Genomic DNA, 57482 nt, shown 5'->3' with positions numbered 1-57482 from the left:
ATTAGCCTGAATGCGGATCTTCTCTGAGCCTTTTATGCAGCCGCGTTTTGCCTTAATGCCCCGCAGCAGAGTAGGTAAACCTCCAGAGTAAACAGACAATGAAAACAGAGTCATTCTGGCAGCATGAACCTGGCGCGTTTATAAAAGAGCAGTGCGAATTTTTTATATTGTGGATTAAGTTAAATTAATGAATATAAGGAGTGGAGTTATTTTCTGCGCATAAACAACCTCCATGTAATACTCCGTGGCGCTTTATCGGGGAGCCAGAAATGTATAATAAAAAAAACTGAAATTTGAAAACTCATTTCCTTAAGGCTATTGATAGCATTGAAGTTAATTTGCAAGTCTGGCAACAGTACCGGGTTTTCCCTGTCAGCTATCAGGGCATTTATCCGCAAAATGCATAGTTAAAACAGGAAGCCAGTGACGATATTGCACCGGAAAAAGGGGGTGCACAGCGTAAAAGGAATTTTCATCAGGCAGAAAAATTAAACAATTGTCGCCTGCTCACTAAACAGATGCGGAGCCTGAATGAACGTTTTCAGTGAGTAAGCGAAATGCTGGAAAAAGTAACGGACGATCCGCAGCAACAGACTATTTTGCAGCAATATCAGTAACTGGCTGACCCTATTTTAGCTGCCCTGGCGAGGATTAATCAGCGGGTGGAAGCCCGACGCAGAATCCCAGTTATTCCGGCCACCGCAGCAAAATGGCCCGCAGCAGATGAAACGCTGAAGGTGGTCTTATGTGCCGGAATAAAAACACTGTACCTGACTCTGTTTCAGGCTTCGCCTTTCTGCTGGAGTGGTGAAGTCAGCGGACGCTGACCTTCCTGCCGTGACCACGCCATTAATGCTTCACTGTTCATCGGCCGCGCATAAAGATAGCCCTGAATAAATATCACACCGCGCGCTTGCAAATACTCCAGCTGTTTCGCTGTTTCTACCCCTTCTGCCACTACGCTGAGCTTTAGCTTATGGCTGAGCATTATAATGGCGTCCAGCACCGGCGCTTCCTCCTCGGCCGATTCGATGGCGTTGATAAAGCCTCGATCGATTTTCAGGTAGTCGAGCGGGAAGGTCTGTAAGTAGGAGAGCGAACAGTGTCCGGTACCGAAGTCATCAATGGCTATCCGCACCCCTTCCGTGCGCAGCGTCTTCAGCTTCTGGATCACCTCATCCCCGTCTGAGATCAGGCTGCGCTCGGTCAGCTCAAGGGTAATTGTGGGTTGATGAAAGGCAACCTGAGCGGCAAAATTTCTGATATCCGCCACGAAATCGGGGTGCTGAATATGCTCGCCAGTAATATTGATGGCAATATGAAAGCCTGGTGGTACCTGCCAGCTGCGGGCCTCTTTCGCAATTATCTGTAGAAGATGCTGCGTAAGCGGCACAATCATCTTTTCCTCTTCTGCTGCGCTGATAAAGAGGTCGGGCCGCGCCCAGTTACCGTCTGGCAGCTGCCAGCGCATCAGCGCCTCGACGCCGCTAAAAGCCCTGGTTTTAATGTTATAAACCGGCTGATAATGAACCGAAAACTCCTGTCGTAACAGCGCCTGACGCAGTTGGTCGCGTATCGAGAGTTTACGCTTCAGCCAGTTATTGGTGACCATCATTAAGAGCAGGGAAAAGATGATCGCCATAGGGAAATAGGTCATCAATCCTTCCCGCCAGGTGAGAGCGAGATCGGCTGGCGGCGAGATGATGGTTGCCACCACCGGATAACGCCCGGAGCTGACAGTCAGCGTATGCGGGCGGAGTAGTGAAGGGCTGTTGGTCGGGGTGAAGCCGCTGTCTATGGCGTAGCCGCCACCAAACTGCAACGAAATGTTATACCCATGGCTTTTCCCCACCGCATGCATAAAATCCAGCAGATACTGTCCATCCACCATGGCATAGCTACTGAACTTATTGGGCAGATCGCGCATATAGATAACGGCCGGACGATCCTTTACGGAAAATGTGCCGGAGAGAGAAAGCATCCACCGGGCTTTACGCGGTTCCGGCGCAGGGCGCAGCAGCATGGTTGAAAGATCGCCCCTCAACCCACCATAGATAGAGGAGCAGGTCACCACCCCATCCTGCATCAGACCAATAGAGCGGAAGTAGGGAAACTGCGAGGCGTATTGCTGAATCTGCTCGTTAATATCGCTGCATCTTTTGCCGGAGAGTTTGCGCAGATAGCCAACCATATTCCAGGCCTGATCGCTGATCGCTTCTGCCTGGCTCAGCAGCATTGCAGCCGTAACGGCTTGCTGACGCTTAACAATTTGCCGGGCATCTATAAAGGTAAAAACCAGGCAGAGCAGTAAGGGTGCCAGCCCGGCAATGGTTAACAGCAACCCCTTTCGCTGCGGGGTTCTTTTAAAAATTGAATCCACATTGTTCCCCTGTCATCCAACAAAAGTGGCAAGCCTCTCTCACTCTCCTGCGCGCCTGACCGCCCCGGATATAGATGGCCGCACAGTCTGCCAGCATCATAAGCTCAGTGCGGGGATTTTGGTCAAGTTTCTGCACACTAATGTTGGATTGACTGCGCTTCTCCTCTGGCTGAGGGCCGCCTCATCTTTCACCCTGAGGCATGACTTTTTATGACGGCAGATGGCGGGGTAAAGCCTCAGCCTCATCTTGTTAAGCTTTCAGCTGAACTACCTGCCCACTGGTCATCGAAGCCAGCGCAGCATCGGCCAGCCGTAACGCCTGTAGTCCATCCTCGCCGCCTGGCGTCACTGCGGTGCCGCTTTTCAGATGCGCTATCAGGCTGGCGAACTCAAGCCGGTAGGCCTCTGCATAGCGTTGCAGGAAGAAATACATCGGCTTCTGCGCCACCACGCCGCTCACTGAGGATTTCACCAGGCTACTTTCAGGCAGATTGGTTACCGCCAGCATCCCTTCACTGCCATGCACTTCAATACGCTGATCGTAACCATAAGTCGCGCGGCGACTGTTGGTGATCACCGCCATTTTACCGCTGGCGCAGGTCAGGGTGACAATGGCCGTATCGATATCGCCTAATGCTTTAATGGCGGGATCAACCAGCGACGAGGCGCTGGCATAGACGGTAACTGGCTCTTCCTGTAGCAGCCAGCGCGCCATATCAAAGTCATGAATAGTCATATCGCGGAAGAGTCCACCTGAGGTTTTCAGGTATTCCGCAGGCGGTGCGCCAGGGTCACGGGAACTGATGGTGACAATCTCGGTTTGACCAATTTCCCCGGCAGCCAGACTTTGCTGTAGCTGCGCCATGCTGGGATCAAAACGGCGGTTGAACCCCACCATTAACGTCACGCCTGTTTCCTTCACTGTTGCCAGACAGCGCTCCACCCGTTCCAGACTCAGGTCGACCGGCTTCTCACAGAAAATGGCTTTACCGGCACGCGCTGCTGCCTCAATCAGATCCGCGTGGGTATTGGTCGCGCTACAGATAGCAACAAGCTGGATGCTGCTGTCATTCAGAGCCTGATCTACCGTCACCACCTGGGCATTAAATTTATCAGCCAGCGCCTGGGCGGCAGGTTGATAGAGGTCTACCACATACTGCAAGCGACAGTCAGGATGGGCAGCAATATTGGCAGCGTGAATTTGGCCGATACGACCAGCACCAAACAGGGCGACGTTATACATGATCAGTTTCCTTGGTTAACAGACGAAATGTCTGTAGAGAGTGATCGTTTTTGGCCGGAATAAAGTCAAAACAAAGGGCAAACGGCATCATCAAAAAATGCGGTAAATCACAGATTTAATTGAGGTTAAACCCGTCAAAACTCACTTAACCGGAGGGAATCAAAGGCTTAGGGGCTGCTGGCTTAATCACCACTTTTCGCTATGATGAAAAACACCTCATTACCTTTTTTAAGAGCAGGCATGGCAGAGAAAAGCGGCTGGAAAGGACCCACTATCGCCACCATCGCGGAAGAAGCGGGATTGAGCATGGCTACTGTCGACAGAGTCTTGAACGCCCGTCCCGGCGTACGTGAGGTCACGCGTAAAAAGGTGATGCTGGCGATCCAACGGCTGGGCGGCCAGTGGGATGAGGGCGGGACGCCAGCGTTGCGCCGCCGCATCGCTTTTATCTGCGAGTCCGGCACCAGCTTTATCAGCCTGGTGGAAAAAGAAGCGCGGCGTTACATCGCGGCGCATCCTGAAATTGCCTTCAGTTTTGACAGCGTGCCTAACGTTCAGGTCAATACCGACCGCTTCAGCCAGCTGATTGCCCGGCGTGCTGCCGAATCTGACGCGTTGCTGCTGGTGTGCCGGGATGATGTAAAGATCAATCGGGCGGTGCGTGAGGCTATCGATAACGGCGTACCGACGATCTGTCTGACCAGCGATTTGCCCAATTCCCGGCGTACCGCCTATGTCGGACTGGAACAGATCAGCACGGGAGCCACGGCTGGCTGGCTGATGGGCCGCATGTTGCCAAAACGGCCCGGAAATATTTTGCTGATCTTCAGCTCCACTTACCGGACTCAGGAGGAGCGCGAAGTGGGCTTCCGGCGGGCTTTACGGGCCGAATTTCCCCATCTGACCGTCGTGGAGAGAGTAAACACCAACGATGAATCAGAAAGCTCATACCAAAGCGTCAAAAAGTTCCTTGAAGAGAATCCGCCCATGGCTGGCATCTACAACATGGCTGGAGGGAACCGCGGCGTGGCTAAAGCGCTGACGGAAAAAGGGCTGGCGAACGATGTGCTGTTTATTGGTCACGAGCTGAGCGACTACACGCGAACCCTGCTGGAAACAGGAGAAATGGATATCGTGCTGGGCCATGATATCCAGCGTGAAATAGAGCTAGGCGTGGAAGCCCTGGGCCGCTTGCGAACCGGCGGGCAGATTCAGAATATCCACACGCCGCTGCTGATCTACACCCGTTACGCCCATTTTTGAATCCTCAAGCGTTAAGCAGACATTATTTTCAGCTCGTTGGTATGCTGCTTAACCCCATATCTGAACCGGAGACGACTGCACCATGAAAATGAGCGACATTCCGTTTGGTACCACCGCATGGGCAGCCCTGGCCGCCACAGAGCATCCTGGCGAAACAGGTAAAGCGTTCTGGCGTACGCAGCAGTTCGGCGAAGTTCGTGTCAGAATGGTGGAATACAGCCCTGGTTACCTGGCGGATCACTGGTGTTCTAAAGGGCATATTCTGCTTTGCCTTTCCGGTGAGTTGCATACCCAATTAGATGACGGAAGGGTGTTTACCCTGACGCCGGGCATGAGCTATCAGGTGGCTGATGGCGCAGAAGCGCACCGCTCCTGGAGTGATGCCGGTGCGCAGCTGTTTATCGTGGATTAAGGGTAAGAGAGTTGGCGGCAGCTATTTGCCTGCCGCCGCAATCGAGACTTTACTCTTGAAAATAGATCTGTTTTAAGGCTACTTCCACCCCTCTGACCTCGGCCAGCCCCTTCAGGCGGCCAATTGCGGAATAGCCGGGGTTCGTTTTCTTGTGCAGATCATCCAGCATCTGATGGCCATGATCGGGACGCATTGGAATACCGCGCAGATTGCCCTGCTGACGACGACGCTGCTCTTCGGCAAGGATCACCTTCACCACGCCGACCATATCCACATCGCCTGCCAGATGCGCAGCTTCGTGGAAGCTTTTCGGGTTAGCTTCCCGTTTTGTTGAGCGCAGATGGGCGAAATGAATGCGATCCGAGAACGCCTCTGCCATCTCCACCAGGTTGTTGTCAGGACGCACGCCGTAAGAGCCGGTGCAGAAGGTAAAGCCGTTATGTACGCTGTCCACGCTCTCTTTCAGCCACTGCATATCTTCCTGAGTAGAAACAATGCGCGGCAGACCGAGTATGGGACGCGGTGGATCGTCAGGATGAACCGCCAGCATAATCCCGGCAGTTTCCGCTACGGGAACAATGGCCGCCAGAAAATCGGCCATATGCCTGCGTAAACCCGCTTTATCAATGCCGTCATACTGGGAAAGCTGCGCCTGGAACTGCTCCAGGGTGTAGCCCTCTTCAGCCCCTGGCAGACCTGCAATGATGTTACGCGTCAGCGTTGCAATTGCCTCTGGCGTCATTGCGGCGAAATAGTCAGCCGCCTCTTTTTGTTCCTGCTGGTCGTAATCCTGAGTAGCGCCCGGCCGCTGCAAAATATGCAATTCGAAAGCGGCAAAGGCGATATGGTCAAAACGTAGCGCTTTAGCGCCATCCGGCAAGGCCCAGGCCAGATCGGTACGCGTCCAGTCCAGTACCGGCATGAAGTTATAGCAAACGGTATCAATACCGCAGAGACCCAGATTGCGAATCGACTGCTGATAGTTAGCGATAAAGTGTTGATAATCTCCACGCTGCGTTTTAATCGACTCATGCACAGGAATACTCTCGACCACCGACCAGACCAGCCCTTTTTCAGCGAGCAACGCCTGGCGCGCTTTGATCTCATCCACCGGCCAGATCTCGCCGTTGGGGATATGATGCAGGGCAGTAACAATGCCCGTGGCGCCCGCCTGACGGGCATCATCCAGCGAGACCGGATCGTTCGGGCCGTACCAGCGCCATGTGTGTTCCATATGAATACTCCTTAACCTGAGCAGGAATGCAATCGGGCTGCTCAGTATCGCCTGAGCCACTGCCGAAGGCGATACTCAGCAAGCCAAAGCGTGAAGAGGGTCCTGTTCCGTCTGTTAGTGAAAGAGCGCTTACGGCTGCTGGCCACCCGCTTGTGGCCGCGGGCGGTTTACCTTTTGCCAATCTTTAACTTGTTTTCAGGGTTTTGATCGATGGTTGTTTTCTGCACACTAAAGCGCTTCACTTTAGGCCTGCCGTTGCCCAGCAGGATCGCCAGCTTGCTGCCCCCCGGCGTGGTCTCCATCAGGATTTTACAGATACTGGTCAGCGGCACCGAAAGCAGCATCCCCACCGGCCCCAGCAGCCAGCCCCAGAAAATCAGCGACAGGAACACCACCAGACTGGAGAGGCCCAGCCCTTTTCCCATCACTCTGGGTTCAAGCATATTGCCAAACACCATATGAATGGCGATAAACAGGGCGCCGACCAGCGCAGCATCATAAACGCTGTTCAGCAGCAGCGCCTGAATCAGCGGAGGAATGCCGGCGATGATCGGGCCGATATTCGGAATGTAGTTAAGAATAAAGGCAACCACGCCCCACAACAGGGCAAACTTAACATCCAGCAGCAGCAACGCCAGCCAGACCGAGGCACCGGTTATCAGGCTAATCAGCGTTTTAAGCGCCAGATAGTGGGTAACACCTTTCAGCGCCTTATGCAGTCCGGCGATGCGAATTTTGGGGTTTACCAGCGCAAAGCGAAGTTTGTAAGGCAGATGGTGCACTTCAAACAGCATAAAGACCACGGTCATCAGCAGCAGCACGATATTGGTCATCGCTCCTGAGAACTGACTCAGCACGGTGGTCGCCATGTTCATCATGGCGTTAGGATCAAGCCGTTCCGCCATCCGGTCAGTGGAGAGATTGATATTAAACGTGGCGGCAAAATGCTGAACCAGGCCGAGCTTATGCTCCAGCTGGCTGCGGAGCTGCGGATAAATATCGCTGAATTCGTTCGCTGCTCCGGCCACCATCGCCACCAGCAGAGCGAAACAGATAAGCACGCCAGTCATCACCAGGCCTATCGCCAGCCCGCGTCTGACGCCCCGGCGCATCAAAATAGTGACCAACGGATTCAGTACAATGGCCAGAAACATGGCCAGTAAAAAGGGCACCATAATGTCCGAGGCGGCCTTGATGCCCGCAAGGATCACCACCAGCATCGCCATCTTTAACAGCATGTTCTGCCCAATTTTTTCCTGTTGCAGTTCGCTCATTCCCATTCCATTTCAGCTTCAGATGCGTAAGTTTAGCGCCTTTAAGCAGTAAATCCCTGATTTTAAGAAAGGTCGGAAGCTTTTACCTGCCGCAGTATCAACCTGATGGCTGGCAGCATCCCTGGATTGTCATGGCAATAAGCCTGCTACGCCCTTTATCCTCACCGGGATTTCATTAACAGGGTGCTGTAAGCGCGCTATGTGACGGATTCAGGGCAGCAATTATCCCGAAGAGGCCAACCGGATTAAGAGAAAGAGGGAAAAGCAGGGTATAGTTAATTCTCTCTTTTTGTTAACCGGTTCACGATTCCCATGTCCGAGCAACCTGCGGCAGAACCTGCTCAAAGCGGTTTACGCCTTAATTTGCGTATCATTTCCGTGGTGATATTCAATTTTGCCAGTTACCTGACCATCGGCCTGCCGCTGGCCGTTTTACCCGGCTATGTTCATGATGTGATGGGCTACAGCGCTTTCTGGGCAGGGCTGGTGGTCAGCCTGCAATATTTCGCCACGCTGCTGAGTCGTCCTCACGCCGGCCGGTTTGCCGATCTGTGGGGGCCAAAAAAAGTGGTGGTCTTTGGGCTGTGCGGCTGCTTCCTGAGTGGGCTGTGTTATGCGCTGGCAGCGTTTGGATCCAGCCTGCCGGTGCTGAGCCTGGTGATGCTATGCCTGGGACGGGTGATCCTGGGGATCGGGCAGAGTTTTACCGGGACTGGCTCTACCCTCTGGGGTGTTGGCGTGGTGGGGTCGCTGCATATTGGCCGGGTGATCTCCTGGAACGGCATCTTTACCTATGGCGCCATGGCCATCGGCGCTCCGCTGGGCGTAGGGATTTATCAATGGGGCGGGCTGCTGCTGCTCTCCGGTATCATCACAGCGATTGCCCTGATTGCCTTTCTCTTTGCGCTTCCCCGCCCCACGGTGAAAAGCAGCAAAGGTAAACAGCTGCCATTCCGCGCTGTGCTGGGCAAGGTATGGGGTTACGGCGTTCTGCTGGCGATGGGGTCGGCAGGGTTTGGGGTGATTGCCACCTTTATCACGCTATTTTATCAGGCCAAAGGGTGGGAAGGTGCCGCCTGGGCGTTAACGCTTTTCAGCGGCGCTTTCGTCGGAACCCGTCTGCTCTTTCCCAATGCGATTAACCGACACGGCGGGCTTAGCGTGGCGCTGGTGTGCTTTGCGGTGGAGGCGGTGGGCCTGTTTCTGGTCTGGGGATCGGTCGATCCCTGGATGGCGAAACTGGGTGCATTCCTGACCGGGGCAGGCTTCTCGCTGGTGTTTCCGGCCATTGGCGTGGTGGCGGTTAAAGCCGTACCGCCGCAGAATCAGGGCAGCGCGCTGGCGGCCTATACCACCTTTATGGATCTCTCTTTAGGGATAACCGGGCCTCTGGCCGGGTTTGCCATGAGCTATCTCGGGGTACCGGTGATCTATCTGCTTAGCGCGCTGCTGGTCTGCGTGGCGATAGTGCTGACGGCCCGCCTGAAACGGACGCTGCGACGGCAACAAGAGGCACTGGGGGAACGCTCCTGAACAGGCGGCCAGGGCCGCCAAAGTGACACCTGTAAGCCAGGGGCGACACTGCCCCTGGGTTAATCCTGTAGGAAAGCGATACTGCGGCGGATCTCCCGCTCTATATCTTCCGCCTGCCAGCTCTCCATCACTGATGAGAAGGGTTCAAAGGCATAAACACCCCGGTAACCCATCCGCTCCAGACGCTGCACCTGGGTAGCGGTATTCAGCAGGTCACCTTTTGTAAGCATGATACGTTCTTCATCGGTGAGTTCGCTGGTTGGACGGCTGTCTTCCACTCCGGAAAGATGGATAAGCCCGATCGCCTTGATATCGATCTCCGTTTCAAATTCCGCCTCAGCATTTTCATACAGATGATGATGGAAAGTATCGAGTAACAGGCGGAAAGGAACGTTGGCGTCGCGGATCAGTTTCTGCGCTTTAACCGCAGAGCGCAGCGAGCTGACCCTGAAGCCCAGCGGCTCTACCAATCCTTCAATCCCATAGTGGGCAAACAGCGGAGCCAGCGTTTTCAGGGCAGCAAGCGTCTCCTCTTCAGAAACTGGCGTACCGTCGTTCAGCGGGCAGAGCACCAGCGCTTTAGCGCCCACTCCCTGCGCATCTTTCAGCAACCCTTCCGTCTTCGCCAGCAGTGCTTCATTGACCTGGTTAAAGGGGTAAACGGCATTGATAGTGACAATTTCCAGCCCGTAGCGTTGCGCCAGGGCTTTCACTTCTGCATGAGTGAGGTCATCCGTCACGCTGCCTCCACGCATATCGTTGCGCAGTTCAACCTTATTCAGGCCGAGCTTATGCACCAGCTGAAAGAACGCTTCAATACTGAGGTTGGGGGCAATTTTTCGGTTAATACAGAAACGGGTGGGATCAATAGCCATTTTACTGCTCCTGCAAATTAGAGAAGGGAAGAATTGTTAAGCCGTGTGGCTCGCCATCAGGCGGCTTCTCAGGTTATGGCGTATAAAAGAACATTTATTTCATGATTGGTGAATTATGAAATTTAAATTTTTCGATCCCTCTCGCAAAATTTCGTTTTATTGCCGTTCAGAATCGCGTCAGGTGGTTGATTTGTGAGCCGTATCGCAACCTCATACCGGCAAGGAGTTCATGGCTTTTGGGCGGTGGGGAGCCGCAGCCACCTTGCGCTAAGCCCTTTTTGCTTCTGCCCCTGTTAAGCACCCCAAGTCAGGGCAGCCCGATAAATAAAAATGCGATCTGCTCCGCTAAAAACGAATTTTCTAAAGTGAATTATTTGAAAAATTTGTTCCAATATAATAGTGTCGTTGCACGCATTCAGGATTTGTCCGGTCAGGCTGCGGCCTGTAGACATACTCACATCAAAGAGGCCAGAACATGACTATCGTAGGAAACTTTATTGGCGGAAAAACATCTCTGAGCGCCAGCAATGAAACGATTCCGGTTTACGATCCGGCGACAGGCAAACCGGTGCGCGATCTGACGCAAAGCAGCGCAGAGGAAGTGACAAAAGCGATTGAAGTGGCGCATAACGCTTTTGAGGGATGGTCACGCACTTCGCCACTACGCCGCGCGCGCGTTATGTTCAATTTTAAAGCCCTGATGGAAGAGCACCGTGAAGAGCTGGCTGCGCTGATTGTCAGCGAACACGGTAAAGTCTGGTCTGATGCGCTGGGTGAACTCACCCGTGGCATAGAAGTGATTGAATATGCCTGCGGTATTCCACATCTGATCAAAGGTGAAAACTCTGCTGACGTGGCAACCGGCGTGGACAGCTATTCGCTGATGCAGCCGCTGGGCGTGGTGGCCGGGATTACCCCGTTTAACTTCCCCGCTATGGTGCCATTATGGATGTTCCCGATTGCGCTCGCCTGCGGCAACACCTTCGTGCTGAAGCCGCCAGCCCTGGACCCTTCAGCCTCGGTTCGTATGGCTGAGCTGCTGACCGAAGCGGGGCTGCCGGACGGCGTATTCAACGTTATTCACTGTTCTAACGAAGATGCAGAGCAGCTCTATACCGATCCGCGCGTGCAGGCCGTAAGCTTTGTTGGCTCTTCCGGCGTGGCGGAGCACATCTATAAAACCGCCAGCGCCCACGGTAAGCGTGTTCAGGCCTTCGGCGCGGCAAAAAATCATGCCATCGTGATGCCGGATGCCGAGCTGGAAAGCACCGTGAACGCCATTATGGGCGGCGCGTTTGGCTCCGCAGGCGAGCGCTGCATGGCGCTGCCGGTGGTGGTCGCAGTGGGCGATGATACCGCAGATAAATTAATTGCTGCCCTGACGCCGCTGGTCAAAGCGCTGCGCGTAGGGCCTGGCATCAAAAAAGGCAGCGAAGAGAACGAAATGGGGCCGGTTGTCTCTGCCGCGCACCAGAAAAAAGTGCTGGGTTACATCGACCAGGGCGAGCAGGAAGGCGCGAAGCTGGTGGTGGATGGTCGTAACTGCCAGGTTGAAGGCTACAGCGAAGGCTACTACGTTGGCGGCACGCTGTTTGATAACGTCACTGCCGATATGGTTATCTGGCGTGAAGAGATCTTCGGACCGGTGCTCAGCATCATGCGTGCGCCAGACTATGCCACTGCTCTGAAGCTGGTTAACAGCCATGAATTTGGCAACGGCAGCGCCATTTTCACCAGCAATGGTCACACCGGGCGTGATTTTGTGCGTGAAGTGCAGGCAGGAATGGTTGGCGTAAACGTTCCGGTGCCGGTGCCAATGGCTTTCCACAGCTTTGGCGGCTGGAAGCGTTCCGTCTTTGGCGCACTGAACGTGCACGGGCCAGACGGCGTGCGTTTCTATACCCGTATGAAAACGGCCACCGTACGCTGGCCGGGCGGTCAGAAAACCGTTTCTGAGTTCAGCATGCCAACGCTGGGTTAATTCACGAGCAGGGGAAAAGCAGAATGTCATTGCTTAACAAAGTAAAACAACCGGATGCGCAAGGGCGCATCCAGCATGTTACTCCGGAGAGCGCAGGCTGGCGCTATGTGGGCTTTGATGCTTACCAGCTGCAAAAAGGGCAAAAACTACAGCTGGAGAGTGGTGATAAAGAGCTGTGCCTGGTGCTGGTTGCGGGGCTGGCTTCGGTAAAAACGCTGCACGCGGAGTTTCCCGGCATCGGCAAGCGCATGTCGCCCTTCGAGCGCACGCCCCCTTATTCCGTCTATGTACCCAATCACGATAAAGTCGAAATTTACGCGGACACGGATCTGGAGCTGGCGGTGTGTAACGCGCCAGGTAAAGGGACGCTGCCCGCCAGGCTGATTACGCCTGCCGACGTGGGCGTGGAGCAGCGTGGCAAAGGTCGCAACAAGCGGCTGGTACACAATATTTTGCCTGACGATAAGCCAGCGGACAGCCTGCTGGTGGTGGAAGTCTATACCAATGAAGGGGATACCAGCTCCTATCCCAGCCATAAGCACGATCGGGAAGACTCAGAGTCGGAAACCTATCTGGAAGAGACCTATTACCACCGCTTCAATCCGCCGCAGGGTTTTGCCATGCAGCGCGTCTATACGGACGACCGTTCGCTGGATGAGTGCATGGCTGTCTACAACCATGATGTGGTCACCGTCCCGCGTGGCTACCATCCGGTCGCGACTATTGCCGGCTACGATAATTATTATCTGAACGTGATGGCAGGGCCGGTAAGATTATGGAAGTTTAGCTGGGAACAGGATCACGCCTGGGTGAACAGCGAGGCATATCCGCGAGAAAAGTGACCCCGGATAAATGAAACGAGTCAGTGAAAAACGGGTGGAATTTTCCACCCGTTTTTTTATGCTTTAGTGACGTTATTCAGCGCCAGTGAAACGGCCAGCGTCTGGGCCAGGCACAGGGAAGCGACCTGCGAACGGAAACCATCCACCTGCGCTTCACGCACCACAAAGCAGACATCGCTGAAGGCGGCCAGCGGGCTGACCTGGCTGTCGGTTATAGCAATCAGGTGCGCGCCACGTTTGGCGCCCAGCTCAACCAGCTCAACCGCTTCCCGCGCATAGGGGGAGTAGCTGATAGCAATCACGACATCTTTCGGGTTTACCATGCTTAACTGCTCGGTAAACATGCCGCCAAGGCCATCAATCAGAAAGGCGCGGCGCTCCAGATGACGCAGCGCATAGGTCAGGTAGGAAGCGACGCTGAAAGAGCGGCGCAGGCCAATGACGTAGATATTTTCCGCCTGATTAAGCAGTTCCACGGCTTTATTCAGCTGCTCAGGGTTGGTCTGCATCGCCAGTTGCTGTAGCGCCTGCGAGTTTACCATCGTGAACACGTTAAGAATTTCAGCGGGATTTTCTGGTGGCGTCGCCGACTCGTCGGTTGAGGTCTGGCGGAACAGACGCGCGCGTTCGGTGTAGTTCACCGTCTCTTCCATCAGATGCTGACGGAAAACCTGTTTCATCTCGTTAAAGCCGCTGAAACCAAAGGCGTTAGAGAAGCGAATCAGGGTGGAGGGCGGCACATCAGCCTGCTGGGCAATCGAGGCCACGGTATCAAAAGCGATGCTGTTGCTGTTGTCGAGAATATAGCGAGCAACCTGTTTCAGGCGCTTACTCAGAGTATCGTAGCGACGACGGATGTCGTCCTGTAACAGGGAAAGCTGTGTCGGATTATTGGTCATTACTTCGGCTCACCAAATAAAATAAGTCATCTTCTTCTGGTCGATATTCTATCAGATGAACAAAAAATTTCACTTGCTAACGGAAAACAGGGGATCTATTTCATCGGGGTTATGAAACTAATCACACTTCAGAGGGCAAAAGAGGTCGCCAGGCAGGTGTTTAACTTCGTGCTCTGAAATAAGTGGGATCTTCAGCTATGCCCGGAAGCATTTCAGAAGCAAAAGAGAGGGCGCTGAAGAAGAAAAGGAGCGGGAGCCGAGCCGGATCCGCAAGGGGCAGAAAATTAGCCACCCGCAGGATCCTCCCCGATCACCGCCCTTTAACAGAGGGTTACTTCGCCGGACGAACTTCACGCCAGTAGTTGATCAGCTGATGATAATTGCTTTTCACCTGAGCGATGAGCGTCTCATCATCCAGTTCACCCTGCAACCACTGGCGCGAAGGCTGCCCAAAGATGGTACGGCCCACGGCAAACCCTTTTACCCACGGCGCTTTGGCGGCATCGGCAAAACCCGCTTTCAACTTCTCTTCCGGCGCGTCCAGACCCAGGATCAGGATGCCACGACAGTAAGGGTCATGCTGCTCGATCACTCCGCTTATCGCTTCCCAGCTCTCAAGCTTAAGCGGCGGCAGCTTCCACCAGTCGGGCTGAATGCCCAGTGAATAGAAGTGCGTCAGAATATCAAGGTAGTAGGACTCCTGCTTGTCCGGGTTGCTCTCCGGCAGGATCACTTCCAGCAGCAGTTCGTGGCCCGTTTTGTTACAGCCGTTCCAGACATCCAGCACCAGCTCATCCTGCTCTTTGCGCAGTTCGGCGCTGTCATGGGGATGATAGAACACCAGGCATTTCACCACGTGCTCCTGCGGCCAGTCGACCAACTGAGAACCGATGTTGCCATGCTCAAGGCGCAGAGGACGCGAGCTGGGCAGCTCAATAGGCCGACCAATCCACCACCCTTTGCCGGTAATGGCGTTCAGCGCTGGCTGACCGTAAGTGGTGTCGGCCAGAATGCCGCTACGGTTCTCCAGGCCCGCTTCTCCTGCCGCCTCTTCCGCTGCCCGCAGCAGCAGCAGCTTGAGTTCAGGCAGACGGGAAGGGTCGACACCCGCTTCATTGGCCATATCCAGCAGCTGCTTACGGTGGTCAAAGGCAAAGACGCACAGCTCCGGCCACTGCTGCTTGCGCGTGGTAACGCGATGCAGATGTTTGAGGCGTTTGTCCAGATCGGGACGTTTCACTTCGTCAGCGCGGCTCAGGAAATCGTCCAGTTCCGCTTTGGTGGGCATTGCCGGGGCGCAGCCGTGGCGTGAAACCACCAGCGCACCACAGGCGTTGGCATAGCGGCACGCCTGTTCCCAACCTTCATCATTCAGCCAGCCGCGCAGCAGGCCGGACATAAAGGCATCGCCTGCACCCAGCACGTTCAGCACCTCAACGCGCACGCCGCTCTGCAATTGAGTCTGTTCCCAGCTCGTCGGGATCTCGCCTTCCAGCACCACACAGCCCATCGGGCCACGTTTGCATACCAGGGTTGCTTTGGTCGCCTGCCGGACATTTTTCAGGGCCGTCAGCGTATCCGTGCTGCCCCCAGCGATATGAAACTCTTCTTCTGTTCCTACCACCAGATCGAAATAGTGCAGTACTTCCTGCAACTGCTGAGTAACATGCTGTGACTCCACGAAACGCGTTTCCCCGTCTCCCAGCGAAGTCAGGCCCCACAACACCGGACGATAATCGATATCCAGTGCCGTGCGTAAGCCGTTGTTACGCGCAATATCAAGCGCTTTCAACACCGCCGCGCGGGTATCAGGATGGGAAAGGTGCGTGCCGGTGACGGCAACGGATCGGGAAGAGGTAATGTACTCTTCTTTAATATCTTCCGGAGTCAGTCCCATATCCGCACAATTATCGCGGTAGAACACCAGCGGGAAGGTATCCTGATCTTTGATCCCCAGGATCACCAGACCAGTCAGACGTGTTTTATCGGTAATCAGGCATTCGGTGTCGGCACCTGCACGCTGCAACTCTTCGCGCAGAAAACGCCCCATATGCTCATCACCCACGCGCGCCAGCATCCCCGACTTCAGGCCCTGAATCGCCGTGCCGTAAGCCACATTGCCGGACGATCCGCCAAGATACTTAGCGAACGTGCTGGTATCTTCAAGGCGGGCGCCAATTTGCTGGCCATAAAGGTCAACGGCAATGCGCCCGATACAAATCACATCAAGCCGCTTCTGTTGTGTACTCATACCTGTTTTTTCCTTCTGTGATGTGCCGCGCTTCGCCAGCGGAGTCGCCTGAGCGTGACGCCCGGATTTGATATGCGAATCAGTATGGGGAATAAATATTTCAACTTCAACACAAAATGAAACTAATACCCCAAAAGTGTGAGGTGGATAAAACTCTGCTGCAACGGATCGAACAGGATCAAATTCTCCCCTGCCTTCAGGGAGATCGGGCAGTGTGAGGCGCCTCGCAAACCCTGAAAGAGAGAATCGCAAACTCTTTGAAGTGAAACGTAATTTTCTCTTCCGGCAGCCTCTCTCTTTTCTTGTTCCAAAACGCCGCGTGCTATCACCCTGCTCAACGCCGTTTAACGGCATAATTTGATCTCACTCGCAAAATGAAATGTTTCTTCTGTAATTGTGTTTAGTGAAAAAAATATTTGTTTATAATCGCCTCACGTTTCACTTACAGCCGTCGCTTCTTTTCATCTCCTGGCGGCCAGGATTGCGAACCCCGGAAGGTTGCTGACTTTCCGCCGAACCGTTAAGGAAGAGCAAATGGGTAAGATCAGATTAACCACAGCACAGGCTCTGGTCAGATTTCTGGATAACCAGTATCTGTCGGTCGATGGCGTTGAAACCAAATTCGTCAAAGGTATTTTCGCCATCTTTGGTCATGGCAACGTGCTGGGGTTAGGCCAGGCGCTGGAGCAGGATAGCGGCGATCTGGTGGTGCATCAGGGACGTAACGAGCAGGGCATGGCCCATGCGGCCATTGGCTACGCTAAGCAGAAATTGCGCCGTGAAATTATCGCCTGTACCTCCTCTGTCGGGCCGGGTGCCGCCAATATGATCACCGCAGCGGGCACCGCCTCGGCTAACCGCATTCCTTTATTACTGCTGCCGGGCGATGTGTTTGCCACCCGCCAGCCAGACCCGGTTTTGCAGCAGATTGAGCAGAGCCACGATCTCAGCATCAGCACCAACGATGCCTTCCGCGCAGTAAGCAAATACTGGGACAGGATAAACCGTCCGGAACAGTTGATGACGGCCTGTATCAACGCGATGCGTGTTTTGACCGATCCGGCAGAGACCGGCGCGGTAACGATCTCACTGCCGCAGGATGTCCAGGGCGAAGCCTACGATTATCCGGACTATTTTTTCCAGAAACGCGTCCATTTGCTTGACCGTCGCCTGCCGACAGAAGCCCAGCTTGCCGCCGCCCTGAAACTTATGGCGGGTAAACGTAAGCCGATGATCGTTTGCGGCGGCGGCGTGAAGTACTCCGAAGCTGGTGAAGCGCTGCGCCAGTTTGCGGAACGCCATCAGATCCCCTTTGCGGAAACCCAGGCAGGAAAAGGCACCCTCATCTCCGATCATCCGCTAAATGTGGGTGGTGTGGGTGAAACCGGTTGCCTGGCAGCCAATTTACTGGCGAAAGAGGCAGATCTGGTGATTGGCGTAGGCACTCGCTACACCGATTTCACCACCGCCTCGAAATGGATCTTCCAGAATCCGGATGTCAGCTATATCAATATCAACGTCAGCAATTTTGACGCTTACAAGCTTGATGCGGTGCAGGTCGTAGCGGATGCGCGGGAAGCCCTGACGGCGCTGGATGAACGTCTGGCTCAGCAAGGGTTCAGCAGCGGCTGGGGCGAGCAGATCCCCCAGGCGCAAAGCAAGCTGCTGAAAGAGACGCAGCGCGTCTATCAGGCGGTCTACAGCAACGAAGGCTTTATCCCGGAAATTGACGACAGCCTCGATCGTGAAGCCGTCTATGCCGAATTTAACCGTCTTACCGACTCCTTCCTGACGCAGAGCAGCGTGCTGGGGACGCTGAATGAGCATCTCCCAAAGGATTCGGTGATCGTCGCTGCTGCGGGTAGTTTGCCCGGCGATCTCCAGCGCGTCTGGCGCACCAGAGATTACAACAGCTACCACGTGGAGTATGGCTACTCCTGCATGGGCTACGAGGTTAGCGCCTCACTGGGCGTGAAGCTGGCGGAGCCGCACCGCGAGGTCTATACGCTGGTGGGCGATGGCTCCTTTATGATGCTGCACTCCGAACTGGTCACCTCTATTCAGGAGCGGGCCAAAATCAACGTGGTGCTGTTCGATAACATGACCAACGGCTGTATCAACAACCTTCAGATAGAACACGGGATGGAGAGCTTCACCACCGAGTTCCGCTTCCGTGATAGCGAAAGCGGCAAGCTGAATGGCGGCTTTATCCCTGTCGACTTTGCCGCTATCGCGGCCGGTTACGGCTGTAAAACCTATCGCGTGACCACGCTGGAGCAGCTGAAAGCGGCGCTGGAAGATGCCCGCAGGCAGACCGTTTCCACACTGATTGATATTAAAGTGCTGCCGAAAACCATGGTGCACAAATACTTCAGCTGGTGGCGTGTGGGCGGCGCACAGGTTTCTGAATCAGAACGTGTTGATGCCGTTGCCCGCATGCTTAACGAGCATATCGGACAGGCACGCGAATACTGATCCTCTTTTTACTTTAAATCACAGATCGGAACCGGTCATCGCCCCAGCATAGTGGCGGGGCCGGATACCGCGCTGAACCCTACATGATGAAGGATATGCTATGACTCTCAGACTCGGTGTTATCGGTACAGGTGCAATTGGTCAGGAACACATTCGCCGTTGCAGCAAAGTGTTGCAGGGGGCAAAAGTGGTCGCCGTCTCCGACATCAATATTGATGGCGCGAAAGGTATCGTCAGCCGCTTAGGGTTGGAGGCGGAAGTCTATGCCAACGGTCATGATGTGATTGCCTCTCCCGATGTGGATGCGCTGATTGTGACTTCGTGGGACCCCACGCACGAAGAGTTTACCCTTGCTGCCGTAGCTGCCGGTAAACCGGTATTTTGCGAAAAGCCGCTGGCGCTGAGCGCGGAAGGGTGCCGCCGTATTGTCGATGCAGAAATTGCATACGGTAAGCGCCTGGTGCAAGTCGGGTTTATGCGTCCTTATGATGCTGGCTACCGTGCGTTAAAGCAGGTTATTACCAACGGCGATATCGGTGAACCTCTGATGCTGCACTGCGCGCACCGCAACCCTACCGTTCCTGAAAGCTATACCACGGATATGGCCATCACCAATACGCTGATCCATGAGCTGGATGTGCTGCGCTGGCTGACGGAGGACGACTATAAATCTGTGCAGGTAGTGTTCCCGCGCTCTACCAAAAACAGCCATGCAAAGCTGCGTGACCCGCAGATAGTGCTGTTTGAAACACAGAAAGGCACCCGTATCGATGTCGAAATCTTTGTGAACTGTGCCTATGGCTACGACATTCAGTGCGAGGTGGTAGGGGAAACGGGGATCGCCAGACTGCCAGAGCCTGCTGCGGTGCAGATGCGTAAAGAGGCAAAACTCTCGACCGCTATTCTCACCGACTGGAAAGATCGTTTTATTGACGCTTATGACGTTGAACTACAAGCCTTTATCAACGATGCAACGGCTGGCAAGCTACAGGGGCCTTCTGCCTGGGATGGCTATGCGGCCTCCGTCGCGGCTGATGCCTGTCTGAAAGCGCAGGAGAGCGGGGCCATTGAAGCCGTTGAGCTGCCGCCTCGCCCGGCGTTCTATAACAAGTAATGCCCTTTTCCCCGCCGGTGGCGGGGAAAACGCTGAACCGATCCTCAGGGAGAAACAGATGAAAATCGCTTTTGACGTTGATGTCATCAAAGAGATGGGCATTACCAGAATGGTCCATCAGGTAGCGGACTGGGGCTACAAATATATTGAGCAGTCCCCGCATCCTCAGATCAACCCGTTTTACAAGCACCCCAAGGCCAGCCGGGAGATCATCACCGAATATAAAAATGCGCTGCGTGAAACGGGCGTGGAGATCTCCTCCTTTATCGTCGTCTATCGCTGGTCCGGTCCGGATGAGGCGCGCCGTCAGGCCGCCGTGCGTAACTGGAAGCGGATGATTGAGATTGCGGTGGAAACCGGCGTGCAGGTGATCAATACCGAGCTATCCGGGACGCCAAACGAGCCGGAGATCTGCGAAGAGATGTTCTACCGCTCGATGGAAGAGCTGCTGCCCATCGTCGAGCGTGAAGGTATTCGTATCGAAATTCAGTCCCACCCCTGGGACTTCTGTGAAGAAAATAATGAAACGGCGGACCTGGTAAAATCGTTCCGCAGTGAAAACGTCAAGTATCTCTATAGCGTGCCGCACACCTTCTTCTATGACAAAGGCAAGGGCGACGTTAAAAGCATGCTGGAGTATGCAGGCGACGATCTGTCGCACGTGCTGATTGCCGATACCATGAACCACACTAAGCATTGCCGCTATATCGTGAACCCGCCTGGCGTGGATGCCGTTGTCCATCAGCATGTGGGCGTGGGTGAAGGGGAGGTCGATTTCGCCACCCTGTTCCAGACTCTGCGTGAAATGGACTTTGCTAACCGGAGTTACAAAGTTGGCGGAGAGTCGATTATTGCCTCTTCCCTGTTCGGTTATCCGGAAAAAATGCCGCGTCAGGCGGTGGAAACCCGCGAGCTAATCGAGCGTGAACTGCTGAACCGTTAGTCCGTAGCGGCACCGCCGCCTTATCCCTTACGAGAAAAGACGATGAATAAAGATAACGTGAAGCTGGCGATAGCGCCGATTGGCTGGACCAACGACGATATGCCGGAGCTGGGGGCGGAGAATACCTTTCAGCAAATCGTCAGCGAAATGGCGCTGGCAGGGTTTACCGGCAGTGAGGTTGGCAGTAAGTATCCGCGCGATCCGGCCGTGCTGAAACCGATGCTGGAGATACGTGGTCTGCAAATTTGCAACGCCTGGTTCAGCACCTTTTTTGCCAGGGGTGATAAAGCGAAGACCATTGATGAATTTATTAACCATCGTGATTTTCTGCATGCCTTAGGGGCCAAAGTGATTGGGTGTTCTGAGCAGAGCAGAAGCATTCAGGGAACGACGCTGTCGGTGCTGGACGAGAAGCCCAATTTCAGCGATGAAGAGTGGCGCTTAACGGCGGAAGGCTACAACGAGCTGGCGAAGCTGGCGGCTGAGAAAGGCATGCAGGTCGCTCTGCATCATCATATGGGCACGGCCATTCAGACTACGGAAGAGATTGACCGCTTTATGGCCCTGACCAACGATGATGTCTACCTGCTGTTCGACACCGGCCACGCTTACTACTCTGAAGGCAGCCAGGCAAAGATGCTGGCGATCCTGAAAAAGTACCTGCCGCGTATCAATCACATCCACCTCAAAGACGTGCGTGATGAGGTGGTCGCCCAGGTCAGGAGTCAGAAAATGTCCTTCCTGGACGGCGTGAAAAAGGGCACCTTCACCGTGCCGGGCGATGGCGTTATCGACTTTATGCCGGTATTTTCCCTGTTGGATGAGGCAGGCTATAAAGGCTGGATGGTGGTCGAAGCTGAACAGGATCCGGCGTTAGCCAATCCGTTTGAATACGCGGTAAAGGCCCGAAAATACATTCGCGAGCATGCGGGCCTGTAGCCGCAACAGAGAGATTTTTTGCCGCTGAATGCGTATAAAAAAGCCCCGGTCAGTTGATCGGGGCTTTTTATTGATGCGTTCGTGCGCTTACGTCAACGCTGTTTATTTCAACGTAATCGTATTGATAATATTTTCTGCATCGGTCTGCGACTGCTGCTGATTATCGGCGGGCAGGGTGATCTGCAACGTCAGCAGTTTGCCGTCAACCTTCGCCAGCACCACGGAGGACCAGGAAGATTGATTCTTGGCAGAGATGACCGTATCGAGCCGCTGGGCAGGCTGGCCTTTCAGATCCACCGACTTGTTCGTCACTACCTGCAACTGCGGGTCACGGTTGCGCTGCTGCTGCTCAAGGCGTTTAGCCAGCACATCCAGGCCATCGGTTGTCGTATCGCCTTCGATAACGATAATCGCTTTCTGTCCGGTCGCATCGGCATAGACGTGCATGTTATTCGCCTGCGTACCGAGCTTGCCGCTCTGATCGGACATACCGGCAGGCAGCGTGAAGCCCAGTTTACCCTCCATCAGGGTCACATTTTGCGAGCTTTGGCTGCTGCTGACGCCGTTGTCATCAGCAGAGGCTTTATCCTCTTTGCCGTCGCAGGCGGCCAGTCCAACCACCAGTAAACCGATACCGGCATATTTCAGTAAGTTACGCATCATGATCCCTTTTACGTTAGTCGTGTGCTGCAATAGAGCCACTCATAAAATAGCAATCAGCTGGCAAAAGCAACCGCCGGCCTGTTACCGCCTTCAGCTTAACCGAAGTTGACCTGCGCGCGACTCGATTTTTCCGCCAGGCGCTTAAGCATCGCATTTAACAGCAAACCGTAAGCGGGCAGGAAGAAAATCATGCAGATAAGCACCTTAAAGCTGTAGTCCACCAGCGCGATTTCCACCCAGTTCTGCGCCATAAACGGGTCCGGGCTCTTATAGAAGGCGATAAAGAAGAAGGCCAGCGTATCGCTGATGTTGCCCAGGAACATGGCGGAGGCGGGCGCAATCCACCATTGAGGCAGCTTACGCAGGCGGTTAAAGACGTGAACATCCAGAATCTGTCCCAGCGCATAAGCCATAAAGCTGGCGCAGGCGATACGGGCAACAAAGAGGTTAACCTCTTTCAGCGCGGAAAATCCCTGCCATTCACCCTGATAGAAGAGGGCGGAGATGCTGTAGGAGATAAACAGCGCCGGAACCATTACCGCCAGAATAATACGACGAGCCAGCGGCGCGCCAAAAATCCGCACGGTGAGATCGGTTGCCAGGAAGATAAACGGAAAGCTGAAGGCGCCCCATGTGGTATGGAAGCCGAAAACAGAGATCGGCAGCTGTACCAGATAGTTACTGGAGGTGATCACCAGCACGTGGAACAACGACAGCCAGACCAGCGCATGCGTGCGCTGACTTTTCGAGAATGAAATCATCTTGTAGCCTTTTTGAAAGTTGGGGTGAGGGAACCCAATGAAAATGGTCTTGCTTAGCAAGTGCGCGGCATATTACCGAAACAGAGTGCTAATGCAATGGTTAATTTTAGCGCAAACGTTATCGTTATCTGCGCACTTGCACAGGCGAAGGGGGTGGGTAAAATAAATGCCGTCACTGAACCCTAAAGAGAGTGTTATGAGCGATCTGTTCGCCAATCCCGACCAAACCCTGGATGCCATGGGGCTACGCTGTCCCGAGCCTGTGATGATGGTGCGTAAAACCGTGCGCCATATGCAGGAGGGCGAAACCCTGCTGATTATTGCCGACGATCCCGCCACAACCCGCGATATTCCGGGCTTCTGCCGTTTTATGGAGCACACATTGATGGCGCAAAGCACTGAACAGGTGCCCTATAAATATCTGTTAAAGAAAGGGCTGTAGAAAGCGCATTGCCTGAGGGTTCAGTGTTCCGGTAAGCAGGGGGATGCGGCATCCAGGCTTGCGCTAATGCCACGCAACATATCAAAGTTAACATTTTGCACTACGGCGTCTCGGATAACGTTCTGTATGGCAATGCCTTACCACTACCGGTTTCGCAGTAAAGTGTGCAGAAAGGAAAGGGCGTCTGTGAATTCCGGCTATCTGGTCAGGGAGAGCGGGCTGAACACAAAAACGCCGTGAAATCTCCCTGATGGCTGCGAAGCGGCGTCCGTGCCGCTTAGCTTTTGCTTATCAGCCCGTTCTCCCTTCCCCTGAGGCTTCAACATTGTCTGCCCGAAAACTTCAGCATGGGTGAGATAACGCCGGGTTGGGATCTGGTCAGCTTTTGCGCAGCAGGCGCAATGCGTTAGCGGTTACTAACGCTGTAGCACCTGAATCGGCAAGAACCGCCAGCCACAAGCCGGTGAGGCCCATCAGCGTGGTGATCAGAAAAAGCCCTTTCAACCCCAGCGCAATAGTGACGTTCTGGCGAATATTGGCATGCGTCGCTCTGGAGAGCCGGATCATTGTTGCCAGACCGCCCAGCCGATTATGCGTCAGCGCGGCGTCGGCGGTTTCCAGCGCCACATCGCTGCCGCTGCCCATGGCAATGCCGATAGTGGCGGCTTTCATCGCGGGCGCATCATTAATGCCGTCACCGACCATGGCGACAGGCTGCTGTTGATTAAGCTCGCCGATGGCGGTCACTTTGTCTGCGGGCAGCAAGCCGGCACGGTAATCAATGCCCAGCTCCCCGGCAATGGCGGCTGCGGCACGAGGGTTATCGCCGGTCAGCATAACCACCTGAATGTTCATCGATTTCAGCTCCGTCAGCGCAGCTAAAGCATCGGCCCGTAACGTATCACGCAGCACAATAAGCGCGGTTGGCTGGCTCTCTTCCAGCAGAACCACCACCGTGTTGCCTCCGGCTTCCAGCCGGGTAACCTCTTCCGCCTGACGGGAAGAGAGCACTTTTTCCGCCAGGCGGCCCGGTGCGCTGATTAAAAGTTTGTGACCACTAACTACTGCTTCCACGCCGCTGCCTGCAAGCGCCCGCTGCTCGCTGGCCTGGGGGAGCGCCAGCTTTCTTTCTGCCGCCTGCGCCACTATCGCTTTCGCCAGCGGGTGTGAAGAACCGCTTTCCACCGCCGCCGCTTTTGCCAGTAGTGACGCTTCAGGCTCTTTGGTCAGCGGCACAATGGCGACAACCTGCGGTTTGCCTTGCGTTAGCGTGCCTGTTTTATCGAAAGCCAGGGTGCGAACCGCATTCAGACTTTCCAGCGCTGCGCCGCCTTTGATCAGCACCCCACGGCGGGAAGCAGCAGCCAGGCCAGAGGTGATGGCTGCCGGCGTCGATATCACCAGTGCGCAAGGGCAGCCAATCAGCAGCAGCGTCAGACCTTTATAGGTCCACAGCTGCCACTCTGCCGCCATCAGCAGCGGCGGGATGATTGCCGTCAGCAGGGCTAACCCCATGATTATCGGCGTATAAATCCGGCTGAAACGGTCCAGAAAACGCTCAATGGGCGCCCGGTTCGATTCCGCCTCTTCAATCAGATGCAGGATGCGGTCAATCGCACTCTCACCTGGCTCAGAAACCACTTCCAGCAGAACCTGGCGGTCAACGCTCAGGCAGCCCGCGGCAACAGCTTCGCCCTGCTGGCGCTCAACCGGCACCGACTCTCCGGTCAGGGCACTTTCATCAAAGCTGGCGAAGGGGGAGAGCAGGCGCGCATCCGCTGGTAACCGCGATCCCGCCGCAACCTCAATCTTGTCGCCTGGTCGCAGGGCGCTAAGCGGAACCGTTTCCCGCACGTTGCCGTTCAGCCGGGTAGCTTCTTCAGGTTTCAGGGCCATTAAAGCCGTGACGCCGCGCCGCGCCCGACCGGCAGCAAAGGACTCAAGCCGCTCGCCGAGCAGGAACAGCAGCAGCACCATAGCCGCTTCCGCCGTGGCACCAATAAACAGAGCGCCAATGGCCGCAACGCTCATCAGCGTTTCAATGGCAAACGGCGTTCCGCTGCGGATCAGGCGAAGGGCGTTGCGGGCGACAGGCCAGACGCCAACCAGCGTGGTCAGCGTGAAGGCAATCTCGCCTGCCTGCGGGTGGATGATCTGGAGCAGCCAGCTGACAAGCATTAATCCGCACAGCAAAAGCAGGGTGCGGTTCTCCTGCCAGAAACCGGAAGAGGGTGCGGCTGTGTGAGGGGCATTGCTGAGTTTCAGCCTGAAACCCGCTCTGGAAACGGCGGCTTCCACCTGCTGACGGATATCCTTCTCTGCGCTGACCACCAGCTTTTCGGTGGCAAACAGCACCCGCGCCTGAGCAACATCAGGCAAATTGCTGACGGCCTTTTCAATTTTACGGGCGCAGGCTGGGCAGTCCATCCCTTCGATTAACCAGCTAAAACGTGTTCTGTCGCTTTCCTCATCACCCCCACTGCCCGAACCCTCGTCCGCCTCACGGCAACAGCTTGATTCAGGCGTGGCTGGGGTAACAGGCGTCATTTTTTTAATGACGGGGCGAGATTTAGTGCTGCATTCAGCCTGGCCGGAAGGATGGCGATGACCACAAGAGCAAGGGGATGAGTGTAAGTGCATAACGCCTCCTGATAAGTAACGGCGGGAAAGGCTCCCGCCGATACGTCATCATACACTCTGGAGTGGACTCCAGAGTCAAGGCCTTTGCTGCGTTTACAGGTAGAGTGAGCGCACAATCATAAAGTGGCCAACAAAATAGCAAGCGGCAACAATCGCGCTGTCGGAGGTAAAACGACGACGATAGTGACTGATAAGCCAGACAATATTCGCCAGCAGCAGCAGTGAACTACCAATCATCAGCGTGAAGCTGTAATCCGTTGGACGGAAGAAGTAGTGCTCTGTGGTCAGCCAGACCATCAGCAAGGTCATGCCGATAAAGGTACAGATCGGCCAACGCAGATCCTCCAGGCGCGACCAGATGGTGGCAATCAGCGCTGCGCCAATAATCAGCAGCGCCAGCGGTATGGGCCAGAAAAAGGTCAGCGTCATGTGGCTGGCGAAGCAGATAGTGTAGAGCAGGTGGGAGAGGAAGAAAGCGCCTATCGCATAGAGCATACGCCGGTTAGGCAGCAGGGTCAGCGCATCACCAACAAGCGTGGCGAGCAGGCCAAACAGGATAAGATAATCTGTAGTGTTGAGAACCGGAGCCTGCCAGGCCAGCGCTAAAAGCAGCAGCAGCGTGACGGGTTTAAATACCCAGCGTTGCCATTGAGGACCACGATAGGAGGCGTCAACATATAACCAACCGGAAAAAAGCACTGCCAGAAACGACCAAATCATAATGTGTCCCTTTGTTTTCAGGTGCAAAACTCCACAAATCTCAATTGAGTTTAGGCCAGGCTATCACGATGTGACAATGGGATGGCTCTGGTTGTATCCTTTCAGGCCAGTAAATCATCTGCATTGTCTGATAATGAGAAAGAAGGAAAATATGAAGCTTCTGTTTTTCGTCGTACTGGCTGTGATTGCCGTACTGGCCACGCGCCAGTTTATTAAGCAGCGCAGAGAAGTCGCCGTGAATGACGCTTCTCCGGTGCGTTCTATGCCGGCTGAAGTAAAAGCCAAGCGCGAGTTCCCACTGCCTGACCGTCGGTCACGCCAGCGTGAGGTTATTCCGGTTGAAGAGATGCGCTTTGAGGCGTGGTTCCATCCGCTGAATGGCGCAGGGGATTTTAAACTGGTTCTCAAAGAAAAAGATTATAATCAGATAGATAAAGGCGACAGAGGGCAATTGAAGGTGCAGGGAACGCGTTTTATCTCCTTTAACGCTAACTGAGCGCCAGCCGAAAGCGCCTGGCCTGTCAGCGCTTTCGGCTGCTTTTCTGTTTTTACTTTTTCCCCAAAAACTTCTTTTGCCAGGCCAGCAGTTCAAACACGCCAAAAAAGAAGATTTTGATCTGCATCAGGCCGCTCAGCTTTGGCGCATCCTTTGGCTGCGTGGCACGCATCAGCACCAGTTGCAGGCCGTGCATGACCACCATGAAAAACAGCGCAACATCAATAAAGTATTTCAGCGGTTTGGGAAACGGATGCACCAGGTTGAGCAGTAAAAATGCCCAGACACAGATCATCAGTAAACGGCCTGCATTAATCAGCATTTTTCTGTTCCTTCTCAGTAACCTGGCGGTGATAGAGGCGATAAGCTACCTGGCCCGCTATTTTTTCCCGGTAGAGCTGCCAGCTTACCGGCACCGGCGGCAGGCCGTGCTCCACTTCGCTTTCCACATAAATCAGCGCGCTTTCCGCCAGCCAGCCCTGGGTTTCCAGCTGGACGATGGTCTGTTCCAGCAGCCCCTTACGGAAAGGCGGATCGATAAATATCAGATCGTGTGGTTCGCCGCCCTGCGCCAGAAACTGTAGGGTATTCACGTTTATCACCCGGCCTGTTTTTGCGCCCAGCGTGGCCAGATTCTTCTCCAGCTGCTGGGCTACCGGGCGTTCCAGCTCCAGCAGTGTCGCTGAGGCGGCATGACGGGAGAGAGCCTCCAGCCCCAGCGCCCCACTTCCGGCAAAACAATCCAGACAGCGGGCGCCCTGAATATCGGGTGCCAGCCAGTTAAATAACGTTTCACGAACGCGATCGGTCGTTGGACGCAGTCCGGCGCTGTCCGGCACCGGAAGTTTTCTGCCGCGCCACAGACCGCCAATAATGCGGATTTGTCCGGCGCCACCGCCACGGGGTTTTTTATTCATGCTGCTGAACTCTACATAATTTGTTGCACAGTTTAACGCGCGATCGGGGCGGAGGAAACGTAAAAAGGGTGCTGTGTTGCGTTAGCAGGAAAGTGTTAGACTAGGGGATTAAGATGATTTTCAGAGACCTGACAGTTTTTTCCCCGCGAGGAGTGTGGTTGCACCATGGCAAAAAATAAAAAACGTGGCTTTTTTTCCTGGCTGGGATTAGGGCGTGAGGAGCAGGCGCCTCAGGAAGAGATAAAAGAGACGTCAGAGGAACAGCAGCCCGCGGCTGAGACAGCAGATGAGGTCACACCAGCGGCTGAACAGCGCGCGGAAGAGATCGTTGAAGTGACGGAAACCGTTGCTCAGCAGCAGGCCGCCCACGCTGAAGAAGCGTTGAAGGCGCGCCCGACAGAAGAGACTCTGCCGGAAGTGGTGGCTGAAGTTAAGCCAGCGCCTGAAGAAGAGTACCTGCCGGAAGAGGTTGCTGAAGTTAAGCCAGCGCCTGAAGAAGAATATCTGCCGGAAGAGGTTGCTGAGGTTAAGCCAGCGCCTGAAGAAGAATATCTGCCGGAAGAGGTTGCTGAGGTTAAGCCAGCGCCTGAAGAAGAATATCTGCCGGAAGAGGTTGCTGAAGTTAAGTCAGCGCCTGAAGAAGAATATCTGCCGGAAGAGGTTGCTGAGGTTAAGCCAGCGCCTGAAGAAGAATACCTGCCGGAAGAAGTGGCTGAAGTCGAGCCGGAAGAGGAGATCTCTCCGGAAGAGCTGGAAGCCCTGGCCCTGGCGGCTGGTGATGCAGAGTCCGGCCAAATTAACGAGGAAGAGTCTGTTGCCGCGGCGTTAGCCAAAGTAGAGCAGGCCGACAGCTCAGAGCAGGCGGAACAACAGCGGCCAACCAAAGAGGGCTTCTTTGCCCGCCTGAAACGCAGCCTGGTGAAAACGCGTCAGAATCTGGGTTCCGGGTTTATTGGGCTGTTCCGCGGCAAAAAGATTGACGACGATCTCTTTGAGGAGCTGGAAGAGCAACTGCTGATCGCTGACGTCGGGGTGGAAACCACGCGCCGCATCATCAGCAATCTTACCCAGCAGGCAAACCGCAAGCAGCTGCGCGATGCAGAAGCGCTTTACGGGCTGCTGAAGCAGGAAATGTCAGAGATTCTGGCTAAAGTGGAAGCGCCGCTGGATGTCAGCCGCAAAACGCCTTTCGTTATTCTGATGGTGGGCGTTAACGGCGTGGGTAAAACCACCACCATTGGCAAACTGGCGCGCCAGTATCAGGCTGAAGGCAAATCCGTCATGCTGGCCGCAGGGGATACCTTCCGTGCCGCAGCGGTGGAACAGCTTCAGGTCTGGGGAGAGCGCAATAAGATTCCGGTGATTGCGCAGCAAACGGGTGCAGACTCTGCGTCAGTGATTTTCGATGCCATCCAGGCCGCCAAAGCGCGTCATGTTGATGTATTGATTGCCGATACCGCAGGACGCCTGCAAAACAAAGCGCACCTGATGGAAGAATTAAAGAAAATTACCCGCGTGATGAAAAAGCTGGACGAACAGGCGCCGCATGAAGTGATGCTGACCATCGATGCCAGTACCGGTCAGAACGCCATCAGCCAGACTAAGCTGTTCCATGAGGCGGTGGGCCTGACGGGGATCACCCTGACCAAGCTGGACGGCACGGCAAAAGGGGGCGTGATCTTCTCAGTAGCCGATCAGTTTGCCATTCCTATCCGCTATATCGGCGTAGGGGAAGGCATTGAAGATTTACGCTCGTTTAAGGCTGACGATTTTATAGAGGCACTTTTTGCCCGAGAGGACTAATTAGGATGATTCGCTTTGAAGAGGTCAGTAAGGCTTATCTCGGCGGTCGGCAAGCGCTTCAGGGGGTAGATTTCCATCTTCGCCCCGGCGAAATGGCGTTTCTGACCGGACACTCTGGCGCGGGGAAAAGTACCTTGCTGAAGCTGATTTGTGGCATTGAGCGCCCAAGCGCTGGCCATATCTGGTTCAGCGGGCATGACATCAGCCGCCTGAAAAGCAGTGAAGTGCCGTTTTTACGCCGTCAGATCGGCATGATTTTCCAGGATCACCACCTGTTAATGGACCGTTCCGTCTACGACAACGTGGCGATCCCGCTGATTATTGCCGGTGCCAGCGGAGAAGATATCCGCCGCCGCGTTTCTGCCGCGCTGGATAAGGTGGGGCTGCTGGATAAAGCTAAAAGCTATCCGATCCAGCTTTCCGGCGGTGAGCAGCAGCGCGTGGGCATTGCCCGTGCGGTGGTGAACAAACCCGCAGTGCTGCTGGCAGATGAGCCTACCGGTAACCTGGACGACGCGCTGTCGGAAGATATTTTGCGTCTGTTTGAAGAATTTAACAGAGTTGGCGTCACCGTTTTGATGGCAACCCACGATCGGGCGCTGATAGCCCGGCGTAACTACCGCCTGATGACGCTGAATCAGGGACGTTTGCACGGAGGTCAGGGTGGCGAATAAACGCAATTCCCGGTCGCCCGCTCCTAAAGCGGCAAGGCAAAAGCAGCCCTCAAAAAGCAAGGCGCTGAAAGGTGGCTGGCAGGAACAGTGGCGCTATGCGCTGCGTGGTACGCTGTCTGACATGTGGCGTCAGCCGCTGGCTACGCTGCTGACGGTGATGGTGATTGCCATCTCGCTGACGCTGCCCAGCGTCTGCTATATGGTGTGGAAAAACGTCAACCAGGCGGCGGAGCAGTGGTATCCGGCCCCGCAGCTGACGGTCTACCTGAGCAAAACGCTGGATGATGACGCTGCCGAAAACGTTGTCGCGCAGCTGAAGAAAGAGGAGGGTGTCGACAAGGTTAACTATCTGTCGCGCGAAGAGGCGATGGGCGAATTCCGCAACTGGTCTGGCTTTGGCGGGGCGATGGATATGCTTGAGCAGAATCCGTTACCGGCGGTAGCCATCATCACGCCAAAACTGACCTTCCAGAACTCCGACACCATGAACAACCTTAGCGCTCGCGTAGCGAAAGTGCAGGGCGTGGATGAGGTAAAAATGGATGACAGCTGGTTTGCCCGCCTGGCGGCGCTGACCGGTCTGGTTGGGCAGGTAGCGGCGATGATCGGCGTGCTGATGATAGTGGCGGTGTTCCTGGTGATAGGGAACAGCGTACGGCTGAGCATCTTTGCCCGTCGTGACACCATTAACGTGCAGAAGCTGATTGGCGCGACGGACGGTTTTATCCTGCGCCCGTTCCTCTATGGCGGCGCGCTGCTGGGCTTTGCCGGGGCGCTGCTTTCGCTGATCCTTTCTGAGGTGCTGGTGTTCCGTCTGGAGACGGTGGTGACACAGGTGGCTGCCGTATTTGGCACGACCTTTAACCTGACCGGCCTGGCATGGGATGAGAGCCTGTTGCTGCTGCTGATCTCAGCAATGATTGGCTGGATAGCGGCCTGGCTGGCGACGGTACAACATTTACGTCGATTTACGCCACAGTAACCCCTTTACACGTTTTTTTGTTATAATGTTCCTCTGTTGCATGGCTACTGTGCCGCAGAGGAAGTCATCTTTTTGTCACTTCCTCCAGCAATACTTCTCCTGCCAGATGGTGTGTAGTTTATTCACCGTGAATAGTGAACTTGTGGATAACTTTGACGTCGAAGTAGCACAGATTGCGTTTAATTCTGGCTGCCGTTCACGTAATCTTGTGAATTGAGCAGGGAAACCGGCGCCGCTTTAAGATATGAGGGCGCAGCATCATAATTAAAGAGAGAGGGTTTGAATGACCAAAGAAATGCAAACTTTAGCTATTGCTCCCTTAGGCAACCTGGATTCCTATATCCGGGCGGCCAATGCCTGGCCTATGCTGACGGCAGAAGAGGAAAAAGCGCTGGCTGAACGGCTGCATTACCAGGGCGATCTGGAAGCAGCTAAGACGCTGATCCTGTCTCACCTGCGCTTTGTTGTTCATGTCGCTCGTAACTACTCAGGCTATGGCCTGCCGCAGGCTGACCTGATCCAGGAAGGAAACATCGGCCTGATGAAAGCGGTTCGCCGTTTTAATCCGGAAGTAGGCGTGCGTCTGGTGTCGTTCGCGGTGCACTGGATCAAAGCTGAAATTCACGAATATGTCCTGCGTAACTGGCGTATTGTGAAAGTGGCCACCACCAAAGCTCAGCGCAAGCTGTTCTTTAACCTGCGTAAAGCCAAGCAGCGTCTGGGCTGGTTTAATCAGGATGAGGTGGAGATGGTCGCGCGTGAACTGGGCGTAACCAGCAAAGACGTACTGGAAATGGAGTCGCGTATGGCGGCCCAGGACATGACGTTTGATCCAACGCCGGATGATGAAGGCGAAGGGCGCTCCATGGCTCCTATGCTCTATTTGCAGGATAAATCTTCTGACTTTGCCAACGGCATTGAGGAAGATAACTGGGACTCTCACGCGGCTGATAAACTCAGCGATGCGATGCTGGGTCTTGATGAGCGTAGCCAGGATATCATCCGTGCCCGCTGGCTGGACGATGACAACAAAACCACGTTGCAGGAGCTGGCTGATAAATATGGCGTTTCCGCAGAGCGCGTTCGTCAGCTGGAAAAAAATGCGATGAAAAAACTGCGTGTCGCTATTGAAGCGTAAGGCATGCTGTTAACGAGAAAAGGGCGACTCTGGTCGCCCTTTTCTGTATCTGTACCCTGAAATTACCTTTGCTGGCTTGCTCAGTAGTGGGCCAACCTGCCCCAGCCACCTGCCTGCGCAATAAAGCCGCCGTGCTGCATAAATGCGGCCATCGTTGCCCGCTCTTCCACGCCAGAATCCGCCAGCCACCACTGGGTTATTGAGGGGTTTTGCGCCAGCAGCTCCGCAAGCAGATAACTGCCCACTCCCCGACGACGCGTCACTTCCCGCACGACGAAATCCGCCAGCTCTCCCTGCGTTCCTTTTATCGTTACCTGTACCGCAGCCAGCAGACGGTCGTTAAACCTGGCCGCCCAGATCTGTTGCTCTTCAGTAAGCGCCTTTTCCAGCGTTTTGATATCGGCAGCAGGCCAGATTTTCGCCAGATCCAGCCTATCCTGATCGGAGAAGTGGTGCAGCCTGATGATGGTGAGTTTCATTGTCATTACCGGACTAGTACGAAAGGCATATTGTAGCGAAATTATGCAAAGAGGGGCGCGTAACTTTTCCTGTACGAAAACAAAGCAATCTGTTTATTGCACCGCACCAGACCAGGGTAAATACTTAACCTTGCTCTGAAAAGCAGCATAACCCGCTATCCTGGCGCGCGAAATGCCACGGTTACTGCCAGCGTTTTCCTCTGTGCGACAGGGGGATTTCTGAATGTGTCAGTTGATTTACAGAAGAAAACTCCTGTTTAATAACCTGAAAATTAAAGCCTTATTACTAAAAATTGCCTTAATTCGTGATAACTCCTTCTTTCTATGAGGGTTTATCAGCGGCTTAACGGTAATAAAACAGCAATCACAACAGATGGGGTAGTTTGGATGAAAATCACGAAAGGTAGCGCGTTCCTGGCGGGTTGTGTGGCACTGGCGATGAGCCACGCTGCCGTGGCCAAAGATATTAAAGTGGCCATTGTTGGCGCGATGTCCGGACCGGTGGCGCAGTATGGCGATATGGAATTCACCGGCGCTAAACAGGCGATTGCTGATATCAACGCCAAAGGCGGCATTAACGGCGACAAACTGGTTGGCGTGGAATATGACGATGCCTGCGACCCAAAACAGGCCGTGGCCGTTGCCAACAAAGTGATTAACGACGGCATTCGCTACGTGATTGGTCACCTCTGCTCCTCTTCTACTCAGCCCGCTTCCGACATCTATGAAGATGAAGGTGTGCTGATGATCACGCCAGCTGCCACTAACGCCGATCTCACCACTCGTGGTTATAAAATGATCATGCGTACCACCGGGCTGGACTCCGATCAGGGGCCTACAGCGGCAAAATACATTTTGAGTGAAATCAAGCCGCAGCGCATTGCCGTTATCCATGACAAGCAGCAGTATGGTGAAGGCCTGGCGCGCTCTGTCCAGGAGAGCCTGAAAAAAACGGGCGGCAACGTGGTGATGTTTGAAGGGATCACCGCTGGCGACAAAGATTTCTCTACGCTGGTTGCGCGCCTGAAGAAAGAGAACGTCGATTTTGTCTACTTTGGCGGTTACTACCCGGAAATGGGCCAAATCCTGCGTCAGGCTCGTGCTGCCGGCATGAAAACCCAGTTTATGGGGCCTGAAGGTGTAGGTAACTCTTCCCTCTCTAATATCGCCGGTGCAGCTTCTGAAGGCATGCTGGTTACCCTGCCGAAGCGTTACGATCAGGTTCCGGCGAACAAACCGATTGTCGATGCGCTGAAAGCCAAAAAACTGGATTCAACCGGACCTTTCGTCTGGACCACCTATGCTGCTTTGCAGGCGCTGACTACCGGCATGGAGCGCAGCAAAAGCGCAGAGCCAGAAGAGATCGCGAAAAACCTGAAAGAGGGCGCACCCGTTCCCACCGTGATGGGCGACCTGAGCTGGGACGCAAAAGGCGATCTGAAAGGCTTTGAGTTCGGCATTTTCAAATGGCACGCAGACGGTTCCTCATCCGCCGTGAAATAACCCAGTCTGAACGGGCGGCCAGCAGGTCGCCCGTTTCGCCACAGATTACTCTTTGTTAAGCGGTAGTGAGTAAGGTACCAAGGTATGTCCGAGCAGTTTCTCTATTTCCTGCAACAAATGTTCAACGGCGTGACGTTGGGCAGCACCTATGCGCTGATCGCTATCGGTTACACGATGGTTTACGGCATTATTGGCATGATCAACTTCGCCCACGGCGAGGTCTATATGATCGGCAGCTACGTCTCGTTTATCGTGATCGCCGCGCTGATGATGATGGGCATCGACGTCAGCTGGATGCTGATTGGTGCCGGATTTATTGTCGCCATTGTGATTGCCAGCGCCTACGGCTGGAGCATTGAGCGCGTGGCTTACAAACCCGTGCGCTCGTCGAAACGCCTGATCGCGCTGATCTCCGCCATCGGGATGTCGATCTTTCTGCAAAACTACGTCAGCCTGACTCAAGGCTCGCGCGATCTGGCGCTGCCAGGCCTGATTACCGGGCAGTGGACGCTGGGCGAAAGCAACGGCTTTGCCGCAACGATCTCTACCATGCAGGTGGTTATCTGGGCGGTGACCTTCCTGGCGATGCTGGCGCTGACGCTGTTTATCCGCTATTCCCGCATGGGCCGCGCCTGTCGTGCCTGTGCAGAAGACCTTAAAATGGCCAGCCTGCTGGGCATTAACACCGACCGCGTGATCTCCCTGACCTTTGTGATAGGCGCCGCGATGGCGGCGGTGGCTGGCGTGCTGCTGGGACAGTTCTACGGCGTGATCAATCCCTATATCGGCTTTATGGCTGGCATGAAGGCCTTTACTGCCGCCGTATTGGGCGGTATCGGCAGTATTCCGGGCGCGATGCTCGGCGGGCTGATCCTCGGCATTGCTGAAGCGTTAACCTCCGCCTATCTCAGTACTGAATACAAAGATGTGGTCTCCTTTGCGCTGCTGATTGTGGTGCTGTTAGTGATGCCAACCGGCATCCTGGGCCGCCCGGAGGTTGAGAAAGTATGAAACAGCTCAACCTGCTTAATGCCATCGCCTCCTCGCTGATGCTGGTGGTGCTGGCCGCGTTCTTTATGGGCATGCGGCTCAATCTGGACGGTACGCATCTGGTGGTCAATAACGCCGGAAGCGTGCGCTGGAACTGGATTGCCACCGGTGCCGCAGTGGTATTTTTCTTCCAGCTGCTGCGCCCTCTGATGCAGAAAGGCCTCAAGAAAGTCTCTGGTCCTGCGCTGGTGCTGCCGGGCATTGATGGCTCCACGCCAAAACAGAAACTGTTTATGCTGCTGCTGATTATTGCTGCGGTCGCGTGGCCTTTTCTGGTCTCTCGCGGCACGGTTGATATTGCCACGCTGACGTTGATCTACGTGATGCTCGGCCTTGGGCTGAACGTGGTGGTGGGCCTGTCCGGCCTGCTGGTGCTGGGATATGGCGGCTTCTATGCTATCGGCGCCTACACCTTTGCGCTGCTGAATCACTATTACGGCATGAGCTTCTGGGAATGCCTGCCGTTAGCGGGGCTGGTCGCCGCGATGTTCGGCCTGCTGCTGGGCTTCCCGGTGCTGCGCCTGCGTGGTGACTATCTGGCGATTGTGACGCTCGGCTTCGGAGAGATCGTCCGTATTCTGCTGCTGAACAATACCGCCATCACCGGCGGCCCCAACGGTGTCAGCCAGATCCCAAAACCTTCGCTGTTTGGTCTGGAATTCAACCGCAGCGTGCGCGACGGCGGCTGGGATACCTTCCACCACTTCTTTGGCCTGAAGTACGACCCCAGCGATCGCATTATCTTCCTCTATATGGTGGCGCTGCTGCTGGTGGTGATCACGCTGTTTGTGATCAACCGCCTGCTGCGTATGCCGCTGGGCCGGGCCTGGGAAGCGTTGCGTGAAGATGAAATTGCCTGCCGTTCGCTGGGCCTTAGCCCAACGCGTATTAAGCTGACGGCATTCACCATCAGCGCCGCGTTTGCCGGTTTTGCCGGGAGCCTGTTTGCCGCGCGTCAGGGGTTTGTCAGCCCTGAATCGTTCACTTTTGCCGAGTCCGCCTTTGTGCTGGCGATTGTGGTGCTGGGTGGCATGGGGTCGCAGTTTGCCGTTATCCTGGCTGCGGTACTGCTGGTAGTTTCCCGCGAGCTGATGCGCGATCTGAATGAATACAGCATGCTGGTGCTGGGTGGCCTGATGGTGCTGATGATGATCTGGCGTCCGCAGGGGCTGCTGCCGATGAAGCGGCCTCACCTGAAGCTGAAGAGTGTGGCAAAAGGAGAGCCATCATGAAGCCGCTGTTAGCCGTAAATGGCCTGATGATGCGCTTTGGCGGCCTGCTCGCCGTGAACAACGTGGAGCTGGAGCTGCGCCATAAAGAGATTGTGTCGTTAATCGGCCCAAACGGTGCCGGTAAAACCACCGTCTTTAACTGTCTGACCGGTTTCTATCGCCCGACGGGCGGCAGCATTATGCTGGGCGACAGGCAGCTTGCTGGTCTGCCAGGGCAGAAAATTGCCCGGATGGGCATCGTGCGGACCTTCCAGCACGTGCGTCTGTTCCGTGAAATGACGGTGATTGAAAACCTGCTGGTGGCGCAGCATCAGCATCTCAAAAGCGGCGTGTTTGCCGGATTGCTGAAGACGCCTGCGTTCCGCAAGGCAGAGAGTGATGCGCTGGATCGCGCCGCCAGCTGGCTCGATCGCGTTGGTCTGCTGGAGATGGCGAATCGTCAGGCGGGGAACCTGGCTTACGGCCAGCAGCGCCGCCTGGAAATTGCCCGCTGCATGGTCACCCGGCCAGAGATCCTGATGCTGGATGAGCCTGCCGCCGGACTGAACCCCAGAGAAACGCACGAGCTGGATGAGCTGATTGCGGAGTTGAGGGGCGAACACAACGTCTCGGTACTGTTGATTGAACATGATATGAAACTGGTAATGGGTATTTCAGACCGTATTTACGTGGTTAACCAGGGAACGCCGCTGGCCAACGGCACGCCGGAAGAGATCCGTAATAACCCGGACGTGATCCGCGCCTACCTGGGAGAAGCCTGATATGAACCCGATGCTTTCACTGGATAACGTCAGCGCGCACTACGGCAAGATCCAGGCGCTGCACAACGTGAGCCTGCAAATCAATCAGGGCGAGATAGTGACGCTGATTGGCGCAAACGGCGCAGGCAAAACCACCCTTCTGGGCACGCTTTGCGGCGAACCGCGCGCCACTCAAGGCTCGATTACTTTTGACGGTAAGGCGATTACCGAGTGGCAAACGGCGCGCATCATGCGTGAAGCAATTGCGATTGTACCGGAAGGACGGCGCGTATTTTCCCGCATGACCGTGGAAGAAAACCTGGCCATGGGCGGCTTTTTTGCCGATCGCCAGCAGTATCAGACGCGGATCAAGCGGGTTTATGAGCTGTTCCCGCGCCTTTATGAGCGCCGCGTACAGCGTGCCGGTACCATGTCGGGCGGTGAGCAACAGATGCTGGCGATAGGCCGGGCGCTGATGAGCCAGCCGCGCCTGCTGCTGCTGGACGAACCTTCGCTGGGGCTGGCCCCGATTATCATTCAGCAGATCTTCGATACCATTGAACAGCTGCGTCAGGAGGGGATGACCATCTTCCTTGTGGAGCAGAACGCCAATCAGGCGCTGAAGCTGGCAGACCGGGGCTATGTGCTCGAAAACGGTCACGTGGTACTGGAAGATACCGGTGATGCGCTGCTGGCTAACGAAGCGGTGCGCAGCGCCTATCTGGGCGGCTGACGCTGTAAGCAAAAGGCCAGCGTCTGCTGGCCTTTTATTTTTACGATCGTTAACAAGGATAAAACGAGCGCATAGCGAGTGAATAAAGCGGCTCGCGCCACCTGCAACGCGAGCCGGGCTGTTACCAGGGATGCCTTTCGTGCTTTTATCAGCGAGTGATGTTGCTGTCACCTGCCTGTCACGTATCCGTCATAAACCCGTTATTTTTCTGTCATTTTTCCGTGTCATTTTACCTCCCGAACACTAAAAATGCGCGAGATCGCGCGAATGACACCGGGCACAGGAAACCGATATGACATCGTTCTCATTCCGTAAAACCACACTTTGCATGGTACTGGGAGTGACCTTTAGCGGCCACGCTCTGGCAGCCACCGAGATCCCTTTCTGGCACTCAATGGAAGGGGAGCTGGGTGTGGAAGTGGATTCACTGGCAAAACGCTTTAACGAATCTCATCCCGATTACAAAATCGTGCCAACCTACAAAGGCAATTATGAGCAGAGCCTGGCCGCCGGGATTGCCGCCGTGCGTTCGGGTAAAGCGCCCGCTATTTTGCAGGTTTACGAAGTGGGTACGGCGACCATGATGGCCTCTAAAGCTATCGTGCCGGTTTACGATGTGTTCAAAAATGCGGGCATTGAGTTCGATGAGAAGCAGTTTGTGCCGACCGTGGCGGGCTATTACAGCGACGCGAATGGCCACCTCATCTCTCAGCCGTTTAACAGCTCCACGCCGGTACTTTATTACAACAAAGATGCCTTTAAAAAAGCGGGCCTGAACCCGGAACAGCCGCCAAAAACCTGGCAGGAGCTGGAGAAGGATACCGCTGCGCTGCGTAAAGCAGGCATGAACTGCGGTTACGCCAGCGGCTGGCAGGGCTGGATCCAGATCGAAAACTTCAGCGCCTGGCATGGTCTGCCAGTGGCGACCCAAAACAACGGCTTTGACGGCACTGATGCGGTGCTGGAATTTAACAAGCCGGTGCAGGTTCGTCACATCGAAATGCTACAGGAGATGAACAAGAAGGGCGAGTTCACCTACTTTGGCCGTAAAGATGAGTCTACCGCCAAGTTCTATAACGGCGACTGCGCCATCACCACCGCCTCTTCCGGTTCGCTGGCGGATATCCGCCACTACGCCAAATTTAATTACGGCGTAGGCATGATGCCTTACGACGCAACCGTCCCCAACGCGCCACAGAATGCCATCATCGGCGGAGCAAGCCTGTGGGTGATGAAAGGCAAAGATGCGGGCACCTACAAAGGCGTTGCCGAGTTTATGCAGTTCCTGGCTGAACCGGAAATCGCTGCGGAATGGCACCAGAAAACCGGCTATCTGCCGATTACCACCGCCGCCTATGAGCTGACCCGCAAACAGGGCTTCTATGACAAGAATCCGGGCGCGGATATCGCTACCCGTCAGATGCTGAACAAGCCGCCACTCTCCTTTACCAAAGGTCTGCGTCTGGGCAACATGCCGCAGATCCGCACCATTGTGGACGAAGAGCTGGAAAGCGTCTGGACCGGCAAGAAAACCCCACAGGCTGCGCTGGATAATGCGGTAACCCGTGGAAACCTGCTGCTGCGCCGCTTCGATCAGACGGTTAAGCAGTAGGCGCTCACTTCAGGGCCGGGTTTATCCGGCACTACAGAAGTGATTAAGCGCCAGAAGGGACAGATAAGCCGGGCGTCAGCCGCAGGGAGGCGGCTGTCAGGCTGCAATGGATAAAACCCTGTCCTTCCGGCGTGCTGCCCCTGATTGCCGCTTTCATCGTAGTCCGTTTTCTGCCTGACGGCTTTTTACCGCCTCCACCTATTTCAGAGCGACCCTATGTCTTCTTCCCGTCCCGTATTTCGCTCGCGCTGGCTGCCTTATCTGTTGGTGCTGCCCCAGCTGCTGATTACGACGATTTTCTTCCTCTGGCCTGCCGGTGAAGCCTTGTGGTATTCGGTACAGAGCGTCGATCCCTTTGGCCTTTCCAGCACCTTTGTCGGCATGGAGAACTTCAAACGCCTGATGGGGGATGAGTACTATCTCGACTCTTTCCTGACCACCCTGATCTTCAGCGGCCTGGTCACGGTTATTGGCCTGCTGGTCTCGCTCTTTTTCGCCGCCCTGGTGGATCACGTCCTGCGCCTCAAGCGCTTCTACCAGACACTGTTTTTACTCCCTTATGCGGTAGCGCCCGCCGTGGCCGCCGTGTTGTGGATGTTCCTGTTCAGTCCTGGCCTGGGATTAATTACCCATTTCCTGCGATTGATTGGCTACGACTGGAACCATGCGCAGAACAGCGGCCAGGCGATGTTGCTGGTGGTGCTGGCTTCCGTCTGGCAGCAGATGAGCTACAACTTTTTATTCTTCTTTGCCGCGCTGCAATCCATTCCGAAATCGCTGACCGAAGCGGCGGCCATTGATGGAGCCGGGCCGGTACGGCGGTTTTTTCAGCTCTCCCTGCCGCTGATCACCCCGGTTGGCTTCTTCCTGGTGGTGGTGAACCTGGTCTACGCCTTCTTCGATACCTTCCCGGTGATTGATGCCGCTACGGGCGGCGGGCCGGTGCAGTCCACCACCACGCTGATTTATAAAATTTACCGTGAAGGCTTTGCCGGACTCGATCTCTCTTCATCTTCCGCACAATCGGTGGTGCTGATGGTGCTGGTCATCCTTCTGACGGTGATCCAGTTCCGCTACGTTGAAAAGAGGATACGTTACCAATGATTGAGCACCGTCGCGGGCTGACCATTTTCAGCCATACCCTGCTGGGATTAGGCATTCTTACCGTACTGTTTCCGCTTTACGTCGCCTTTGTGGCTGCCAGCCTCAGCAACAGTGAAGTGTTTCAGGTGCCGATGACGCTGATCCCTGGCACGCATCTGCTGGATAACATGGCCAATATCTGGCAGCACGGCGTGGCGCAGAACAGCGCGCCCTTTGGCCGGATGCTGATGAACAGCGCCATTATGGCGTTGAGCATTACCGCCGGGAAAATCACCGTATCGATCCTTTCAGCCTTTGCGCTGGTCTGGTTCCGTTTTCCGCTGCGCTCGCTCTTTTTCTGGATGATATTTATCACCCTGATGCTGCCGGTTGAAGTGCGCATTTTCCCCACGGTGGAGGTGATTTCCAACCTCAATATGCTCGACAGCTACAGCGGCTTAACGCTGCCGCTGATGGCCTCGGCCACCGCGACCTTTCTGTTTCGCCAGTTCTTTATGACCTTGCCGGATGAGCTGATTGAGGCGGCGCGCATCGACGGCGCCAGTCCAATGCGCTTCTTCTGGGACATTGTGCTGCCGCTGTCAAAAACGAACCTGGCGGCGCTGTTTGTGATCACCTTTATCTATGGCTGGAACCAGTATATGTGGCCGCTGTTGATTATCAGTGAAGCCGATCTCGGCACCGCCGTGGCCGGTATCCGCAGCATGATTGGTAACGGTGACGGATCGACCCAGTGGAATCTGGTGATGGCGGCGATGTTGCTGACCATGATCCCGCCCATTGTGATTGTTTTAGTGATGCAGCGCGCCTTCGTGCGCGGGCTGGTTGAGAGCGAGAAATAAGTTATGGCAGGCGTAAAACTTCAGGCCGTTACCAAATCCTGGGACGGTAAAACCCAGATTATTCAGCCGCTGGATATCACTATTCACGACGGTGAATTCATGGTGATGGTGGGGCCTTCAGGCTGTGGGAAATCCACTCTGCTGCGCATGGTTGCGGGGCTGGAACAGGTCACCAGCGGCGATATCTATATCAATAACCAGCGCGTGACCGAACTTGAGCCAAAGGATCGCGGCATTGCGATGGTATTCCAGAACTACGCGCTCTACCCGCACATGAGCGTGGAGCAGAATATGGGCTATGGCCTGAAAATCCGCGGTATGGGCAAAGAGCATGTACGCCAGCGGGTGCTGGAAACGGCGAAAAGTCTGGAGCTGGAGGCGCTGCTGCATCGCCGTCCGCGCGAGCTTTCCGGCGGACAGCGCCAGCGCGTGGCGATGGGCAGGGCAATTGTTCGTGAACCGGCGGTATTCCTGTTTGATGAACCCCTCTCTAACCTGGACGCGCGTTTACGCGTGCAGATGCGCCTGGAGCTGCAACAGCTGCATCGCCGTCTGAATACCACCAGCCTGTATGTCACGCACGATCAGGTGGAAGCGATGACGCTGGCGCAGCGGGTGATGGTGATGAACAAAGGCGTGCTTGAACAGTTGGGGACGCCGGTGGAAGTGTATGAGCGCCCGGCCACGCGCTTTGTTGCCAGCTTTATCGGCGCGCCCGCCATGAACCTGCTGGAAGGGGAGCTGAACGACGATGGCACCCGTCTGGCACTTTCAGACCGTTTTGTGGTGCCCTTAGCGCAAGCCAAAGCGCGATGGGCAGGACGTGCATTGACGCTGGGTATCCGACCGGAGCATATTAAGCTCGCCACACAGCAGGCTGGCGGATTGCCGCTGGTGGTAGAGACGCTGGAAATGCTGGGTGCGGACAATCTGGCGCACGGCAGGTGGGGCGGCCACAGCGTTGTGGTTCGGCTGCCGCACCGCGAGCGCCCGGCGCCGGGCAGCACGCTCTGGCTGCATCTGCCCGGCGAATCACTACACTTCTTTGATACCTCTACAGGAAAACGGCTCGAATGATGAATAAAGCCTGGCCTTACCCTAAGATTGTCGCGCACCGCGGCGGGGGAAAGCTGGCACCGGAAAATACGCTGGCAGGCATTGATGTCGGGGCGAAACTGGGCCACAAGATGATTGAGTTTGACGTCAAGCTCTCGCAGGACGGCGAACTCTTTCTGCTGCATGACGACACGCTGGAGAGAACCAGCAATGGCTGGGGCGTGGCCGGGCAGCTCCCCTGGGAAAAACTGGTTCAGCTGGACGTGGGCGGCTGGTATGGCCGCCGCTTTGCTGATGAACGTCTGCCGTTACTGGCTCAGGTTGCCGTGCGGTGTGCGGGCTATCAGATGATGGCCAACATTGAAATCAAACCCACCACCGGGCTGGAAGCGGAAACGGGGCGTGCGGTCGCCCTGGCCGCCAGGGATCTGTGGCACACGCAAACGGCACCTCTGCTCTCTTCGTTCTCTTACGCCGCGCTGGAAGCAGCCAAACTAGCCGCGCCGGAGCTGCCCCGCGGGCTGCTGCTGGATGAATGGCATGAGAACTGGCAGGAGATGACCGACGCGCTGGGCTGCGTCTCGATCCATCTCAACCACAGGGTAGTGACGGAACAGCGCGTGGCGAAGCTGAAACAGGCTGGGCTGCGCATTCTGGTTTATACGGTAAACCGCCCTGAACGGGCAAGAAAGCTTCTGAAATGGGGCGTCGATGCAATTTGTACCGATGCTATCGACACCCTGGGGCCAGATTTTAGCTGAACTTAATTACTGTTGTTGCCGTTGTTCTGCTGCACGGGCGGCATGGTGCCAGAGCCGGGTTGGGATTGCAGCACGCGCTGGGAAGCGCTGTTGCGCTGCTCCTGCACTTTACGCTGCATCTGCTGGCTCTGCTGCTGCTGATCCTGTTGCAGCTTCAGTTTCTGCTGGGTCTGCTGCGTCTGCATTTGCTGCTGCGTGCGCTGCGTGCTGGGATTGTAACCCGGCCGGTTGGGTTCATTGCTGTTATTTAACGTGTTTGCCATGCCGCTGAGCGGCACCAGTGCGGCAAAAATAACTAACCATTTCATAAACTGTCCTCCTTATTTCTCCCCTTAAGTGTACGTCACGCTCACAAAACGGGTGTTAAAACTTGCCCGAATTTCTTTACTGCCTCGCTTTTTCTCTTATTTCGTACACGCTTAACAGCAGTAAACAAACGTAAATAATACTAACAAGGGGTGAAGATGACAGGACATAGCAAGATGATGCGGTTTGCGGCGCTGACGCTCGGGCTGTTGCTGTGGCAGGGTGTGTACGCTGCGCCTGCCGCACCGGCGGTCTCTTATGGTGTGGATGCCGATACGTTTCATCCCGTTAAAGAGCAGCATGGGATGGTTTCTTCAGTAGATGCCACCGCTACGCAGGTCGGGGTGGAGATCCTTAAACAGGGCGGTAATGCCGTTGATGCGGCAGTTGCCGTAGGCTATGCGCTGGCGGTAACGCATCCCCAGGCTGGCAATCTGGGCGGCGGCGGCTTTATGATGCTGCGCACCGCTTCTGGCCGCACCACCGCCATCGACTTCCGGGAAATGGCACCCATCCGCGCCAGCCGCGATATGTTCCTGGACGCGCAGGGCAATGCCGACAGCAAAAAATCTCTGACCAGCCATCTGGCTTCCGGCGTGCCGGGAACCGTTGCCGGTTTCGCTCTGGCGAACAGAGAGTACGGCACCATGCCGCTGAGCCGCCTGATCCAGCCAGCCATCAAACTGGCGAGCAAAGGAATTGTGGTGAACGAAGCGCTGGCGGACGATCTGAAGGTGTATGGCAAGGAAGTGCTGATTGCCCATCCCAACAGCAAAGCCATTTTCTATAAACAGGACGGCACGCCTTATGGGCGCGGCGAAACGTTAGTGCAGCGTAATCTTGCCCACAGTTTAGAACTGATTGCGAAACAGGGGGCGGATGCCTTTTATAAAGGCGAAATAGCTGACCAGATTGACCAGGAGATGGCGGCGCATGGTGGGCTGATTAGTAAAGCGGATCTGGCGAAATATCAGGCCATTGAGCGTAAACCCATCAGCGGCACCTATCGTGGCTATGAAGTCTTCTCCATGCCGCCGCCCTCTTCAGGCGGGATTCATATTGTGCAGATCCTGAATATCCTTGAGAATTTTGACCTCGCGAAGATGGGCTTCGGCAGCGCGGATGCTTTGCAGGTGATGGCAGAAGCGGAAAAATATGCCTATGCCGACCGATCGGAATATCTCGGCGATCCGGATTTTGTGAAGGTGCCGTGGCAGGCGCTGACCAGCAAAGCCTATGCAAAATCGCTGGCGCAGCAGATAGACGTTAATAAAGCGCGCCCTTCTTCAGAGATAAAACCCGGCAAACTGGCCCCTTACGAGAGCAATCAGACCACCCATTTCTCGGTAGTGGATAAGCAGGGCAATGCGGTCGCCGTCACCTACACGCTGAATACCTATTTCGGCAGCGGTATTGTGGCGGGCAGCAGCGGCATCCTGATGAATAATGAGATGGATGACTTCTCGGCCAAGCCGGGTACGCCCAATGTCTATGGGCTGGTTGGTGGAGAAGCCAACGCCGTGGGGCCTTATAAGCGCCCACTGTCATCGATGTCGCCGACTATTGTGGCGAAAGAGGGCAAAACCTGGCTGGTAACCGGCAGCCCCGGCGGCAGCCGCATCATTACCACCGTGCTGCAAATGGTGGTGAACAGCATCGATTACGGGATGAACATCGCAGAAGCGACCAATGCACCGCGCTTCCATCATCAGTGGTTGCCTGACCAGCTGCGTGTGGAGAAGGGCTTCAGCCCGGATACGCTTAAGCTGCTGGAAGCTCGGGGGCAGCATGTGAAAGTTCTGCCTGCCATGGGCAGCACGCAAAGCATTATGATTGGGCCGGACGGCACGCTCTATGGCGCGTCAGATCCTCGCTCAATTGATGATCTAACGGCGGGCTACTGAGTAGCCGGTTGATGATTTAACGGCAAGTGGCAAGGCTGACAGTGTTAAAAAGGCATTCCTGAGTTCGGGAATGCCTTTTATTTTTCCGGTTGCTTATCGGCAGGGTATGCCTGCCTGTCCACCCGAACCCTGGGGAAGCGAGTTTGCCAAAACAGGGCGCTTTTACCGGTTATCGGTGAACACCCCGCTGACAGCGTCACTCCCCTTCTTTCAGGCGGGCCATATAGAGCGCATCTACCTGGCTCCCTTCGCGGACGGCGAAGCGGCGGGCGACGCCTTCAGTCACAAAGCCAAATTTTTCATACAGCCCTATGGCCGTGGCGTTGTCAGCAAATACCGTCAGTTCGATGCGGTCCACACTCAGCCAGTTGTCGCACAGGTTGACCATCTCCTGCATCAGCGCTTTCGCCACGCCTTTGCCGCGATGACCGTAGTCCACAGAGATCCCGAAAGAGGCGGTATGACGGCGGCGCGCGCGGCTGTTCACTTCCAGCGTCAGATCGCCGACCACTTTATCTTCAATGCAGGCGACCAGGCGATGCCAACCCGCCTGGGAAAGAGCCGCACGATCCTGCCAGATTTTGAGCGCCGGATGAGGAAGCTGTAGCGTATCGCGGTAAGTTTCGGGCTGGCTCAGCATACGGTGCAGCGCCTCGGCATCGCCCGGTTCGGCATGGCGTATCACGATCTCACTCATTTCTCTGCTCCCTGTTTTTAGGTAATCCTCTTTAAGATCATGGCCTTTAGCGGATAAATCAAGCAAAAAAATGCTTTACAAGTGCGAATGATAATGATTATTATTGCCATGCATTCCGGCATGGGCTTCACGGACCAGCGGGAAAGCACGACATTGCTCACATTGCTTTCAAGTATTATTTAGCCAGCTCGGGTGCTGGCTTTTTTTTTGCCTGCTGATTAGTCTGAAAACTTATCCAAAAGCCCGCTCCGTTAATCGAATATTTTGAACAGAGGAGACAATTTTCTCCGCTATCATCCCCCCGTGTTCAGGTCCAGACTATGTGAAAACGTTGAGGAGAACTGAACATGATTTATTTACGCAAAGCAGAAGATCGCGGTCACGCCAATCATGGCTGGCTGGACAGCTATCACACATTTTCTTTCGCCAGCTACCACGATGCCAATTTCATGGGCTTCTCGGCGTTGCGGGTGATTAATGAAGATGTGATCGATGGCGGGCAGGGGTTTGGTGCCCATCCCCATAAAGATATGGAAATTCTGACCTACGTGCTTTCCGGTACGGTTGAGCATGAAGACAGCATGGGCAACAAAGAGCAGATCCCGGCGGGTGAATTCCAGATTATGAGCGCCGGTACCGGCGTCCGTCATTCTGAGTACAACGCCAGCAAAGAGGTGCCGCTGCATCTCTACCAGATCTGGATCATTCCGGAAAAAACCGGCATTGAGCCTCGCTATGCCCAGCGCCGTTTCGATGATGTGCAGGGCCGTCAGCTGGTGCTGTCACCGGATGCCCGTGAAGGTTCCCTGAAGGTGTTCCAGGATATGACGCTTTCCCGCTGGGTGCTGAAACAGGGTGAGCAGGGTGCCGTAGAGGTGGACGCCGGACGCCGTATCTGGATCCAGGTGGTGAAAGGGGATGTCACCGTTAACGGTGAAAACGCCTCTACCAGCGATGCCTTCGCCATCTGGGACGAAACTGCTCTGGCGATTGAAGCCGGAAGCGATGCTGAAATCCTGCTGTTTGATCTGCCCGCAGTTTAACTTCGTCACACTTTGGGTGCGGTTTCCCGCACCCTTCACCGTTTTCCTGCCATTTTTGTTACACTCTGCTTATCTCTCCCCAATCCCTGACGATAATGAAGAAGAAAAGACCGGTATTACAGGACGTTGCCGATCGTGTGGGCATCACTAAAATGACCGTCAGCCGCTATCTGCGCAACCCCGATCAGGTCTCTGTCGCGCTACAGAGCCGCATTGCCGAGGCGCTGGATGAGCTGGGCTATATTCCCAATAAAGCACCAGATATTTTGTCCAACTCTACCAGTCGGGCTATTGGTGTGCTGCTGCCGTCACTGACCAATCAGGTTTTCGCCGATGTACTGCGGGGAATTGAAGCGGTGACGGATGCGGCTGGCTATCAGACCATGCTGGGCCACTTTGGCTACAGCGCGGAAAAGGAAGAGCTGCAAATTCGCTCGCTGCTGGCCTGGAACATTGACGGGCTGATCCTGACCGAGCGAACGCATACGCCAGCCAGCCTGCGGATGATCGAGACGGCCGGTATCCCGGTGCTGGAGATGATGGACTCCGTTTCGCCCTGTCTGGATATGGCGGTAGGCTTTGACAATGTTGAAGCCGCGCGGCAGATGACACACGCCATCCTTAAAAAAGGGTATCGCCATACCGTTTACCTGGGAGCCAGGCTGGATGAACGAACGCTGCTGAAGCAGCAGGGCTACGAGCAGGCGATGCGGGAAGCGGGCTTTGAGCCGCACAGCATCATGATGGAAGAAGCCTCCTCTTTCTCCATGGGGGCAACGCTGTTTCAGGAGGCCCAGCGGCGCTACCCCGCGACCGACAGCCTGTTCTGCACCAACGATGATCTGGCAGTAGGGGCGATGTTTGAGTGCCAGCGTCAGGGGCTACGCGTACCCCAGGAGATGGCGATAGCGGGTTTTCACGGCCATGATATTACTCAGGTAGTCACGCCTGAACTGGCAACGGTGGTGACACCGCGTGAAAAAATGGGGAGTGAATCCGCTTCGCTGCTGCTGGCCCGTATTCGCGGCGAGCAGAATGAAGCCAGCCAGGTGGATGTCGGGTTTACCATTTCCGAAGGTGGCAGCATCTGAGTCTGCGCATCTGAGAGGCAGCCGGCACCGGCTGGAGAAGAATTCTCCAGCTAATGGGTGCCTGAAGGGAAAATTTGTCTCTTTGTGCCGCGACCACTCTGAAACGCTCATTTTTTTGAACCACCTCACAAATAACCACTTTTTCCCGCCCAGCTGTTGCCTTACTGCATGGCCGTCCAGACAATGTTACCGATAACAAATTGGGCTGAAGCTGCACGGTCTTCTCCCTGGACTCTCTGCCGGAGCATAAATAAATGAAAACCACCCCTTCGACCCACCACGTTTTCGTGCTGATGGGCGTATCAGGAAGCGGCAAATCAGCGGTTGCCAATGCCGTTGCCTATCAGCTGAAAGCGGCGTTTCTCGACGGGGATTTTCTTCATCCTCGCGCTAATATCCAGAAAATGTCTGAAGGGCATCCTCTGAACGATGATGACCGCAGGCCCTGGCTGCAAGCGATTAACGATGCGGCGTTTGCCATGCAGCGCACCAATGATATCTCGCTGATTGTCTGCTCCGCGCTGAAAAAGCAATATCGCGACATTCTGCGTAAAGGCAATGAGAACCTCTCCTTTGTCTATCTCAAGGGCGATTATGACACCATTGAATCCCGTCTGCGGGCGAGAAAAGGGCACTTCTTCAAGCCGCAGATGCTGGTCACGCAATTTGAAACGCTTCAGGAGCCTGGCCTTGATGAAGGCAATGTTCTGATTGTCGATATCAATCAGACGCTGGACAAGGTTGTGGCCGATACCATCGCCACCATCGAAGGTGCGATAAAAAAATAAGTTGGATGTAATGGCTACTGCAACACTGGTTTTAACGGCAGCAGGTTCCGTGTTACTGCTGCTGTTCCTGGTGATGAAAGCGCGTATGCACGCTTTCGTTGCCCTGATGTTAGTCTCCGTCGGTGCCGGGATCTTCTCCGGCATGCCCCTCGATAAAATTGCAGACACCATGCAAAAAGGCATGGGTGGTACGCTGGGTTTCCTCGCCATTGTGGTGGCGCTGGGCGCCATGTTCGGCAAAATCCTGCATGAAACCGGGGCGGTCGATCAGATCGCCATTAAGATGCTGAAGACCTTTGGCGAGAGCCGCGCGCACTATGCGATGGGCATCGCCGGGTTAATCTGCGCCCTGCCTCTGTTCTTTGAGGTGGCGATAGTGCTGCTGATCAGCATTGCCTTTGCCGTGGCTCGCCGCACGCACGACAACCTGGTTAAGCTGGTGATCCCCCTGTTTGCCGGGGTTGCCGCCTCTGCTGCCTTTCTGCTGCCCGGACCGGCGCCGATGCTGCTGGCGTCTCAGATGCATGTCGATTTTGGCTGGATGATCCTGCTGGGCCTCTGTGCGGCCATCCCCAGTATGCTGATTGCCGGTCCGCTGTTCGGCAACTTTATCAGCCGCCATGTGGAATTTACGCTGCCAACGGAAGAGTCGCATCCCGACTTTGATGAGAGCAAGCTGCCTTCATTTGGCTTCAGCCTGTCGCTGATCCTGTTCCCGCTGGTGCTGGTAGGCCTGAAAACAATCGGCGCGCGCTTTACCGAACCGGGCACCACGCTCTATCAGTGGCTGGAATTTATCGGCCATCCGTTTATTGCCATTCTGCTTGCCTGTCTGGTCGCAATGTATGGCCTGGCTTACCGTCAGGGCATGGATAAAGAGCGCGTGATGCAGATTTGCGGCAGCGCGTTGCAGCCTGCGGGTATTATCCTGCTGGTCATCGGGGCTGGTGGCGTGTTTAAGCAGGTACTTGTGGATTCAGGCGTGGGGCCGGCGCTGGGTAACGCATTGACCGGTGCCGGCCTGCCGGTTGCGCTGGCCTGCTTTATTCTGGCGGGCGCGGTACGCATCATTCAGGGATCGGCCACCGTGGCCTGCCTGACGGCGGTTGGCCTGATTATGCCGGTAATTGAACCGCTGCATTACTCAGGCGCCCAGATGGCGGCGCTTTCTCTCTGTATTGCCGGCGGGTCTGTTATTTTCAGCCACGTTAACGACGCAGGATTCTGGCTGTTTGGCCGCTTCACCGGTGCAACCGAAGCGCAAACGCTGAAAACCTGGACGATAATGGAAACCCTGCTGGGCACTGTGGGCGCTATTGTCGGAATGATCGCTTTCGAACTGTTATCCTGACCCCTGAAGGGGCGCGGTATCGCGCCCCTCTCTCACTAAATTTTCAGATAGGCGCGGATCCCGTCCAGGAACATCTGAGTCGCCAGCATAATCAGTATCAATCCCATCAGACGCTCCAGCGCATTTACCCCTTTCTCCCCCAGCAGACGTAAAAAAAGCCCTGAGAGCAGCAGGATCACTACCGTCGCTCCCCAGGCAATCAGCAACGCGCCCACTAAATGGCCCATCTGGTCAGGATACTGATGGGAAAGCAGCATCAGTGTCGCCAGCAAAGAGGGGCCAGCCACCAGCGGGATCGCCAGCGGCACCAGAAACGGCTCTTCTCCGGCAGGAAGCCCGGTGCTGTTACTTTCATGGGAGGGGAAAATCATCTTAATTGCGATCAGAAACAGAATGATGCCGCCGGAAATCGACACGGTTTCCGTTCGCAGATTTAAAAAGATGAGGATTTTTTCCCCGGCAAACAGAAACAGCAGCATGATAGCCAGCGCAATAAGCATCTCGCGCATTAATACGCGGCGTCGACGTTTTGGCTCCAGATGCTTCAAAACCGACATAAAAATCGGCAAATTGCCCAGCGGATCCATAATAAGCAACAATAATATTGTCGCGGAGATCATTTCTGTCATTGCATTACTTCCCAGATTCGTTCCGATCGCTGCACGTTATAAGCAGCATTGCTAAAAAAATGCTGCTAATCGATTTAATTCACTTGCCACTTTTCCAGCATTTTGTAAGGTGTTAACAGATCTCTTTCTTATCACTCTAACAGTTCAGGCGTGTGTGTCGTCCCCGGCAGCGCCTTCAGCAGGTGCAACATGAAATCAGTAGGACTTATCGGTTGGCGCGGCATGGTTGGCTCCGTTCTTATGCAGCGTATGGTGGAAGAACGGGACTTTGATGTCATTCGCCCGGTCTTTTTCTCCACTTCTCAGCACGGCCAGGCGGCCCCTGAATTTGGCGGCCACTCTGCCGGAACCTTGCAGGATGCCTTTAATATCGAGGCGCTGAAGGCGCTGGATATCATCATTACCTGCCAGGGCGGCGATTATACCACTGAAATCTATCCAAAACTGCGGGCAGCTGGCTGGCAGGGGTACTGGATTGATGCGGCTTCCACCCTGCGTATGCAGGATGACGCGCTGATTATTCTCGATCCGGTTAACCACCACGTTATTCAGCAGGGGCTGGATAAAGGCATTAAAACCTTTGCAGGCGGCAACTGTACGGTGAGCCTGATGCTGATGTCGTTAGGCGGCCTCTTCAGCAATAATCTGGTGGAGTGGGCTTCTGTGGCAACCTATCAGGCTGCTTCCGGCGGCGGCGCGCGACATATGCGTGAGCTGCTGACGCAGATGGGCATGCTGCACGACCACGTGGCGAAAGAGTTGCAGGATCCGGCTTCTGCTATCCTGGATATTGAACGCAAGGTCACTGAGATGGGCCGTAGCGGCGTGTTGCCAACCGACAACTTTGGCGTGCCGCTGGCTGGCAGCCTGATCCCCTGGATCGACAAGCAGCTTGAAAACGGTCAGAGCCGTGAAGAGTGGAAAGGGCAGGCGGAAACCAACAAAATTCTGCAACCTGCGGCCACCATTCCGGTTGATGGTCTCTGCGTCCGTGTCGGCGCGCTGCGTTGCCACAGCCAGGCCTTTACGCTGAAGCTGAAAAAAGATGTGCCGCTGAAAGAAGTGGAGCAGCTGCTGGCTGCACATAACGACTGGGTGCACGTGGTGCCGAACGATCGCGAACTGACTATGCGCGAGCTGACGCCTGCTGCGGTGACCGGCACGCTGAAAACCCCGGTTGGACGCCTGCGTAAGCTCAACATGGGGCCGGAGTATCTTTCAGCCTTTACCGTTGGCGACCAGCTGTTGTGGGGCGCGGCCGAACCGCTGCGTCGTATGTTGCGTCTGCTGGTGGGCTAACCCCCGGTCTTTTCTGTCTCTGCCCCTGACTCTCCAGCTTCAGGGGTTTTTCCTTTTTACTTTCCAGACGTTACCAAAAAGCGTCTGGTTCTGTTCATAATTTCTTCAATCTCCACGTTCACCCTGACCAATCTCTGAAAGTTTGATCTGAAAAGCATATTTTTGTGATTTCGGTGCAGGCTTTAGCCGCGCCCTGGCTATGCTTAAAAACATTACCGAAAAAAACTGGCCGAAACGGATAACACGATACGGCCTGAAGCGTCTTACATTATCTGATGAAGTTGTCGCACGCTGCGGCGGTTTTCGCACTGGATGGCCACCATTCCCGTCAGCGTGCTTTTGGCTCAATGAAGAGCAGTGCATTTCTCATCGTCCGTCAGCGGGATGGGAGATCGCCTGCCATACATCACGGGAAGACAGTCATGTCCGAGCTTACGGATCGTCGGCATATTAACGAATTGATTTCCGGCCATTACGCCGACCCTTTTTCACTCCTTGGTATGCACCAGACCAGTCAGGGTCTGGAAGTCCGGGCGCTGCTGCCCGATGCCACGGAAGTATGGGTGATTGAAACCAATACCGGGCGTAAATGCGCTCAGCTTGAGTGCATCGATTCACGCGGATTTTTTCATGGGGTGATCCCAAGACGTAAAAATCCTTTCCGGTATCAGCTGGCTGTTACCTGGCATGGTGAGCAGAACCTGATTGATGATGCCTACCGCTTTGGCCCGTTGCTGGCTGAAATGGACAGCTGGCTGCTGGCTGAAGGCACCCACCTGCGTCCCTATGAAACCATGGGCGCCCATGCGGATGTGATTGATGGAGTGATCGGCACCCGCTTTTCCGTCTGGGCACCAAATGCCCAGCGCGTTTCAGTGGTAGGAAGCTTTAACTTCTGGGATGGCCGTCGTCATCCGATGCGTTTCCGCCGTGAAATTGGCGTCTGGGAGCTGTTTGTGCCTGGTGCGGTGCCTGGCCATCTCTATAAGTTCGAGATCATTGACCTGCATGGCAATTTGCGCCTGAAGGCCGATCCCTACGCCTTCGAGGCGCAGATGCGTCCCGACAGCGCCTCCGTGATCTGCGGTATCCCGCCTAAAATGGAGATACCAGAAGCGCGGCAGAGAGCCAACGATTTTGATGCGCCTATCTCGATCTATGAGGTTCATCTCGGCTCCTGGCGTCGCCATACCGATAATAATTTCTGGCTGAGTTACAAGGAGCTGGCGGAGCAGCTGGTGCCCTACGCTAAAGAGATGGGCTTTACCCACCTTGAGCTGATGCCGATCAATGAACACCCGTTTGACGGAAGCTGGGGCTATCAGCCTACCGGCATGTATGCACCAACCCGACGTTTCGGTACCCGCGATGAGTTCCGCAATTTCATTGCGGCAGCGCATGAGGCGGGGCTTAACGTACTGCTCGACTGGGTACCGGGGCATTTCCCTTCTGATGACTTTAGCCTGGCAAAATTTGATGGCACCGAGTTGTATGAGCACGGTGACCCGCGTGAAGGTTATCACCAGGACTGGAATACGCTGATTTATAACTTTGGCCGCCGTGAAGTAAGTAATTACCTTGCTGGCAACGCGCTCTACTGGATTGAACGGTTTGGCATTGACGGACTGCGTGTGGATGCCGTGGCCTCGATGATTTACCGCGACTACAGCCGTGCAGAGGGCGAATGGGTGCCTAATCACCTGGGCGGCAGAGAGAATCTGGAGGCGATCGCCTTCCTGCGTTACACCAACCGTACCCTGGGGGCCAATGCACCAGGCTCGGTCACTATTGCAGAGGAGTCTACCGACTTCCCTGGCGTCTCCAGGCCGCCTGAAACCGGTGGGTTAGGTTTCTGGTACAAGTGGAACCTGGGCTGGATGCACGACACCCTTGATTATATGAAGCTCGATCCGGTGTACCGCAAGCATCACCACAACAACCTGACCTTCGGGATGCTCTACAACTCCACCGAAAACTTTGTGCTGCCGCTCTCTCACGATGAAGTGGTACACGGCAAGCGTTCGATTCTGGACCGCATGCCTGGCGATGCCTGGCAAAAGTTCGCCAACCTGCGTGCCTATTACGGCTGGATGTTTGGCTTCCCAGGTAAAAAGCTGCTGTTTATGGGCTGTGAGTTTGCGCAGGGCAGAGAGTGGGATCATGACAGCAGCCTGGACTGGCATCTGCTGGAGGGGGAAGACAACTGGCATAACGGCGTACAGCGCCTGGTGCGCGACCTGAACCACACCTACAGAGCCAATCCTGCGCTTTATCAGCTCGACTTCGACACGATGGGCTTTGAGTGGCTGGTGGTTGATGACTTTGAAAACTCAGTCTTTGTCTTTGTCCGTCGCGATCGTGAAGGCAACGAAATGATGGTGGTCAGCAACTTTACGCCTGTGCTACGTGAGAACTACCGGTTTGGCGTAACGGGCGCAGGCAGCTGGAAAGAGGTGCTGAACACCGACTCAGAACATTATCACGGCAGTAACGCCGGTAATCTGGGAACGATTCACAGCGAAGCGCACTCCAGCCATAACCGTGAGCATTCGGTCAGCATTACGCTGCCGCCGTTATCTACCCTGTGGTTGGTAAGGGAAGCCTCATGAGTCAACTGCTTCCTGGTAAACCCACGCCTGCCGGCGCAGTGTATGACGGCAAAGGCGTGAACTTTACCCTGTTTTCTCAGCATGCCGGGCGAGTTGAACTCTGCCTGTTTGATGAACAGGGACAGGAAGCACGTATGGATCTACCGGGCCGTACCGGCGATATCTGGCACGGCTATCTGGCTGCTATTAAACCCGGCCAGCGTTACGGTTATCGGGTACATGGCCCGTGGCAGCCCGAGGCAGGGCACTGCTTCAACCCCAATAAATTGCTGGTCGATCCCTGTGCCCGTCAGGTAGAAGGCGAAGTCACTGACGACCCGCGTTTTCTGGGTGGGGAAGCAGAGATGAACACCCTCGACAGCGCGCCGGTTGCCCCGAAAAGCGTGGTGCTGGCAGACGATTTCGACTGGGAAGATGACGCCTTTCCGCGCGTACCCTGGGGGGCAACGGTAATTTATGAGGCGCATGTCCGTGGGCTGACAAAGCGTCATCCCGCTATTCCCCCGGAAATCCGGGGAACCTATGCGGCGCTGGGCCATCCGGTGATGATCGACTATTTCAAACGGCTTGGCATCACCAGCCTGGAACTGTTGCCGGTGGCCTGTTTTGCCCATGAGCCGCGTCTGCTTCGCCAGGGCCTGACTAATTACTGGGGATATAACCCGCTCGCTCCCTGTGCGCTGGATACGCGCTATGCTTCAGGTGTAGACGGCCTGCCTGCCCGCAATGAGTTCCAGCGGGCGGTTAAGGCTCTGCATGCGGCGGGAATCGAGGTGATCCTTGATGTGGTATTTAATCACACCGCCGAGCTGGAAGAGACGGGGCCTCTGCTCTCTATGCGCGGGATTGATAACCAGAGCTACTACTGGCTTGATGGGCGGGGCGGCTATCAGAACTGGACCGGCTGTGGAAACACGCTGAATATCAGCCACCCGGCGGTGATGAACTGGACACTGGACTGTCTGCGCTATTGGGTGGAAGAGTGCCACGTTGATGGGTTCCGCTTTGATCTGGCTACTGTATTGGGCAGAACGCCTGAGTACCGGCGTGATGCGCAGCTGTTTCGCGCCATTGAAGCCTGTCCGATCCTCTCGCAGTGCAAAATGATTGCCGAGCCGTGGGACATCGGCCCGGATGGCTATCAGGTAGGGAATTTCCCTGCGCCCTTTGCTGAATGGAACGACCATTTCCGCGATACCGTCAGGCGCTACTGGTTGTACGGCGATATCTCTAACGGCGATTTTGCCAGAAGATTTGCCGCCTCAAGCGATATTTTTCAGCAGTCGGGACGTCTGCCTGCCGCCAGCATTAATCTGGTCACCGCCCATGACGGGTTTACCCTGCGGGATGTGGTGTGCTTTAACGAAAAACATAATGAAGCCAACGGGGAAGATAACCGTGACGGCAGTAACAACAATTTCAGTCACAACCATGGTGTTGAAGGACTGAAAGCTCCGCTTTTGATTGTGGAACACCGTCGCCGCAGCGTGCACGCGATGCTGACCACATTGCTGTTAGCGCAAGGCACGCCAATGCTGCTGGCCGGTGATGAACACGGACACAGCCAGCATGGCAACAATAACGCCTACTGTCAGGATAACGAGCTGACCTGGCTCGATTGGGAAGAGAATGACAGCGGGTTATTTACCTTTACTGCCGCTTTGATCCACCTGCGCAAGAAGATCCCTGCGCTGCAAGCGGAAAGCTGGTGGCAGGAGGGAGATGGAAACGTAGAGTGGCTGAGCCAGGAAGGTCAGCC

General features: G+C 55.2%; 50 protein-coding genes (1 of these 50 only partly in view). 33 read left to right on the top strand and 17 right to left on the bottom strand.

The annotated features are described in order from the left end of the window. Nucleotides 1-781: 781 nt before the first annotated feature. Both AAH450_RS15260 and iolG (AAH450_RS15255) read right to left on the bottom strand, forming a co-directional pair. Entirely contained in the window at nucleotides 782-2380 is a 1599-nt protein-coding gene (locus AAH450_RS15260) for an EAL domain-containing protein (protein WP_342910957.1), read from the bottom strand. Between the two features lie 250 nt (nucleotides 2381-2630). Beyond that, nucleotides 2631-3623 (bottom strand): inositol 2-dehydrogenase, encoded by a 993-nt coding sequence (gene iolG, locus AAH450_RS15255; protein ID WP_342910956.1) that lies wholly within the window; start codon nucleotides 3621-3623, stop codon nucleotides 2631-2633. A gap of 240 nt (nucleotides 3624-3863) precedes the next feature. On the opposite strand from iolG (AAH450_RS15255), the gene AAH450_RS15250 reads away from it, so the two are divergent. Together AAH450_RS15250 and AAH450_RS15245 are read left to right on the top strand one after the other, a co-directional pair. Continuing rightward, complete coding sequence (locus AAH450_RS15250) at nucleotides 3864-4886, top strand: LacI family DNA-binding transcriptional regulator (RefSeq protein ID WP_342910955.1); 1023 nt, start codon at nucleotides 3864-3866, stop codon at nucleotides 4884-4886. 82 nt (nucleotides 4887-4968) lie between these two features. Further along, on the top strand, nucleotides 4969-5298 hold the full coding sequence (locus AAH450_RS15245) for a DHCW motif cupin fold protein (RefSeq protein WP_342910954.1): 330 nt from the start codon (nucleotides 4969-4971) through the stop codon (nucleotides 5296-5298). Between the two features lie 49 nt (nucleotides 5299-5347). On the opposite strand, the gene uxuA is transcribed toward AAH450_RS15245, so the two are convergent. After that, nucleotides 5348-6532 carry a mannonate dehydratase gene (gene uxuA, locus AAH450_RS15240; RefSeq protein WP_342910953.1) on the bottom strand — a complete coding sequence of 395 codons (1185 nt, stop codon included), beginning with the start codon at nucleotides 6530-6532 and terminating at the stop codon, nucleotides 5348-5350. Nucleotides 6533-6699: 167 nt separating this feature from the next. Continuing rightward, nucleotides 6700-7806, bottom strand: a complete 1107-nt coding sequence (locus AAH450_RS15235; RefSeq protein WP_342910952.1) for an AI-2E family transporter — start codon at nucleotides 7804-7806, stop codon at nucleotides 6700-6702. A gap of 312 nt (nucleotides 7807-8118) precedes the next feature. Here AAH450_RS15235 and AAH450_RS15230 point away from each other — a divergent pair, with 312 nt between their 5' ends. Beyond that, a complete protein-coding gene (locus tag AAH450_RS15230; protein ID WP_342910951.1) occupies nucleotides 8119-9339 on the top strand; it encodes an MFS transporter in 1221 nt (406 codons plus the stop codon). A 59-nt stretch (nucleotides 9340-9398) separates the two neighbouring features. Here the strand turns inward: AAH450_RS15230 and AAH450_RS15225 are convergent, their stop codons facing one another. After that, nucleotides 9399-10214, bottom strand: a complete 816-nt coding sequence (locus tag AAH450_RS15225) for a TIM barrel protein (protein WP_342910950.1) — start codon at nucleotides 10212-10214, stop codon at nucleotides 9399-9401. Between the two features lie 475 nt (nucleotides 10215-10689). Between AAH450_RS15225 and AAH450_RS15220 the strand changes: the two genes are divergently transcribed. Continuing rightward, nucleotides 10690-12195 carry a CoA-acylating methylmalonate-semialdehyde dehydrogenase gene (locus AAH450_RS15220; protein WP_342910949.1) on the top strand — a complete coding sequence of 502 codons (1506 nt, stop codon included), beginning with the start codon at nucleotides 10690-10692 and terminating at the stop codon, nucleotides 12193-12195. 23 nt (nucleotides 12196-12218) lie between these two features. Next, complete coding sequence (gene iolB / locus AAH450_RS15215) at nucleotides 12219-13037, top strand: 5-deoxy-glucuronate isomerase (protein ID WP_342910948.1); 819 nt, start codon at nucleotides 12219-12221, stop codon at nucleotides 13035-13037. A 56-nt stretch (nucleotides 13038-13093) separates the two neighbouring features. Here the strand turns inward: iolB and AAH450_RS15210 are convergent, their stop codons facing one another. Then, nucleotides 13094-13936 (bottom strand): MurR/RpiR family transcriptional regulator, encoded by an 843-nt coding sequence (locus AAH450_RS15210; RefSeq protein ID WP_342910947.1) that lies wholly within the window; start codon nucleotides 13934-13936, stop codon nucleotides 13094-13096. Between the two features lie 331 nt (nucleotides 13937-14267). Continuing rightward, nucleotides 14268-16187 carry a bifunctional 5-dehydro-2-deoxygluconokinase/5-dehydro-2-deoxyphosphogluconate aldolase gene (locus AAH450_RS15205; protein ID WP_342910946.1) on the bottom strand — a complete coding sequence of 640 codons (1920 nt, stop codon included), beginning with the start codon at nucleotides 16185-16187 and terminating at the stop codon, nucleotides 14268-14270. 534 nt (nucleotides 16188-16721) lie between these two features. Between AAH450_RS15205 and iolD the strand changes: the two genes are divergently transcribed. From iolD to iolE, 4 genes are all read left to right on the top strand, one after another. Next, nucleotides 16722-18662 carry a 3D-(3,5/4)-trihydroxycyclohexane-1,2-dione acylhydrolase (decyclizing) gene (gene iolD, locus AAH450_RS15200; protein ID WP_342910945.1) on the top strand — a complete coding sequence of 647 codons (1941 nt, stop codon included), beginning with the start codon at nucleotides 16722-16724 and terminating at the stop codon, nucleotides 18660-18662. A gap of 100 nt (nucleotides 18663-18762) precedes the next feature. Further along, on the top strand, nucleotides 18763-19776 hold the full coding sequence (gene iolG / locus AAH450_RS15195; protein WP_342910944.1) for a bifunctional inositol 2-dehydrogenase/D-chiro-inositol 1-dehydrogenase: 1014 nt from the start codon (nucleotides 18763-18765) through the stop codon (nucleotides 19774-19776). Nucleotides 19777-19834: 58 nt separating this feature from the next. Continuing rightward, nucleotides 19835-20719, top strand: coding sequence for a sugar phosphate isomerase/epimerase family protein (locus tag AAH450_RS15190; RefSeq protein WP_342910943.1), 885 nt, complete (start codon nucleotides 19835-19837; stop codon nucleotides 20717-20719). A gap of 42 nt (nucleotides 20720-20761) precedes the next feature. Further along, entirely contained in the window at nucleotides 20762-21658 is an 897-nt protein-coding gene (gene iolE / locus AAH450_RS15185; protein WP_342910942.1) for a myo-inosose-2 dehydratase, read from the top strand. Between the two features lie 102 nt (nucleotides 21659-21760). On the opposite strand, the gene AAH450_RS15180 is transcribed toward iolE, so the two are convergent. Together AAH450_RS15180 and AAH450_RS15175 are read right to left on the bottom strand one after the other, a co-directional pair. After that, on the bottom strand, nucleotides 21761-22318 hold the full coding sequence (locus AAH450_RS15180) for a DcrB family lipoprotein (protein WP_342911252.1): 558 nt from the start codon (nucleotides 22316-22318) through the stop codon (nucleotides 21761-21763). Between the two features lie 98 nt (nucleotides 22319-22416). Further along, on the bottom strand, nucleotides 22417-23082 hold the full coding sequence (locus tag AAH450_RS15175) for a 7-cyano-7-deazaguanine/7-aminomethyl-7-deazaguanine transporter (RefSeq protein ID WP_342910941.1): 666 nt from the start codon (nucleotides 23080-23082) through the stop codon (nucleotides 22417-22419). A gap of 196 nt (nucleotides 23083-23278) precedes the next feature. Here AAH450_RS15175 and tusA point away from each other — a divergent pair, with 196 nt between their 5' ends. Next, the gene (tusA, locus tag AAH450_RS15170; protein WP_342910940.1) at nucleotides 23279-23524 is read left to right on the top strand and encodes a sulfurtransferase TusA; all 246 of its coding nucleotides are present in this window, start codon (nucleotides 23279-23281) and stop codon (nucleotides 23522-23524) included. A 378-nt stretch (nucleotides 23525-23902) separates the two neighbouring features. On the opposite strand, the gene AAH450_RS15165 is transcribed toward tusA, so the two are convergent. Both AAH450_RS15165 and AAH450_RS15160 read right to left on the bottom strand, forming a co-directional pair. Further along, the gene (locus AAH450_RS15165; RefSeq protein WP_342910939.1) at nucleotides 23903-26164 is read right to left on the bottom strand and encodes a zinc/cadmium/mercury/lead-transporting ATPase; all 2262 of its coding nucleotides are present in this window, start codon (nucleotides 26162-26164) and stop codon (nucleotides 23903-23905) included. A 93-nt stretch (nucleotides 26165-26257) separates the two neighbouring features. Continuing rightward, on the bottom strand, nucleotides 26258-26884 hold the full coding sequence (locus AAH450_RS15160) for a lysoplasmalogenase (protein WP_342910938.1): 627 nt from the start codon (nucleotides 26882-26884) through the stop codon (nucleotides 26258-26260). Between the two features lie 151 nt (nucleotides 26885-27035). On the opposite strand from AAH450_RS15160, the gene AAH450_RS15155 reads away from it, so the two are divergent. Continuing rightward, on the top strand, nucleotides 27036-27380 hold the full coding sequence (locus AAH450_RS15155) for a DUF2500 domain-containing protein (RefSeq protein WP_318789283.1): 345 nt from the start codon (nucleotides 27036-27038) through the stop codon (nucleotides 27378-27380). 52 nt (nucleotides 27381-27432) lie between these two features. Here AAH450_RS15155 and AAH450_RS15150 read toward each other — a convergent pair whose 3' ends face one another. Both AAH450_RS15150 and rsmD read right to left on the bottom strand, forming a co-directional pair. Beyond that, a complete protein-coding gene (locus AAH450_RS15150) occupies nucleotides 27433-27702 on the bottom strand; it encodes a DUF1145 family protein (protein ID WP_342910937.1) in 270 nt (89 codons plus the stop codon). Then, entirely contained in the window at nucleotides 27692-28297 is a 606-nt protein-coding gene (gene rsmD / locus AAH450_RS15145) for a 16S rRNA (guanine(966)-N(2))-methyltransferase (RefSeq protein ID WP_342910936.1), read from the bottom strand. The genes AAH450_RS15150 and rsmD overlap by 11 nt, the downstream gene beginning before the upstream one ends. A 165-nt stretch (nucleotides 28298-28462) precedes the next feature. Here rsmD and ftsY point away from each other — a divergent pair, with 165 nt between their 5' ends. The 4 genes from ftsY to rpoH all read left to right on the top strand — a co-directional run bounded on the left by ftsY (nucleotide 28463) and on the right by rpoH (nucleotide 32894). Beyond that, a complete protein-coding gene (gene ftsY / locus AAH450_RS15140; protein ID WP_342910935.1) occupies nucleotides 28463-30100 on the top strand; it encodes a signal recognition particle-docking protein FtsY in 1638 nt (545 codons plus the stop codon). Nucleotides 30101-30105: 5 nt separating this feature from the next. Beyond that, nucleotides 30106-30774: a cell division ATP-binding protein FtsE gene (ftsE, locus tag AAH450_RS15135; protein WP_342910934.1), complete on the top strand. Its 669-nt coding sequence runs from the start codon at nucleotides 30106-30108 to the stop codon at nucleotides 30772-30774. Continuing rightward, nucleotides 30764-31756: a permease-like cell division protein FtsX gene (ftsX, locus tag AAH450_RS15130; protein ID WP_342910933.1), complete on the top strand. Its 993-nt coding sequence runs from the start codon at nucleotides 30764-30766 to the stop codon at nucleotides 31754-31756. Before ftsE ends, ftsX begins: the two co-directional genes overlap by 11 nt. A gap of 283 nt (nucleotides 31757-32039) precedes the next feature. Next, the gene (gene rpoH / locus AAH450_RS15125) at nucleotides 32040-32894 is read left to right on the top strand and encodes an RNA polymerase sigma factor RpoH (protein ID WP_342910932.1); all 855 of its coding nucleotides are present in this window, start codon (nucleotides 32040-32042) and stop codon (nucleotides 32892-32894) included. An 80-nt stretch (nucleotides 32895-32974) separates the two neighbouring features. Here the strand turns inward: rpoH and panM are convergent, their stop codons facing one another. Next, nucleotides 32975-33373, bottom strand: coding sequence for an aspartate 1-decarboxylase autocleavage activator PanM (gene panM, locus AAH450_RS15120; RefSeq protein WP_342910931.1), 399 nt, complete (start codon nucleotides 33371-33373; stop codon nucleotides 32975-32977). A 387-nt stretch (nucleotides 33374-33760) separates the two neighbouring features. Between panM and AAH450_RS15115 the strand changes: the two genes are divergently transcribed. The 10 genes from AAH450_RS15115 (at nucleotide 33761) to ugpQ (ending at nucleotide 44006) form a co-directional block, all read left to right on the top strand. Then, a complete protein-coding gene (locus AAH450_RS15115) occupies nucleotides 33761-34876 on the top strand; it encodes a branched-chain amino acid ABC transporter substrate-binding protein (RefSeq protein ID WP_342910930.1) in 1116 nt (371 codons plus the stop codon). 84 nt (nucleotides 34877-34960) lie between these two features. After that, the gene (gene livH / locus AAH450_RS15110; protein WP_342910929.1) at nucleotides 34961-35887 is read left to right on the top strand and encodes a high-affinity branched-chain amino acid ABC transporter permease LivH; all 927 of its coding nucleotides are present in this window, start codon (nucleotides 34961-34963) and stop codon (nucleotides 35885-35887) included. After that, nucleotides 35884-37158, top strand: coding sequence for a high-affinity branched-chain amino acid ABC transporter permease LivM (locus AAH450_RS15105; RefSeq protein ID WP_342910928.1), 1275 nt, complete (start codon nucleotides 35884-35886; stop codon nucleotides 37156-37158). Before livH ends, AAH450_RS15105 begins: the two co-directional genes overlap by 4 nt. After that, a complete protein-coding gene (gene livG / locus AAH450_RS15100; protein ID WP_318789402.1) occupies nucleotides 37152-37919 on the top strand; it encodes a high-affinity branched-chain amino acid ABC transporter ATP-binding protein LivG in 768 nt (255 codons plus the stop codon). Before AAH450_RS15105 ends, livG begins: the two co-directional genes overlap by 7 nt. Before the next feature lies 1 nt (nucleotide 37920). Next, nucleotides 37921-38631, top strand: coding sequence for a high-affinity branched-chain amino acid ABC transporter ATP-binding protein LivF (gene livF / locus AAH450_RS15095; protein WP_318789293.1), 711 nt, complete (start codon nucleotides 37921-37923; stop codon nucleotides 38629-38631). A 292-nt stretch (nucleotides 38632-38923) separates the two neighbouring features. Next, nucleotides 38924-40243 carry a sn-glycerol-3-phosphate ABC transporter substrate-binding protein UgpB gene (gene ugpB / locus AAH450_RS15090; RefSeq protein WP_342910927.1) on the top strand — a complete coding sequence of 440 codons (1320 nt, stop codon included), beginning with the start codon at nucleotides 38924-38926 and terminating at the stop codon, nucleotides 40241-40243. 216 nt (nucleotides 40244-40459) lie between these two features. Beyond that, nucleotides 40460-41347 (top strand): sn-glycerol-3-phosphate ABC transporter permease UgpA, encoded by an 888-nt coding sequence (gene ugpA, locus AAH450_RS15085; protein ID WP_318789295.1) that lies wholly within the window; start codon nucleotides 40460-40462, stop codon nucleotides 41345-41347. After that, nucleotides 41344-42189 carry a sn-glycerol-3-phosphate ABC transporter permease UgpE gene (ugpE, locus tag AAH450_RS15080; protein WP_342910926.1) on the top strand — a complete coding sequence of 282 codons (846 nt, stop codon included), beginning with the start codon at nucleotides 41344-41346 and terminating at the stop codon, nucleotides 42187-42189. Before ugpA ends, ugpE begins: the two co-directional genes overlap by 4 nt. A gap of 3 nt (nucleotides 42190-42192) precedes the next feature. Beyond that, nucleotides 42193-43266 (top strand): sn-glycerol-3-phosphate import ATP-binding protein UgpC, encoded by a 1074-nt coding sequence (locus tag AAH450_RS15075; protein WP_342910925.1) that lies wholly within the window; start codon nucleotides 42193-42195, stop codon nucleotides 43264-43266. Continuing rightward, a complete protein-coding gene (gene ugpQ, locus AAH450_RS15070) occupies nucleotides 43266-44006 on the top strand; it encodes a glycerophosphodiester phosphodiesterase (RefSeq protein WP_342911251.1) in 741 nt (246 codons plus the stop codon). The genes AAH450_RS15075 and ugpQ overlap by 1 nt, the downstream gene beginning before the upstream one ends. A 2-nt stretch (nucleotides 44007-44008) precedes the next feature. Here ugpQ and AAH450_RS15065 read toward each other — a convergent pair whose 3' ends face one another. Continuing rightward, nucleotides 44009-44314: a DUF2756 domain-containing protein gene (locus AAH450_RS15065; RefSeq protein ID WP_342910924.1), complete on the bottom strand. Its 306-nt coding sequence runs from the start codon at nucleotides 44312-44314 to the stop codon at nucleotides 44009-44011. Between the two features lie 174 nt (nucleotides 44315-44488). On the opposite strand from AAH450_RS15065, the gene ggt reads away from it, so the two are divergent. Beyond that, nucleotides 44489-46216, top strand: a complete 1728-nt coding sequence (gene ggt / locus AAH450_RS15060) for a gamma-glutamyltransferase (RefSeq protein WP_342911250.1) — start codon at nucleotides 44489-44491, stop codon at nucleotides 46214-46216. Between the two features lie 196 nt (nucleotides 46217-46412). Here ggt and AAH450_RS15055 read toward each other — a convergent pair whose 3' ends face one another. Next, nucleotides 46413-46913, bottom strand: a complete 501-nt coding sequence (locus AAH450_RS15055; RefSeq protein WP_342910923.1) for a GNAT family N-acetyltransferase — start codon at nucleotides 46911-46913, stop codon at nucleotides 46413-46415. 347 nt (nucleotides 46914-47260) lie between these two features. Between AAH450_RS15055 and AAH450_RS15050 the strand changes: the two genes are divergently transcribed. The 4 genes from AAH450_RS15050 (at nucleotide 47261) to gntU (ending at nucleotide 51186) form a co-directional block, all read left to right on the top strand. Continuing rightward, nucleotides 47261-47956: a pirin family protein gene (locus AAH450_RS15050; RefSeq protein WP_318789300.1), complete on the top strand. Its 696-nt coding sequence runs from the start codon at nucleotides 47261-47263 to the stop codon at nucleotides 47954-47956. Between the two features lie 95 nt (nucleotides 47957-48051). After that, a complete protein-coding gene (gntR, locus tag AAH450_RS15045) occupies nucleotides 48052-49047 on the top strand; it encodes a gluconate operon transcriptional repressor GntR (protein WP_342910922.1) in 996 nt (331 codons plus the stop codon). Between the two features lie 254 nt (nucleotides 49048-49301). Then, nucleotides 49302-49835 (top strand): gluconokinase, encoded by a 534-nt coding sequence (gene gntK, locus AAH450_RS15040; protein ID WP_342910921.1) that lies wholly within the window; start codon nucleotides 49302-49304, stop codon nucleotides 49833-49835. A gap of 10 nt (nucleotides 49836-49845) precedes the next feature. After that, complete coding sequence (gntU, locus tag AAH450_RS15035) at nucleotides 49846-51186, top strand: gluconate transporter (protein ID WP_342910920.1); 1341 nt, start codon at nucleotides 49846-49848, stop codon at nucleotides 51184-51186. Between the two features lie 35 nt (nucleotides 51187-51221). Here the strand turns inward: gntU and AAH450_RS15030 are convergent, their stop codons facing one another. Continuing rightward, entirely contained in the window at nucleotides 51222-51815 is a 594-nt protein-coding gene (locus AAH450_RS15030; RefSeq protein WP_342910919.1) for a YhgN family NAAT transporter, read from the bottom strand. A gap of 189 nt (nucleotides 51816-52004) precedes the next feature. On the opposite strand from AAH450_RS15030, the gene asd reads away from it, so the two are divergent. The 3 genes from asd to glgX form a co-directional block, all read left to right on the top strand. Then, on the top strand, nucleotides 52005-53114 hold the full coding sequence (gene asd, locus AAH450_RS15025; protein ID WP_342910918.1) for an aspartate-semialdehyde dehydrogenase: 1110 nt from the start codon (nucleotides 52005-52007) through the stop codon (nucleotides 53112-53114). Between the two features lie 422 nt (nucleotides 53115-53536). After that, a complete protein-coding gene (gene glgB, locus AAH450_RS15020; protein WP_342910917.1) occupies nucleotides 53537-55723 on the top strand; it encodes a 1,4-alpha-glucan branching enzyme in 2187 nt (728 codons plus the stop codon). Further along, nucleotides 55720-57482: the 5' portion of a glycogen debranching protein GlgX gene (gene glgX, locus AAH450_RS15015; protein WP_342910916.1), read on the top strand. It continues 223 nt past the right edge of the window; 1763 of the gene's 1986 nt are visible here — the first part of the coding sequence; it begins with the start codon at nucleotides 55720-55722; its stop codon lies beyond the right edge, outside the window. Before glgB ends, glgX begins: the two co-directional genes overlap by 4 nt.

The sequence above is a fragment of the Erwinia magellanica genome, assembly GCF_039023495.1.
In the GTDB taxonomy this organism is placed as follows: domain Bacteria; phylum Pseudomonadota; class Gammaproteobacteria; order Enterobacterales; family Enterobacteriaceae; genus Erwinia.
The sequence above is the reverse complement of the archived record's forward strand: the minus strand, read 5'-3'. Positions and strand labels throughout refer to the sequence as shown.

Excerpts from the sequence above, each read along its gene's own strand:
- iolG (WP_342910956.1), bottom strand. The coding sequence starts at position 3,623 with ATGTATAACGTCGCCCTGTTTGGTGCTGGTCGTATCGGCCAAATTCAC.
- AAH450_RS15250 (WP_342910955.1), top strand. The coding sequence starts at position 3,864 with ATGGCAGAGAAAAGCGGCTGGAAAGGACCCACTATCGCCACCATCGCG.
- AAH450_RS15245 (WP_342910954.1), top strand. The coding sequence starts at position 4,969 with ATGAAAATGAGCGACATTCCGTTTGGTACCACCGCATGGGCAGCCCTG.
- uxuA (WP_342910953.1), bottom strand. The coding sequence starts at position 6,532 with ATGGAACACACATGGCGCTGGTACGGCCCGAACGATCCGGTCTCGCTG.
- AAH450_RS15235 (WP_342910952.1), bottom strand. The coding sequence starts at position 7,806 with ATGAGCGAACTGCAACAGGAAAAAATTGGGCAGAACATGCTGTTAAAG.
- AAH450_RS15230 (WP_342910951.1), top strand. The coding sequence starts at position 8,119 with ATGTCCGAGCAACCTGCGGCAGAACCTGCTCAAAGCGGTTTACGCCTT.
- AAH450_RS15225 (WP_342910950.1), bottom strand. The coding sequence starts at position 10,214 with ATGGCTATTGATCCCACCCGTTTCTGTATTAACCGAAAAATTGCCCCC.
- AAH450_RS15220 (WP_342910949.1), top strand. The coding sequence starts at position 10,690 with ATGACTATCGTAGGAAACTTTATTGGCGGAAAAACATCTCTGAGCGCC.
- iolB (WP_342910948.1), top strand. The coding sequence starts at position 12,219 with ATGTCATTGCTTAACAAAGTAAAACAACCGGATGCGCAAGGGCGCATC.
- AAH450_RS15210 (WP_342910947.1), bottom strand. The coding sequence starts at position 13,936 with ATGACCAATAATCCGACACAGCTTTCCCTGTTACAGGACGACATCCGT.
- AAH450_RS15205 (WP_342910946.1), bottom strand. The coding sequence starts at position 16,187 with ATGAGTACACAACAGAAGCGGCTTGATGTGATTTGTATCGGGCGCATT.
- iolD (WP_342910945.1), top strand. The coding sequence starts at position 16,722 with ATGGGTAAGATCAGATTAACCACAGCACAGGCTCTGGTCAGATTTCTG.
- iolG (WP_342910944.1), top strand. The coding sequence starts at position 18,763 with ATGACTCTCAGACTCGGTGTTATCGGTACAGGTGCAATTGGTCAGGAA.
- AAH450_RS15190 (WP_342910943.1), top strand. The coding sequence starts at position 19,835 with ATGAAAATCGCTTTTGACGTTGATGTCATCAAAGAGATGGGCATTACC.
- iolE (WP_342910942.1), top strand. The coding sequence starts at position 20,762 with ATGAATAAAGATAACGTGAAGCTGGCGATAGCGCCGATTGGCTGGACC.
- AAH450_RS15180 (WP_342911252.1), bottom strand. The coding sequence starts at position 22,318 with ATGCGTAACTTACTGAAATATGCCGGTATCGGTTTACTGGTGGTTGGA.
- AAH450_RS15175 (WP_342910941.1), bottom strand. The coding sequence starts at position 23,082 with ATGATTTCATTCTCGAAAAGTCAGCGCACGCATGCGCTGGTCTGGCTG.
- tusA (WP_342910940.1), top strand. The coding sequence starts at position 23,279 with ATGAGCGATCTGTTCGCCAATCCCGACCAAACCCTGGATGCCATGGGG.
- AAH450_RS15165 (WP_342910939.1), bottom strand. The coding sequence starts at position 26,164 with ATGCACTTACACTCATCCCCTTGCTCTTGTGGTCATCGCCATCCTTCC.
- AAH450_RS15160 (WP_342910938.1), bottom strand. The coding sequence starts at position 26,884 with ATGATTTGGTCGTTTCTGGCAGTGCTTTTTTCCGGTTGGTTATATGTT.
- AAH450_RS15155 (WP_318789283.1), top strand. The coding sequence starts at position 27,036 with ATGAAGCTTCTGTTTTTCGTCGTACTGGCTGTGATTGCCGTACTGGCC.
- AAH450_RS15150 (WP_342910937.1), bottom strand. The coding sequence starts at position 27,702 with ATGCTGATTAATGCAGGCCGTTTACTGATGATCTGTGTCTGGGCATTT.
- rsmD (WP_342910936.1), bottom strand. The coding sequence starts at position 28,297 with ATGAATAAAAAACCCCGTGGCGGTGGCGCCGGACAAATCCGCATTATT.
- ftsY (WP_342910935.1), top strand. The coding sequence starts at position 28,463 with ATGGCAAAAAATAAAAAACGTGGCTTTTTTTCCTGGCTGGGATTAGGG.
- ftsE (WP_342910934.1), top strand. The coding sequence starts at position 30,106 with ATGATTCGCTTTGAAGAGGTCAGTAAGGCTTATCTCGGCGGTCGGCAA.
- rpoH (WP_342910932.1), top strand. The coding sequence starts at position 32,040 with ATGACCAAAGAAATGCAAACTTTAGCTATTGCTCCCTTAGGCAACCTG.
- panM (WP_342910931.1), bottom strand. The coding sequence starts at position 33,373 with ATGAAACTCACCATCATCAGGCTGCACCACTTCTCCGATCAGGATAGG.
- AAH450_RS15115 (WP_342910930.1), top strand. The coding sequence starts at position 33,761 with ATGAAAATCACGAAAGGTAGCGCGTTCCTGGCGGGTTGTGTGGCACTG.
- livH (WP_342910929.1), top strand. The coding sequence starts at position 34,961 with ATGTCCGAGCAGTTTCTCTATTTCCTGCAACAAATGTTCAACGGCGTG.
- AAH450_RS15105 (WP_342910928.1), top strand. The coding sequence starts at position 35,884 with ATGAAACAGCTCAACCTGCTTAATGCCATCGCCTCCTCGCTGATGCTG.
- livF (WP_318789293.1), top strand. The coding sequence starts at position 37,921 with ATGAACCCGATGCTTTCACTGGATAACGTCAGCGCGCACTACGGCAAG.
- ugpB (WP_342910927.1), top strand. The coding sequence starts at position 38,924 with ATGACATCGTTCTCATTCCGTAAAACCACACTTTGCATGGTACTGGGA.
- ugpA (WP_318789295.1), top strand. The coding sequence starts at position 40,460 with ATGTCTTCTTCCCGTCCCGTATTTCGCTCGCGCTGGCTGCCTTATCTG.
- ugpE (WP_342910926.1), top strand. The coding sequence starts at position 41,344 with ATGATTGAGCACCGTCGCGGGCTGACCATTTTCAGCCATACCCTGCTG.
- AAH450_RS15075 (WP_342910925.1), top strand. The coding sequence starts at position 42,193 with ATGGCAGGCGTAAAACTTCAGGCCGTTACCAAATCCTGGGACGGTAAA.
- ugpQ (WP_342911251.1), top strand. The coding sequence starts at position 43,266 with ATGAATAAAGCCTGGCCTTACCCTAAGATTGTCGCGCACCGCGGCGGG.
- AAH450_RS15065 (WP_342910924.1), bottom strand. The coding sequence starts at position 44,314 with ATGAAATGGTTAGTTATTTTTGCCGCACTGGTGCCGCTCAGCGGCATG.
- ggt (WP_342911250.1), top strand. The coding sequence starts at position 44,489 with ATGATGCGGTTTGCGGCGCTGACGCTCGGGCTGTTGCTGTGGCAGGGT.
- AAH450_RS15055 (WP_342910923.1), bottom strand. The coding sequence starts at position 46,913 with ATGAGTGAGATCGTGATACGCCATGCCGAACCGGGCGATGCCGAGGCG.
- AAH450_RS15050 (WP_318789300.1), top strand. The coding sequence starts at position 47,261 with ATGATTTATTTACGCAAAGCAGAAGATCGCGGTCACGCCAATCATGGC.
- gntR (WP_342910922.1), top strand. The coding sequence starts at position 48,052 with ATGAAGAAGAAAAGACCGGTATTACAGGACGTTGCCGATCGTGTGGGC.
- gntK (WP_342910921.1), top strand. The coding sequence starts at position 49,302 with ATGAAAACCACCCCTTCGACCCACCACGTTTTCGTGCTGATGGGCGTA.
- gntU (WP_342910920.1), top strand. The coding sequence starts at position 49,846 with ATGGCTACTGCAACACTGGTTTTAACGGCAGCAGGTTCCGTGTTACTG.
- AAH450_RS15030 (WP_342910919.1), bottom strand. The coding sequence starts at position 51,815 with ATGACAGAAATGATCTCCGCGACAATATTATTGTTGCTTATTATGGAT.
- asd (WP_342910918.1), top strand. The coding sequence starts at position 52,005 with ATGAAATCAGTAGGACTTATCGGTTGGCGCGGCATGGTTGGCTCCGTT.
- glgB (WP_342910917.1), top strand. The coding sequence starts at position 53,537 with ATGTCCGAGCTTACGGATCGTCGGCATATTAACGAATTGATTTCCGGC.